The sequence below is a fragment of the Streptomyces sp. NPDC004111 genome, from assembly GCF_042874215.1.
In the GTDB taxonomy this organism is placed as follows: Bacteria; Actinomycetota; Actinomycetes; order Streptomycetales; family Streptomycetaceae; genus Streptomyces.
The window spans coordinates 1-57,671 of record NZ_JBIAMU010000016.1; the positions used below are offsets into that span (position 1 = coordinate 1).

The 57,671-nt window shown below is 72.7% G+C and carries 45 protein-coding genes and 1 riboswitch (1 of these 46 running past the window's edge); of the genes, 15 read left to right on the forward strand and 30 right to left on the reverse strand.

What is annotated here, in order from left to right:
• Positions 1-167: 167 nt before the first annotated feature.
• From ACFYVL_RS28590 to ACFYVL_RS28610, 5 genes are all read right to left on the reverse strand, one after another.
• Positions 168-986: a hypothetical protein gene (locus ACFYVL_RS28590; RefSeq protein WP_389249809.1), complete on the reverse strand. Its 819-nt coding sequence runs from the start codon at positions 984-986 to the stop codon at positions 168-170.
• Positions 987-1,179: 193 nt separating this feature from the next.
• Positions 1,180-2,169: a malate dehydrogenase gene (locus tag ACFYVL_RS28595; RefSeq protein ID WP_389249811.1), complete on the reverse strand. Its 990-nt coding sequence runs from the start codon at positions 2,167-2,169 to the stop codon at positions 1,180-1,182.
• A gap of 320 nt (positions 2,170-2,489) precedes the next feature.
• Positions 2,490-3,836 carry a DUF2690 domain-containing protein gene (locus ACFYVL_RS28600; protein ID WP_389249813.1) on the reverse strand — a complete coding sequence of 449 codons (1,347 nt, stop codon included), beginning with the start codon at positions 3,834-3,836 and terminating at the stop codon, positions 2,490-2,492.
• A gap of 409 nt (positions 3,837-4,245) precedes the next feature.
• Entirely contained in the window at positions 4,246-5,163 is a 918-nt protein-coding gene (locus tag ACFYVL_RS28605; protein WP_389249815.1) for a helix-turn-helix domain-containing protein, read from the reverse strand.
• Positions 5,160-5,975 (reverse strand): helix-turn-helix domain-containing protein, encoded by an 816-nt coding sequence (locus ACFYVL_RS28610; protein ID WP_389249817.1) that lies wholly within the window; start codon positions 5,973-5,975, stop codon positions 5,160-5,162. Before ACFYVL_RS28610 ends, ACFYVL_RS28605 begins: the two co-directional genes overlap by 4 nt.
• A gap of 340 nt (positions 5,976-6,315) precedes the next feature.
• Here ACFYVL_RS28610 and ACFYVL_RS28615 point away from each other — a divergent pair, with 340 nt between their 5' ends.
• On the forward strand, positions 6,316-6,771 hold the full coding sequence (locus ACFYVL_RS28615) for a hypothetical protein (RefSeq protein WP_389249819.1): 456 nt from the start codon (positions 6,316-6,318) through the stop codon (positions 6,769-6,771).
• 116 nt (positions 6,772-6,887) lie between these two features.
• Here ACFYVL_RS28615 and ACFYVL_RS28620 read toward each other — a convergent pair whose 3' ends face one another.
• Together ACFYVL_RS28620 and ACFYVL_RS28625 are read right to left on the reverse strand one after the other, a co-directional pair.
• On the reverse strand, positions 6,888-7,871 hold the full coding sequence (locus tag ACFYVL_RS28620; protein WP_389249821.1) for a DUF3017 domain-containing protein: 984 nt from the start codon (positions 7,869-7,871) through the stop codon (positions 6,888-6,890).
• A 21-nt stretch (positions 7,872-7,892) separates the two neighbouring features.
• Positions 7,893-8,762 (reverse strand): bifunctional methylenetetrahydrofolate dehydrogenase/methenyltetrahydrofolate cyclohydrolase, encoded by an 870-nt coding sequence (locus tag ACFYVL_RS28625; RefSeq protein WP_389249823.1) that lies wholly within the window; start codon positions 8,760-8,762, stop codon positions 7,893-7,895.
• 239 nt (positions 8,763-9,001) lie between these two features.
• Here ACFYVL_RS28625 and ACFYVL_RS28630 point away from each other — a divergent pair, with 239 nt between their 5' ends.
• Positions 9,002-9,754 (forward strand): RDD family protein, encoded by a 753-nt coding sequence (locus ACFYVL_RS28630; protein WP_389249825.1) that lies wholly within the window; start codon positions 9,002-9,004, stop codon positions 9,752-9,754.
• A 201-nt stretch (positions 9,755-9,955) separates the two neighbouring features.
• Here the strand turns inward: ACFYVL_RS28630 and purH are convergent, their stop codons facing one another.
• Positions 9,956-11,512 (reverse strand): bifunctional phosphoribosylaminoimidazolecarboxamide formyltransferase/IMP cyclohydrolase, encoded by a 1,557-nt coding sequence (gene purH / locus ACFYVL_RS28635; protein WP_389249827.1) that lies wholly within the window; start codon positions 11,510-11,512, stop codon positions 9,956-9,958.
• Positions 11,496-12,176: a phosphoribosylglycinamide formyltransferase gene (purN, locus tag ACFYVL_RS28640; RefSeq protein WP_389249829.1), complete on the reverse strand. Its 681-nt coding sequence runs from the start codon at positions 12,174-12,176 to the stop codon at positions 11,496-11,498. The genes purH and purN overlap by 17 nt, the downstream gene beginning before the upstream one ends.
• Positions 12,177-12,478: 302 nt before the next feature.
• On the opposite strand from purN, the gene ACFYVL_RS28645 reads away from it, so the two are divergent.
• Complete coding sequence (locus ACFYVL_RS28645; RefSeq protein ID WP_389249831.1) at positions 12,479-13,450, forward strand: hypothetical protein; 972 nt, start codon at positions 12,479-12,481, stop codon at positions 13,448-13,450.
• A 182-nt stretch (positions 13,451-13,632) separates the two neighbouring features.
• Here the strand turns inward: ACFYVL_RS28645 and ACFYVL_RS28650 are convergent, their stop codons facing one another.
• A complete protein-coding gene (locus tag ACFYVL_RS28650; RefSeq protein WP_389249833.1) occupies positions 13,633-15,615 on the reverse strand; it encodes a DUF6350 family protein in 1,983 nt (660 codons plus the stop codon).
• Between the two features lie 152 nt (positions 15,616-15,767).
• On the opposite strand from ACFYVL_RS28650, the gene ACFYVL_RS28655 reads away from it, so the two are divergent.
• Entirely contained in the window at positions 15,768-17,399 is a 1,632-nt protein-coding gene (locus ACFYVL_RS28655) for a sigma factor-like helix-turn-helix DNA-binding protein (protein WP_389249836.1), read from the forward strand.
• Positions 17,400-17,497: 98 nt separating this feature from the next.
• On the opposite strand, the gene sucD is transcribed toward ACFYVL_RS28655, so the two are convergent.
• From sucD to ACFYVL_RS28685, 6 genes are all read right to left on the reverse strand, one after another.
• Complete coding sequence (gene sucD, locus ACFYVL_RS28660) at positions 17,498-18,382, reverse strand: succinate--CoA ligase subunit alpha (protein ID WP_389249838.1); 885 nt, start codon at positions 18,380-18,382, stop codon at positions 17,498-17,500.
• A 21-nt stretch (positions 18,383-18,403) separates the two neighbouring features.
• Complete coding sequence (gene sucC / locus ACFYVL_RS28665) at positions 18,404-19,585, reverse strand: ADP-forming succinate--CoA ligase subunit beta (protein WP_389249840.1); 1,182 nt, start codon at positions 19,583-19,585, stop codon at positions 18,404-18,406.
• A gap of 224 nt (positions 19,586-19,809) precedes the next feature.
• Positions 19,810-21,069: a VWA domain-containing protein gene (locus ACFYVL_RS28670; RefSeq protein ID WP_389249842.1), complete on the reverse strand. Its 1,260-nt coding sequence runs from the start codon at positions 21,067-21,069 to the stop codon at positions 19,810-19,812.
• Positions 21,066-23,837, reverse strand: a complete 2,772-nt coding sequence (locus tag ACFYVL_RS28675; protein ID WP_389249844.1) for a DUF5682 family protein — start codon at positions 23,835-23,837, stop codon at positions 21,066-21,068. Before ACFYVL_RS28675 ends, ACFYVL_RS28670 begins: the two co-directional genes overlap by 4 nt.
• Complete coding sequence (locus tag ACFYVL_RS28680; protein WP_389249846.1) at positions 23,834-24,985, reverse strand: AAA family ATPase; 1,152 nt, start codon at positions 24,983-24,985, stop codon at positions 23,834-23,836. The genes ACFYVL_RS28675 and ACFYVL_RS28680 overlap by 4 nt, the downstream gene beginning before the upstream one ends.
• 145 nt (positions 24,986-25,130) lie before the next feature.
• Positions 25,131-25,604, reverse strand: coding sequence for a hypothetical protein (locus tag ACFYVL_RS28685; RefSeq protein WP_389249848.1), 474 nt, complete (start codon positions 25,602-25,604; stop codon positions 25,131-25,133).
• A gap of 159 nt (positions 25,605-25,763) precedes the next feature.
• On the opposite strand from ACFYVL_RS28685, the gene ACFYVL_RS28690 reads away from it, so the two are divergent.
• Both ACFYVL_RS28690 and ACFYVL_RS28695 read left to right on the forward strand, forming a co-directional pair.
• Positions 25,764-27,140 (forward strand): SWIM zinc finger family protein, encoded by a 1,377-nt coding sequence (locus ACFYVL_RS28690; protein ID WP_389249850.1) that lies wholly within the window; start codon positions 25,764-25,766, stop codon positions 27,138-27,140.
• A gap of 50 nt (positions 27,141-27,190) precedes the next feature.
• Complete coding sequence (locus ACFYVL_RS28695; protein WP_389249852.1) at positions 27,191-28,798, forward strand: DUF5691 domain-containing protein; 1,608 nt, start codon at positions 27,191-27,193, stop codon at positions 28,796-28,798.
• A gap of 233 nt (positions 28,799-29,031) precedes the next feature.
• On the opposite strand, the gene ACFYVL_RS28700 is transcribed toward ACFYVL_RS28695, so the two are convergent.
• Complete coding sequence (locus tag ACFYVL_RS28700; protein WP_389249854.1) at positions 29,032-29,445, reverse strand: cobalamin B12-binding domain-containing protein; 414 nt, start codon at positions 29,443-29,445, stop codon at positions 29,032-29,034.
• A 383-nt stretch (positions 29,446-29,828) separates the two neighbouring features.
• Between ACFYVL_RS28700 and ACFYVL_RS28705 the strand changes: the two genes are divergently transcribed.
• Both ACFYVL_RS28705 and ACFYVL_RS28710 read left to right on the forward strand, forming a co-directional pair.
• Positions 29,829-30,629: an esterase/lipase family protein gene (locus tag ACFYVL_RS28705; RefSeq protein ID WP_389249856.1), complete on the forward strand. Its 801-nt coding sequence runs from the start codon at positions 29,829-29,831 to the stop codon at positions 30,627-30,629.
• A 272-nt stretch (positions 30,630-30,901) separates the two neighbouring features.
• Complete coding sequence (locus tag ACFYVL_RS28710) at positions 30,902-32,605, forward strand: M23 family metallopeptidase (RefSeq protein ID WP_389249858.1); 1,704 nt, start codon at positions 30,902-30,904, stop codon at positions 32,603-32,605.
• A gap of 71 nt (positions 32,606-32,676) precedes the next feature.
• Here the strand turns inward: ACFYVL_RS28710 and pcrA are convergent, their stop codons facing one another.
• A complete protein-coding gene (gene pcrA, locus ACFYVL_RS28715) occupies positions 32,677-35,184 on the reverse strand; it encodes a DNA helicase PcrA (RefSeq protein ID WP_389249860.1) in 2,508 nt (835 codons plus the stop codon).
• Between the two features lie 221 nt (positions 35,185-35,405).
• Positions 35,406-35,576, forward strand: a riboswitch (cyclic di-AMP (ydaO/yuaA leader).
• On the opposite strand from pcrA, the gene ACFYVL_RS28720 reads away from it, so the two are divergent.
• Positions 35,574-36,791, forward strand: a complete 1,218-nt coding sequence (locus ACFYVL_RS28720) for an NlpC/P60 family protein (RefSeq protein ID WP_389249862.1) — start codon at positions 35,574-35,576, stop codon at positions 36,789-36,791. Its footprint overlaps the riboswitch before it by 3 nt.
• 108 nt (positions 36,792-36,899) lie before the next feature.
• Here ACFYVL_RS28720 and ACFYVL_RS28725 read toward each other — a convergent pair whose 3' ends face one another.
• On the reverse strand, positions 36,900-37,253 hold the full coding sequence (locus ACFYVL_RS28725; protein ID WP_389249864.1) for a hypothetical protein: 354 nt from the start codon (positions 37,251-37,253) through the stop codon (positions 36,900-36,902).
• 365 nt (positions 37,254-37,618) lie between these two features.
• On the opposite strand from ACFYVL_RS28725, the gene ACFYVL_RS28730 reads away from it, so the two are divergent.
• Positions 37,619-38,701 (forward strand): NlpC/P60 family protein, encoded by a 1,083-nt coding sequence (locus ACFYVL_RS28730; RefSeq protein WP_389250213.1) that lies wholly within the window; start codon positions 37,619-37,621, stop codon positions 38,699-38,701.
• A gap of 85 nt (positions 38,702-38,786) precedes the next feature.
• On the forward strand, positions 38,787-38,945 hold the full coding sequence (locus tag ACFYVL_RS28735; RefSeq protein ID WP_389249866.1) for a hypothetical protein: 159 nt from the start codon (positions 38,787-38,789) through the stop codon (positions 38,943-38,945).
• A 15-nt stretch (positions 38,946-38,960) separates the two neighbouring features.
• Here the strand turns inward: ACFYVL_RS28735 and ACFYVL_RS28740 are convergent, their stop codons facing one another.
• The 3 genes from ACFYVL_RS28740 to ACFYVL_RS28750 all read right to left on the reverse strand — a co-directional run bounded on the left by ACFYVL_RS28740 (position 38,961) and on the right by ACFYVL_RS28750 (position 42,217).
• On the reverse strand, positions 38,961-40,079 hold the full coding sequence (locus ACFYVL_RS28740; RefSeq protein WP_389249868.1) for an alpha/beta hydrolase: 1,119 nt from the start codon (positions 40,077-40,079) through the stop codon (positions 38,961-38,963).
• 129 nt (positions 40,080-40,208) lie between these two features.
• A complete protein-coding gene (locus ACFYVL_RS28745; RefSeq protein ID WP_389249870.1) occupies positions 40,209-40,916 on the reverse strand; it encodes a LuxR C-terminal-related transcriptional regulator in 708 nt (235 codons plus the stop codon).
• Positions 40,913-42,217, reverse strand: a complete 1,305-nt coding sequence (locus ACFYVL_RS28750) for a PspC domain-containing protein (RefSeq protein WP_389249872.1) — start codon at positions 42,215-42,217, stop codon at positions 40,913-40,915. Before ACFYVL_RS28750 ends, ACFYVL_RS28745 begins: the two co-directional genes overlap by 4 nt.
• 153 nt (positions 42,218-42,370) lie before the next feature.
• Here ACFYVL_RS28750 and ACFYVL_RS28755 point away from each other — a divergent pair, with 153 nt between their 5' ends.
• On the forward strand, positions 42,371-43,702 hold the full coding sequence (locus ACFYVL_RS28755; protein ID WP_389249873.1) for a PspC domain-containing protein: 1,332 nt from the start codon (positions 42,371-42,373) through the stop codon (positions 43,700-43,702).
• Positions 43,689-43,952 (forward strand): hypothetical protein, encoded by a 264-nt coding sequence (locus ACFYVL_RS28760; RefSeq protein ID WP_389249875.1) that lies wholly within the window; start codon positions 43,689-43,691, stop codon positions 43,950-43,952. Before ACFYVL_RS28755 ends, ACFYVL_RS28760 begins: the two co-directional genes overlap by 14 nt.
• Here ACFYVL_RS28760 and ACFYVL_RS28765 read toward each other — a convergent pair.
• From ACFYVL_RS28765 to guaA, 4 genes are all read right to left on the reverse strand, one after another.
• On the reverse strand, positions 43,859-44,380 hold the full coding sequence (locus ACFYVL_RS28765; RefSeq protein ID WP_389249877.1) for a DoxX family protein: 522 nt from the start codon (positions 44,378-44,380) through the stop codon (positions 43,859-43,861). The genes ACFYVL_RS28760 and ACFYVL_RS28765 overlap by 94 nt on opposite strands.
• 145 nt (positions 44,381-44,525) lie before the next feature.
• Positions 44,526-45,791: a hypothetical protein gene (locus ACFYVL_RS28770; RefSeq protein ID WP_389249879.1), complete on the reverse strand. Its 1,266-nt coding sequence runs from the start codon at positions 45,789-45,791 to the stop codon at positions 44,526-44,528.
• Positions 45,792-45,898: 107 nt separating this feature from the next.
• On the reverse strand, positions 45,899-46,696 hold the full coding sequence (locus tag ACFYVL_RS28775; protein WP_389249881.1) for a class II aldolase/adducin family protein: 798 nt from the start codon (positions 46,694-46,696) through the stop codon (positions 45,899-45,901).
• A 110-nt stretch (positions 46,697-46,806) separates the two neighbouring features.
• Positions 46,807-48,384 (reverse strand): glutamine-hydrolyzing GMP synthase, encoded by a 1,578-nt coding sequence (gene guaA, locus ACFYVL_RS28780; RefSeq protein WP_389249883.1) that lies wholly within the window; start codon positions 48,382-48,384, stop codon positions 46,807-46,809.
• Positions 48,385-48,744: 360 nt separating this feature from the next.
• On the opposite strand from guaA, the gene ACFYVL_RS28785 reads away from it, so the two are divergent.
• A complete protein-coding gene (locus ACFYVL_RS28785; protein WP_389249885.1) occupies positions 48,745-49,068 on the forward strand; it encodes a chorismate mutase in 324 nt (107 codons plus the stop codon).
• A gap of 490 nt (positions 49,069-49,558) precedes the next feature.
• Complete coding sequence (locus ACFYVL_RS28790) at positions 49,559-50,557, forward strand: LAETG motif-containing sortase-dependent surface protein (RefSeq protein WP_389249887.1); 999 nt, start codon at positions 49,559-49,561, stop codon at positions 50,555-50,557.
• 129 nt (positions 50,558-50,686) lie between these two features.
• On the opposite strand, the gene ACFYVL_RS28795 is transcribed toward ACFYVL_RS28790, so the two are convergent.
• From ACFYVL_RS28795 to ACFYVL_RS28810, 4 genes are all read right to left on the reverse strand, one after another.
• Complete coding sequence (locus ACFYVL_RS28795; RefSeq protein WP_389249889.1) at positions 50,687-52,534, reverse strand: GMC oxidoreductase; 1,848 nt, start codon at positions 52,532-52,534, stop codon at positions 50,687-50,689.
• A 66-nt stretch (positions 52,535-52,600) separates the two neighbouring features.
• The gene (locus tag ACFYVL_RS28800) at positions 52,601-54,217 is read right to left on the reverse strand and encodes a succinic semialdehyde dehydrogenase (RefSeq protein ID WP_389249891.1); all 1,617 of its coding nucleotides are present in this window, start codon (positions 54,215-54,217) and stop codon (positions 52,601-52,603) included.
• Positions 54,218-54,358: 141 nt separating this feature from the next.
• Positions 54,359-55,990, reverse strand: coding sequence for a serine/threonine-protein kinase (locus ACFYVL_RS28805; RefSeq protein ID WP_389249893.1), 1,632 nt, complete (start codon positions 55,988-55,990; stop codon positions 54,359-54,361).
• Between the two features lie 144 nt (positions 55,991-56,134).
• Positions 56,135-57,671, reverse strand: partial view of a serine/threonine-protein kinase gene (locus tag ACFYVL_RS28810; protein ID WP_389249895.1) — the 3' portion only. The gene runs 248 nt beyond the window's last position; only the last 1,537 of its 1,785 coding nucleotides appear in the window; its start codon lies beyond the right edge, outside the window; it ends in the stop codon at positions 56,135-56,137.

Sequence of the window (57,671 nt, forward strand, 5' to 3'; positions counted from 1 at the left end):
GCCGGGGGCCGCCCCCTTGCCCGCCCGTCCCGCCCCCCGGGGGGCGGCCCCGCCGCCCAAGGAGGCGGGGCGGGGGGGGTGCGGCACCGCCGCCCAAGGAGGCGGGGCGTGGGGGTGCGGCAGCGCCGCGCAAGGGGGCGGGGTCCGGAGTGAGGGGCGCGGTTCCGTTAGGGCGGTGTGAAGGGGGCCAGCGCGGCGATGAGCGTCGCCCTGTGCCAGCGCCGCTCCTCCGCCGGCCCCACCACCGCAAAGGCGTACCGCCGCCCGTCCCCCGCGGTGAACACCCGCTGGAGCAGCGCGAGCCGCCGCCCCGTGCGGGGGCTGTCGTACGAGTAGCGGAGTTCGGCGGCGCCCCTGCCGGTGGGATGCAGCGCTTCGAGTTCGAAGCCGGGCAGCCCGCGGTGGGTGGCGACCGTGATGCGCAGCGCCCGGGTGGCGCTGATGTCCCGTTCGGCGAGCGGCCAGAACTGCAGGAACCTGCTGTACGGGGCGTCCGGCGCCCGGTAGTACACGGACGCCGCCTCGCTGCGCCGCCACCCGCCGGGAACGGCCAGGGTCACCCCGGACGGATCCCGCACCACGGCGAAGTCCGCGGGCACGGTGGGGGTGGGAGAGGAAGAGGGAGAGGGAGACGACGAGGGCGGAGAGGTGACGGGGGCCGGCCGGGGCGACCCCGGCGTTCCCACCGCCCCCGCCGCCCCCGCCGTCCCCGGCGCTCCCGCCCCCACCGCATGCGACGCATCGATCCGTACCGCCGACGGCCCGGCCCCCGCCCCGTCCCCGCGTCCGTTGACCAGCCACCCGGTGCCCACCCCGAGCACCAGCCCGCCCGCGACGAGCAGCGCGCCGAACGGGGTCACCCGTACCCCGCGCCGCGCCCGCCCGACGCTGAACGGCGAGCGGGGGTACGGGGCCTGCCCGGCGTCCGCCCCGTGGCCGTCCCGGCCCGCGCCGTCGCCCGGACCCCAGTCCTCTTCGTCACGCACCGGCACCGGGCCCCCTCCGTAGGAACTCCCGTACGAGCGGGGCAACATCGTAGATCGGCCGACCCCGGAGAGTAAGGTCCCCGGCCCGCCGGGACACCCGGAACACCCGGAAACACTTGGCTCGGGCACGGCGAAGGCCCCCACCCCCGGAACACGGGAGTGGGGGCCTTCGCCCGAAGCGAATCGGATCAGATCAGATCAGGCCGAGCTCGCGCACCGCGTCGCGCTCTTCCTTCAGCTCCTGGACCGACGCGTCGATGCGCGCGCGGGAGAACTCGTTGATCTCCAGGCCCTGGACGATCTCGTACTTGCCGTCCTTGCAGGTGACGGGGAAGGAGGAGATCAGGCCCTCCGGGACGCCGTACGAGCCGTCCGACGGGATGCCCATCGAGGTCCAGTCGCCGGCGGCGGTGCCGTTGACCCAGGTGTGGACGTGGTCGATGGCGGCGTTGGCGGCCGAGGCGGCGGAGGACGCGCCACGGGCCTCGATGATCGCGGCGCCGCGCTTGGCGACGGTCGGGATGAAGGTGTCGGCGAGCCACTGCTCGTCGTTCACGACCTCGGCGGCGTTCTTGCCCGCGACCTCGGCGTGGAAGATGTCCGGGTACTGGGTGGCCGAGTGGTTGCCCCAGATCGTGAGCTTCTTCAGCTCGGAGACCGGGGTGCCGGTCTTCTTCGAGAGCTGCGAGAGCGCGCGGTTGTGGTCGAGGCGGGTCATCGCGGTGAAGCGCTCGGCCGGTACGTCCGGGGCGGCGGCCTGCGCGATGAGCGCGTTGGTGTTGGCCGGGTTGCCGACGACGAGGACGCGGATGTCGTCCGCGGCGTTGTCGTTGATGGCCTTGCCCTGCGGCTTGAAGATGCCGCCGTTGGCGGACAGCAGGTCGCCGCGCTCCATGCCCTTGGTGCGGGGGCGGGCGCCGACGAGGAGGGCGACGTTGGCACCGTCGAAGCCGACGTTCGCGTCGTCGGTGATCTCGATGCCCTGGAGCAGCGGGAAGGCGCAGTCGTCGAGCTCCATGGCGGTGCCCTCAGCGGCCTTCAGGCCCTGCGGGATCTCCAGGAGACGCAGCTTGACCGGCACGTCCTGGCCGAGCAGGTGACCGGAGGCGATGCGGAAGAGCAGCGCGTAGCCGATCTGGCCGGCCGCGCCGGTGACGGTGACATTCACGGGAGTGCGGGTCATGGCGATCTCCGTAAGACAAGCGAAGTGGCGGGGGTCCCTGCCCCTTGTGTGCGGGATATCTCGATGTGGAGAGATGTCCGTGCGTCAGGCTATCGGACCCCGGACGGGACCGTCCCCCGGGTCCCTGTGGGACGCCGCACACCGGGGGCGCGGGGCGCGTCGCCGGGGCACGGACGAACGGCCCCCGCACACGAAGACGGCCGCCCGCGCAAAGGGGGGAGTTGCGCGGGCGGCCGTCCCGGGGTGAAGAACACCCGTGGGGGGATGTCATGCACCTGCCCCGAAGGGCGCGGGGCATTCCCCCGAATCTGCGAGTTTTTTCATTCGGCTACCGTGCAGCCCTTCTTGCCCGACTTCAGCGTGGCGCACGCCTTCGCCTCGTCGGCGGTGGCCGCTGCCACCATCGGCGTGTAGGCGTCGGTGGCGGCGTTGACGGTGCCCTTCTGACCGGCGGCGGAGGTGTCCGAGGAGACGGTCACCTTGTCGCCGGAGCCGGCGCCGGTGATCCGGGCCCAGGCCGCACCGCAGGTCTTGCTGTAGCGGACCTCGATGCTCGCGGTGCCGACCTTGCCGCGCGCGGACGTGACGGCGTACTCGCCGCCGCAGCCCATCGCCTCGGGGTCCTTGCCCTCGCAGGCGTCGCCGTTGCACTTGACCCCGGCGGGCAGCTTGGGCGTGGTGGGCTTCTGGGTGGCCACCGGCGTCTTGCCCGCCTGCGGGTCCTTGTCCTTGTCGTCGCCGCCCGTCAGGAGCACGGCGGCGACGATCACCAGCAGCGCGCCGACGACACCCGCGAGGAACATCGTCAGCTTGCGGCGCTGCCGCTGGCGGTCCGGCGCCGAGTTGGGCGGCGGCTGGTGCGAGGGACGCGGCGACTCGGGCGCCGAGGGGCGGTTGTAGCCGCCGCCGGCCCCGCCCGCACCGCCCCGGCCCTGTGCGGACCCGGACGCGGAGGGGCTGTTGTAGCTCTGGCCCTGGCTGAAGCCGCGCTCGAAGTCGCTGGCGTAGTCCCGCTCGTGCTCGGGACGGCCGGTGCTCCGGGCACCCGCACCCGCACCGGCGCCCGCGCCGGGACCGGACGACTGGCCCTGGCCGGTGCGCTGCTTGGGCAGCCCGGTGGACAGGTTGGTGGTCATGTCCAGGGCGTCGTTGTTCGCCGGACGGGCCGGACGGGCCGCGCGCGGCGCCTCGGACGTGCGCGGGCCGCCGGCGGGACCGGACGCGCCCGGACGGGCCGCGCGGTCGGAGACCGCACCGGACGCACCGCGCGAGGGCGGAGCGGCACTGCTCTGCTTGCGGGCGCGCCCGTTCTTCGTACCCGGCTGTCCGAACTCGCCCAGCGCGGCGCGCGCCTGGGAGATCCGGATGGCCTCCATCGTCATGTCGTGGCGCATCTCGGAACGGCTCCAGGCGCGCTCCGCGAGCTCCCACATGGTGGTGAGGTGAACGGGGTTCGTCCCGGTCACCTCGGACAGCGCGACGACCGCACCCTTGGGCGCGAGCAGCCGTCCGTTGAGATAGCGATCCCAGGACGTCTTGCTGTACCCGGTGCGGTCCGCCACGGCGGCGACGCTCAGTCCGCTGCGGTCGACGAGCCTGCGCAGCTGGTTCGCGAACTCCCTGACCTGCGGGTCGAGTCCCTCCGGCAGCGCTTTCCAACGAGGCATTGCTTCCCCCTTGTCCCCCCGTACGTTCCTGATGTGCCCCGCGCTCTTCCCCTGCCCCCTGCCCGTGTCCCTTCGAACCTGGGGAACCTGGCTACCCAGAGGGATGCGCGGAGCCAGGATGTCAGTTCCTGGGATGGGAGCGCACGGGAGCAATTCGGAACACCGGCGCACCCCATTGCACGCCTCCCGTCCCGATCGCCCGTACCAGTGTCCCATCGTTGCTGTGTGCGGATTGCCGGAGCCCTGGGCTTCCCCTCCGGACACCCGCTATGTCCCCACAAGTCCAACCTTCCGGCGTCTTCACCCGGTACAAGATCTTTAAGATGATCCACATCAGAACGCCGGAGTTCAAGACGCTGTTCAATCCCAGAATGGTTCCGTCGAGTTGCGCTTGTCGATCACGTTTGGATCACTTGCCGAAGCACTCCGGAATTCCCCCCGTCGCCGGCTCCAAACAGACCCGCGCACCCGACGGATCGCGCGGTGCGGTCATCGCCGTGACCACCCACCCTGTGGCATCCCCCACATCAAGAGCCGCCGCCCGCATCACCTTTCCACCGTTTTCGCCCCTTTCGCCCGCCTTGACGGGGCCGCCGCCCGCGTCCCTGAGCGCCGGGTAGAGCGCCACCTTGTCGCCCACCTTCAGATGCGAGGCGCGCACCCACATCGACCGGCACAGCTCGCTGTACCTGATCTCCAGGCGCTGGCCCTCCTTCGCGAACCGGTCCACCAGCGACGTCGCCGCACCCTGCTGCCCGCACCCCATGCCCGTCGGGGCCCGCCCCTCGCACTGCACCCCGAGGCAGCCCGCCTCGACGCCCGCCGCACCGGTCGGCCGCCGCACCGGGTCGCCACCGGTCACGGCCCGCGGACCACCGGCCCCGAAGGCGGCGACCCCGGCGAACACGGCCGCCGCACCGACCGCGGCACCGGCCGCCAGCAGGGCGTACGGCCGCCACCCCGTCCGGCGCGCGGGCGCGGGACCGGAGGGCGGGGCGGGGGCGGACACCTGCGGCGGGACCGTCTCCGGCGCCCCTGCACCCGACCGGCCGCTCCACGCCGCGTCCGCCAGCTCCCACAGCGCGAACAGCCGCCCGCACGGCTCCCGGGCCACCGCGCACAGCGCCTCGACGGCCTGCCTGGGCACCGGCTTCTTGCCGTTGAGATAGCGCTCCCACGACGACTTGCTGTACGGGGTGCGCTCGGCCAGCGCGGCCAGACTGAGGCCGGTACGTGCCTTCAACTCGCGCAATTCCTCCGCCAGATGGGCACAGTCACCGACGCTCCCGGGCACATTCCGCGGCCCGCCGTCCGTCACCCCGCTCACCGGCGCAGCTCCTGCCAGGTGTGTTCGCCGACCACTCCGTCCACGACCAGCCGGTGCTCCCGCTGGAAGATCTCGACCGCGCCCCTGGCCCGCGCCCCGTACAGGCCGTCGACCGCCCCCGGGTCGAGGTGGTGGTATCGCAGCAGGCACTGCGCCTCGACCACGTCCCAGCCCTTGGAGTTCGTCATCAGCAGGGCGTCGCGGCTGACGCTGTGCCCCGCGTAGAGCCCGCCGTCCTTGCGCCCGACCTCGCACGGGAACGTCCGCCCCTCCTCGTACGCGTAGCCCCGCGCGGCACCGTCCGCGGGCGCCCCCTCGTCGCCCAGCACCCGGGCGAGGGCGTAGCCGGCGGCGAGGGCGACCAGCAGGGCGAACACCGCGACCCCGACCAGCGGCGGGCCCAAGTGGAGGGTGCGGGCGGTCGGCGGCCCCGGCCCGTCGGCCCCGGCCGGGGCGCCGGTCCCGTCGGCCGGCGCCGCCGCGGCCGGCTCCTCGCGGCCGTCGGCCGCCGCCGCGGCCGTCCCCGGCAGGTCCCGCTCCCGCTGCCCGTCGCGTTCGCGGGCGGCGACGTCGTACAGGACGAGCAGCCTGGTGGGGTCGGCGCCGCAGACCCGGGCCAGGTCCGCGACCGCCTCCCTGGGCGGCGGGGTGCGGCCGTTGAGGTAGCGCTCCCAGGAGGAGCGGCTGCTCGCGGTCTTGGTCTCCAGCGCGACCAGGCTGAGACCGCTGTGGTCCTTCATCCTTCTGAGCTGAACGACCAGTTGACGGTCCCGCTCCCCCAGCTCCGCCGGCAGTGCCTTCCAACGCGCCATGACCACCCCGTACGCGCTCGTACTTGTCCGGGCACACCGTGCCCGGAACCCCCGAACCGGGTGATTACTACCCCCGGCAGTCCCCACTGATGATGCGGGGCGCCGCCGCGGGGGTTCCCGGTTTCCGGCGGTCCGGACGCGTTCCGGACATTTTCCGCCCGCAGCGCGCGTCCCCGCCGTCCCACCGCGACGTCCTGGGACACCGCGTCCCCGCAGGTGGCGGGCTGGGACGTCCCGCCGTGTCCCGGCCGGGGCCGCCGCTCTGGTGGCGACCGGAAGTGGCCCCGCACTGTTGTGCCGTACACCGCTCGTACAGCTCAGCAACGGGGAGGAAACACCTATGCGATCCCAGAAGCGTGCCGTCGCACTCGCGACGGCGGCACTGTCGGTCGGCGGACTGTTCGCCGTCGGGACGGCCCCCGGCGCCGCCGCGGCACCGGCCCAGTCCCAGGCACGCGCCGTCCCGTCGGCACCGGCGACGCTCGGCGCGTCCGGCGTCGCGGCGGCGGCCGTCAACGCCCGGGTGCGCTGCGCCTGGCCGCGCGTCTGCTTCTACCGCAACAGCACGCTCAAGGCCGCGTACAAGGACCGGGGCTACCAGCGGCTCGGCTCCGGAGGCCGCTCGTCCAACGTCGTCGTCAACTCCCGCCGCGACGACGGCGCCCGCATCTACCTCCAGCGCCGCAACGGCAGCGGCAAGCACTGGGAGTGCGCGCGGCCCGGCCGCAGCTACCGGATCAGCTCCGGCTGGATGCCGTACGCGATCAACATCCGCAACAGCCCCAGCTGCCGCTGACCGGCATCGGGCAACCGGTGCGCCGGGGGCCATGAGCGCGGTGGCCCGGCCCCTCCCCCGAGGAGGGACCGGGCCACCGCCCTGTCCGGGACGGCCGGTCGGTACGGACCGGCCGGTCAGCGCACCGTGAAGCGGACCACGTCCTCCAGGAGCGGGATCGTCAGCCAGGGCCTGGGCTGCGTCATCAGGGCGAGCAGCGTGATGGCGAGCCCGAGCACCCCGTACGTCAGGATGTCGGTGAACCGGGAGCGGACGGCGAGCATCCCGACCGAGGGCAGCGACCAGCGCAGTACGGCACCGGTGAGCAGGGCCAGCCCGATCAGGACCGTGCCCAGCCGGAAACCGATCTCGAACGCGTCGACCGCGACGACCAGCAGCCCGAGCCCGGTCGTGCCCAGGACCGTGATCAGCGGCCACTGTCTGGCGGGCGCCGGGGCGTCCCCGGGAGCGGCCCGGCCGCCACCCTCGGGACGGGCGGTGTCCCTGGTGAACAGGGGAAAGCGCCGGGTGCTCCGGACGGGCCCCTCGGGACCCGGCGCACTGACGGCACCGGGGGCAACGGGCTCGGACTCGGTCTCCGTCTCGGGCTCGGGCTCGGGCTCGGGCTCGGTCTCGGAGCCAGTGGCGGCCTCGGAGGCGGAGTCGGCGCCGGCTGCGGACCCGGCGGGCTCGGGGGCGGCGGCGGCGCGGGCTGCCGACTCGGACTCGGCGGCCGGACCGGTCCCGGGGCCGGACTTGGGTTCCGGTGCAGACTCCGGCTCGGGCTTCGGCTTCGACTTCGGCTTCGGCTTCGGCTCGTACTCCGACTGGGACTCCGGCTCCCGGGCGGACGCCGGATCCGGATCCGGATCCGAACTCGCCCCCGGCGCCGGCCGGGACCCGTCCTGCCGCCCCGACCCGGACTCCGGGTCCGGCTCGGACTCCGCCCCCGGCTCGGACTCCGGGTCCGGCCCCGGCGGGGACGCCGGAAGGGCCGCTGCCTCCGCCACGGTCCCCGGCTTCGGCTCCGTCCCCGGTTCCGCCGTGGCTCCCGCGGAGCCCTTGGCGCCGCTCACCTCACCGCGGCGGGGGCCGCCGCGGTCGTCCGCCTTGCCGCTCATGGCCGTCGGTACCTTTCCCCGTCAGCCCGCGTCGGTGATACCGGCGGCACGCTCCGCGGCCTCGACGACGTTGACCAGCAGCTGTGCGCGGGTCATCGGGCCGACGCCGCCCGGGTTGGGGGCGACCCAGCCGGCGACCTCGGCGACGCCCGGGTGGACATCGCCGACGATCTTGCCGTTCTCGTCGCGGCTGACGCCGACGTCCAGCACGGCCGCGCCCGGCTTGACGTCCTCGGGCTTGATCAGGTGCGGAACACCGGCCGCGGCCACGATGATGTCGGCCTGGCGCAGGTGCGAGGAGAGGTCCCGGGTGCCGGTGTGGCACTGGGTGACCGTCGCGTTCTCGGACTTGCGGGTGAGGACGAGGGGCATCGGGCGGCCGATGGTGATGCCGCGGCCGACGACGACCACGTGGGCGCCCGCGATCTCGACGTTGTGGTGGCGGAGCAGCTGGACGATGCCGTACGGGGTGCAGGGCAGCGGGCCGGTCTCACCGATGACGAGCCGGCCGAGGCTCATCGGGTGCAGGCCGTCGGCGTCCTTGGCCGGGTCCATCAGCTCCAGGACGCGGTTGGTGTCGATGCCCTTGGGGAGCGGGAGTTGGACGATGTAGCCGGTGCAGGCCGGGTCCTCGTTGAGCTCCCGTACGACGGCCTCGATCTCCTCCTGGGTGGCGGTGTCGGGCAGTTCGCGCTGGATGGAGGCGATGCCGACCTGGGCGCAGTCGCGGTGCTTGCCCGCGACGTACCACTTGCTGCCCGGGTCGTCGCCGACCAGCAGGGTGCCGAGCCCGGGAGTGACTCCCCGGCTGTTCAGGGCCGCCACGCGGCCGGAAAGTTCGGACTTGATCGCGGCTGCGGTGGCCTTGCCGTCGAGAATCTGGGCAGTCATGGACCCATCTTCGCGGAAGAGTGCCCCGGGGTTCCAATTCGGCCTTCCCCCTTTGTCACCAGCCGGAACCAAACGTTGCGCTTACACAACACATAGAGCTACCGGCTGGACAAAATGCTGACCGTAATACAACGATGTGGCGCGCAGTTCCGCGGCAGCGCAGGGGGGCACACCGCTCGTTTTACGTAACTTCCTCCGCTCGGCCCGCACCGTCCCCAGCACCAACGGAGGAATCGCACGTGAGCTTCGGCGACCCCAACAACCCTTACGGCCAGCAGCCGCAGCAGCCCCCGCAGGGCCAGCCCGGCTACGGCTACCCGCAGCAGCCGCCGCAGGGTCAGCCCGGTTACGGCTACCCGCAGCAGGCCCCGCAGGGCGTCCCGCAGCAGGGTTACGGCTACCCGCAGCAGCCGGGCCAGCCGATGCCCGGTCCGGCCGGCACCCTCCAGGCCAACAACGGCTACATCAACGTGGCGGGCCTGGGCACCGTCGAACTCGCCACGATGGGCCGCCGCCTGGGTGCGCGCGCGCTCGACGCCGTGGCCTACGGCATCCTGTACGCGATCTTCTCGGCGATCGGCCTGGCGGGTCTGGTGGGTGCGTCGAACACCCTCAAGGACTGCGACCCGATGGCCGCGGACTACACCCAGTGCGTGAACGACAACGCCAGCGCGGGCGCGGGCATCATCGCCGGCTTCTTCGGCGCCCTCGCCCTCTTCGGACTCATCGCCCTGCTCTACGAATGGCTGATGGTCTCCATCTGGGGCGCCACGCTCGGCAAGATGGTCCTCGGTGTGAAGGTCGTGAAGGAGTCCACCGGTCAGGCCCCCGGCCTGGGTGCGGGCTTCATCCGCTGGATCATCCCGATGGTCGGTTCGCTCTTCTGCGGTCTCGGCACGCTCCTGGTCTACCTCTCCCCGTTCTTCGACAACTCGGGCAAGCTCCAGGGCTGGCACGACCGGGCAGGCAGCACCATCGTCATCAAGAAGTAATTGCGGCGCCCCGGAAGCAAAACTTCCGGAGGGGTCCTGTGAAGGCCGTCAATTCCTCGCCCGTGGTGCGGAATTGACGGCCTTCCGTCTTACCCGGAGCGCTCCGCCGCCCGCCCCGGCCCGAGCACCGCGTGAAGGAGGCCGCGCCCCCGTGTGCCAGGGACGCGGCCTCCTTCGGCTACGTCAGCTACGTGCGCGTGATCAGTGGAAGAAGTGGCGCGTGCCGGTGAAGTACATCGTCACGCCCGCCTTCTTCGCCGCCTCGACCACCAGCTCGTCACGGACCGAACCGCCGGGCTGGACCACGGCCCTGATGCCCGCGTTCAGCAGGATCTCCAGGCCGTCGGGGAACGGGAAGAAGGCGTCCGACGCGGCGTAGGAGCCGCGGGCCCGCTCCTCACCCGCCCGCTCGACGGCCAGCTTCGCGGAGTCGACGCGGTTGACCTGGCCCATGCCGACGCCGACGCTGGCGCCGCCCTTGGCGAGCAGGATCGCGTTGGACTTCACCGCGCGGGAGGCCTTCCAGGCGAAGGACAGCTCCTGGAGTTCCTCGGCGGACAGCGCGTCACCGGTGGCCAGCGTCCAGTTGGCCGGGTCGTCGCCGTCGGCCTGGAGGCGGTCGGTGACCTGGAGCAGGGCGCCGCCGTCGATCGGCTTGACCTCGACGGTGTCCGAGGGGGCGCCGTCGCAGCGCAGTACCCGGATGTTCTTCTTGCGGGCGAGGACCTCGACGGCCCCGTCCTCGTACCCCGGGGCGACGATGACCTCGGTGAAGATCTCCGCGACCTGCTCGGCCATGGCGAGGCTCACCGGGCGGTTGACGGCGATGACGCCGCCGAACGCGGAGAGCGGGTCGCAGGCGTGCGCCTTGCGGTGCGCCTCGGCGACGTCGTCACCGATGGCGATGCCGCACGGGTTGGCGTGCTTGATGATCGCGACGCACGGCTCGGCGTGGTCGTAGGCGGCGCGGCGGGCGGCGTCGGTGTCGGTGAAGTTGTTGTACGACATCTCCTTGCCGTGCAGCTGCTCGGCCTCCGCCAGACCCCCCTTGCCGTTGACGTAGAGGGCGGCGCCCTGGTGGGGGTTCTCGCCGTACCGCAGGACGTTCTTGCGGGCGTACGTCTGACCGATGAAGTCGGGGAAACCACTGTCGTCGGCGGCGGCGTAGTCATCGGCGAACCAGGCGGCCACGGCGACGTCGTACGCCGCCGTGTGCTGGAAGGCCTCGCCGGCCAGCCGCTTGCGGGCGGTGAGGTCGAAGCCGCCCTCGGCGACGGCCGCCAGGACGTCGGTGTACCGCTCGGGGCTGGTGACGACGGCGACCGACGGGTGGTTCTTGGCGGCGGCGCGGACCATGGACGGGCCGCCGATGTCGATCTGCTCGACGCACTCGTCGGGGGTGGCGCCCGAGGCGACGGTCTGCGTGAAGGGGTAGAGGTTCACGACGACCAGCTCGAAGGGCTTGATCTCCAGCTCGGCGAGCTGCCGCTGGTGGTCCTCCAGGCGCAGGTCGGCGAGGATGCCGGCGTGCACGCGCGGGTGCAGGGTCTTGACCCGGCCGTCCAGGCACTCGGGGAACCCGGTGAGCTCCTCGACCTTGGTGACGGGCACCCCGGCGGCGGCGATCTTCGCTGCGGTGGAGCCGGTCGACACCAGCTCGACGCCCGCCGCGTGGAGGCCCTGGGCGAGCTCCTCAAGACCGGTCTTGTCGTAGACGCTGATCAGCGCGCGACGGATGGGCTTAAGCACCGTGCTCACGAATTCGTACCTTTCGTCCCTCTATGCGGTAGCCGTGCCGGGCCAGACGCCCCACGACCTCGACGAGCAGCGTGCGCTCGACTTCCTTGATGCGCTCATGGAGAGCGGCTTCGTCGTCCTCACTCCGCACCTCGACCACGCCCTGGGCGATGATCGGGCCGGTGTCGACGCCGTCGTCGACGAAGTGGACCGTGCACCCGGTGACCTTCGCGCCGTACGCGAGTGCGTCACGGACACCGTGGGCGCCGGGAAAACTGGGGAGCAGGGCGGGGTGCGTATTGACCGTCCGCCCGCCGAAGAGGGCGAGGAACTCCTTGCCCACGATCTTCATGAAGCCCGCCGAGACGACGAGATCGGGCTCGTACGCGGCGATGGCGGCGGCCAGCGCGGCGTCCCACTCCTCGCGGGTGGGGTGGTCCTTCACCTTGACGACGAAGGTGGGCAGGCCGGCCCGCTCGGCCCGCTCCAGACCGGCGATGCGGTCGCGGTCCGCGCCGACCGCGACGACCTCGGCGCCGTATCCGGCCGGGTCCGCGGCGATGGCGTCCAGCAGTGCTTGGAGGTTCGTACCGGAACCGGAGACCAGGACCACCAGTCGGGCGGGGGTTCTCGGTCGCTGTCCGGAGCCTGAGGCGGCGGTGGAGGAGGGGGGCGGGGAGGCCACGGCGGGTCTCTTTCTCGCGGGTGGTGCGGTTTGTATGGTCGTACGAACGCGTCGCACCCCGCTGTACGGGGAACCCTACGAACGCGTCGACCGCTCGCAACGATACCGGCACACCGGGCCGCCCCCACGGGACGGGTGCACGCACGGGAGGTAGCGTCAGGGCAGGACTCCCTCCCCTCACCGCCCTGCCCGTACGCCGGGGGCGGCAGCGGGAGGGGCACCAGCCGACATACGACCTTCCGCACTGCGGAGCACAACGCTCCGGGAGCCGCCGGAGGGCTTGAGGGGAAGACGTTCACCAGATGACGGACCGACGCCGCCGCACCGCGGCTCTCCGCCGCCCGCTTCCGCTGCTGCCGGAACCGCTGCTTCCGAGGGTGGTGGGCGGGCTTCCCGCCGACGGCAGGGGGGCGGGGCAGGCGCTCAGGGAAGGGCAGTCGCCCTCGTCGTCGCCTTCTTCTTCGTCTTCGTCGTCCTCGCAGGAGGGGTCCGGCTCGGGCTCGGGCTCTGATTCGGGCTCCGGCTCGGCCTCGGGCTCCGATTCGGGCTCGGACTCCGGTTCCGGTTCCGGTTCGCGCGGCAGGGCGGGCAAGCCGGTCCAGGAGGACAATCCGTTCGCGCCGCCGCCCGAGGGCAGGCCGGACCAGCCGTGGCAGCCCCGCAGGCCGGCCCGCGGGAACGACCGCGGAAACGACTCGTCGTCCGATTCCGCTTCCGGCCGCTCCCCGGGCGGTGTGTGGAGCAACCGTCAACCCGGCCGGGGCGAGGGTCCCTTCGGCGGGACGGGCGGCAACGACCGCGGCCCCGGCGGCCCCGAGGGTCCCGGCGGCGGTCCGGGAGCCGGGCTGCGCTGGGACCCGATGGACCCCGCGCAGCGCCGCGCGCGCTACGCGCTGCTGGCGGGCATGTGGGCCTTCTTCTTCGCCGTCTTCTCCCAGCAGGAGATCTCGCTGCTGCTGGGCGCGCTGGCGTTGTACTGGGGCATCAGCTCGCTCCGCAACAAGGCGAAGCCGAACGAATCGGCGGCCACCGCCGTCTCGCCCGCCCCCGCTCCCACTCCGCCCGTCTCCACCAGGCCGCAGACGACGGCCGCGGTGAGCGGGCTGGTGACGGCGGCACTGGCGCTGATGATCGTGGCGGCCACGTTCACCGTGCAGATGGTGTACCGGGACTACTACACGTGCGTGGCGGACTCGCTGACGAAGTCGGCCCAGCTGTCATGCAACGACGAGCTGCCGAAGTCCCTGGTGCCGGTCTTCGGCGTCAAGGAGTAGCGGGGCGGCAACGCCCCTCCGGGGGGCGCCGGAAGGGGTGCGGACAAGCGCTGGGACAACGCCTCGCCGGGGGGGGCGCCGGAGAAGCTGCGGACAGGCGCTGGGACAACGCCTCTCCGGGGCGCCGGAATGAGTTGCGGACAGGCGCCCGCGCGGGGCGCCCCCGCCGCCCGGCTCCCCCGCTACCGCCCGGTGCGTCCGTCCCCGGCACCGTCCTCCGGCAGCTCCGCCATCAGCCCGCCCGACGCCTCCCGCAACGCCGCCCACCTGGCCTCGCGCGCACCGTTGCCGTGCCACGCGGAGGCCGGGTCGGGCACCTGAGCGCTCCGGCCGTCTCCGGTGTCGGTGCCGTCCGCACCGGCCGCACTCGCCGTACTGGCCGCGTCGTTCGTACCGGCTGCCGTACCGGCCGCGTCGCTGGTGCCGTTCGTACCGCTCGTACCCGCGGCGCCGTTCGCGGCACCCGTGCTGTCACCGCCGTCGGTGCGTCCCGTTCCGGCGGCGCTGTTCGGGACGGCGGCCGTCGGGGGCCGCTCCGGGTCATCGGCAGGGGCCCGGCCCTGCTCCGCGTCCGGCTCCGGCTCCGGGGCCGGGGGCGGCGTCGCCGGAGGGGCCGGGACCGGGATCGGGGCCTGTACCGGAGCCGGGACCGGGATCGGCGCCCCGGCCGTGGGCGGCTCCGGGGCGAACGCCGGCAGCGGGTACGGCGTCACGAACTCCCCGCCAGCCGCCCCCGCCTTCCGGAAGCTCCAGTTCCGCCAGCCGTCCCGCAGGAACGCCCACGGCGACCTCTCCCGCACCCGCCACGCCCGCAGCACCAGCGCTCCCGGCACTCCCACCGCCGCCGTCCACACCGCGGCCCCCAGGCCCGCCTGCCACCACACCGGCCCGAACTCCGCGAGCCGCTCCGTGCCCAGTGCCCCGCCGGACGCCGCCGCGAGCAGCGCCATGGCCAGCCCGCAGACCACCGCGCCCAGGGCCGCGGTGCCCGCCGTCTCCCGCCGCCCCCACGCCTCCTCCCGTACGGCGAAGGCGGGCGCGGCCGTCCGTACCGTGAACCAGGCGACCGTCAGCCCCGCGACCAACGGGACCGCCGCCACCGCCCAGTTGAGCGGGGTGCCGCGCCCCTCTCCGGGGAGGGCGGCCAGCAGCGGGAAGTGCGGGAGCGCCGCGGCACCCGTGTTCCCCAGTGGCGTCACGACGGCACCCGTACCCAGCCCGAACCCGGTGCCGATCCCGTACGAGGCGGCCCAGACGGCGGCGTTCGGCACGAACAGCAGGGCCAGCAGCAGCACAGCGAAACGCCCCGACCACTCCCCCGCCAGATCCAGGAACGACTCCTGCGCCAGGTCCATGTGCAGCGCCAGCGACGCCCCGACGGCCAGCGCCCCGCCGCCCACCAGGACCGTCGTCCCGGCCACCGCGGCCCGGACCGCCACCGGGAGCCACGGGCGCACCAGGGCCCGCCGCAGGTCCCGGGGCACCCAGCCGGGCAGCGGACCGTGCGGCCTGCCGCAGGCGCTCCACACCCCGGCCGCCGCGGCGCAGGACACCACGAGCGGCAGCCACAGCGCGACGGTCCCGGGCACGGCGGGCAGCGGTCCGCCGGCCGCGTACAGCGCGGCGGCGAACCCGACGGCCAGATATCCGGCCGTCACACCGCCGAAGGCGGCCCAGCCGGACGGCAGGTTCCGCACGGTGCCCGGCTCCGCGCCGTCCTCGTCCGCCTCCTCCTCCAGCGCGTCCCTGGCCGCCCGGTGCGCGAGCCACACGGGCAGCACGGTGCAGAGCAACGGCGTCAGCGCGACGGGCGCGGCGGCGCCGTTCAGGGTTTCCGGCCGCACGAGATCGGCGCCGTGCGCGAGCAGCCACAGCCCGGCGGCGATGTGCAGCGCGGCCCCGGCTCCGGCGTCCGGGTACGGCGAACTGATCCACAGCACCATGACCACCACGGCGAACGCCCCGAGCCCCAGCCCGGCGGCCAGCACCCCGCGCAACAGGCAGACGACCCAGGCGGATCGGGGATTGTGCACGGCGTACGACGGTGCGGACGCCGTGCCGCCCTCCGGCTGTTCGTACGCGTGCTCGCGCGGGCCCTGGTGCCGGTGCTCGTGCTCGTGCTCGTGCTGCGGGCCCTGCTGCTCGACCGCTGGGTTCGGGTTCACGCGGCCATGCTGCCTACGACACGCGCCATCTTCGCGTAACGAGCGAATGGCCGACGTGTCGCCCAATATACGTTTATGTACTTTTTCGCCCGGCGCAGTACGACGGGGATCGCAGGGGTCACGGGAATCGCGGGGATCACGGAGGTACTGCCATGACCCGTACCTCCCGGCCCACCTCCACCACCGCCACCTCCTCCGCACCTTCCGCCCCCGCTGCCGCGGAGGAACTGCCGCCGCCGAGGGAGCGGCGCAGGCTGCGCGAGGCGAAGGCGCTGTCGCAGGCACAGGTGGCGGCGATCGTGGGCGTCACCCGCGAGACCGTCCGCTCCTGGGAGACCGGCCGCACCAGCCCGCGGGGCCGCAAGCGCGAGGTCTACACCCGGCTGCTGGCCGGTATCGCGCGAGAGCTCCGCACCCAGGGCGAGGCCGTCCCGGTGCGCACCGCCGGCCCGGCGGCCGTCGGCAGGAAGCCGGCCTCCCCGGCCACGCCGAAGTCCCCGGGCACCCCGAAACCGTCGGCAGCCCGGAAGCCCCCGACGACGGCACGGCCCACGGCTGCGGCGGCTTCTTCGGCCCCCTCGACCGCACCGGACACCCAGGCCGCACCGGACACCCAGACCGCTCTGACCTCCCCGGACGCTCCGACCTCACCAGACACTCCGACTTCTCCGGACGCTCTGACCTCTCCGGACGCTCCGAGCGTGGTGCCCACACCAGCCACGTCGGACGCGTCAGCCGTCACGGACATCCCGGCGGCACCTCCCGCACCGGCGCCCCAAGCCGCCGAAGCGCCCCAAGCCTCGGAAGCAGCCGAAGCGGCCCATCCGGGCGACGAGTCCGAGGCATCTGACGCATCTGACGTATCCGACGAAGCCCCCTCCGGCCCGGCGGACGCAGCGGAGCCGGAGGCCGAGCGGCCCACTCCCACCCAGGCCTTCGACCACCTCTACAGCCGCACCGCCCCCTCGCTCCTGCGCCAGACCTATCTGCTCACCGGACGGCACCGGCTCTCGCGCGAGTCCGTGGAGCGGGCCTTCGACCTGGCCTGGCAGCGCTGGCCCGAGGTGGCGACGGACCGCGACCCGGCCGGCTGGGTGCGTGCGGCGGCATACGAGTACGCGATGTCCCCGTGGCACCGGCTGCGCCCGCGCCACCGCCACGTCGACCCGCCGGTGGCGGCGGACTCCGGCGCCGCCGAACCCGGCTCCGTACCCGCTCGGGCACCCGGCCCCGGGGAGCGGGCCCTGCTGCACGCGCTGCTCGAACTGCCGCCCCCGTACCGCCGCACCCTCGTCCTGTACGACGGTCTCGGGCTGGACCTCCCGGAGACCGCGGCCGAGACCGAGGCCTCCACCCCGGCCACCGCGAACCGCATCGTGCACGCCCGTTCCGCGCTCGCCCACGAGCTGCCGGAGCTGGCCGAGGCCCGTACCCCGGCCGACCGCTCCCGCGTCGTGCAGGAACGTCTCAGCACTCTCGCCCTCGCCCGCTCCCTGGACGACCTCCCGCCCGGCGCGGCGGTCCGGACGAAGAGCGAGCGCAGGACGCGCTTCTGGACCAGGGCGGCCATCGCGTTCACCACGCTGATCATCGGCGCGACGGCGTTCACGCTGTCCACAGCGCCGACGCAGTACGAGGCGCCGCGCCCGCCCGGCGAACCCGTCGGCGGGGTGCCCGCGCGCAGCGGCCCGCAGCACCTCTCCCGGTACGACATGCAGCTGCGCGACCAGCTCCGCGCCGAGCCCGACAACGGCCCGGAGCGCCTGGTTCCGCAGTCCCGCTAGCCCCACGTCCGCCGGACAGCGCGGAAGGCCCGCACCCCCTCGCCGGGGGTGCGGGCCTTCCGGGTACCGCGTCGGGTACGGCGCCTGCGGGGCGGTGATCAGCCCGCGAGGATCGCGCGCGCCAGCTTCGCCGTCTCGGTCGGCGTCTTGCCGACCTTGACGCCGGCGGCCTCAAGGGCCTCCTTCTTCGCCTGGGCGGTGCCCGACGAACCGGAGACGATCGCGCCGGCGTGACCCATCGTCTTGCCCTCGGGGGCGGTGAAGCCCGCGACGTAGCCGACGACCGGCTTGGTCACGTTCTTCGCGATGTAGTCGGCCGCACGCTCCTCGGCGTCGCCTCCGATCTCGCCGATCATGACGATCAGGTCGGTCTCGGGGTCGGCCTCGAACGCGGCGAGCGCGTCGATGTGCGTGGTGCCGATGACCGGGTCGCCACCGATGCCGACGGCCGAGGTGAAGCCGATGTCACGGAGCTCGTACATCATCTGGTACGTCAGCGTGCCGGACTTCGAGACCAGGCCGATGCGGCCCGGCTTCGTGATGTCGCCCGGGATGATGCCGGCGTTGGACTGGCCCGGGGTGATGAGACCGGGGCAGTTCGGGCCGATGATGCGGGTCTTGTTGCCCTTGGCCGAGGCGTACGCCCAGAAGGCGGCGGAGTCGTGCACCGCGATGCCCTCGGTGATGACGACGGCGAGCGGGATCTCGGCGTCGATCGCCTCGACGACGGCGGCCTTGGCGAACGCCGGCGGAACGAAGAGGACGGACACGTCGGCGCCCGTCTTCTCCATGGCTTCCTTGACGGAGCCGAAGACCGGGACCTCGGTGCCGTCGAAGTCGACGGACGTGCCGGCCTTGCGCGGGTTCACGCCGCCGACGATGTTAGTGCCGTCGGCCAGCATGAGCTTGGTGTGCTTCATGCCCGTGGCACCGGTCATGCCCTGGACGATGACCTTGCTGTCCTTGGTGAGGAAGATAGCCATGGTGTTTGGAGTCCCTCTTCCTTACTTCGCAGCTGCGGCGAGCTCGGCGGCCTTGTCGGCCGCACCGTCCATGGTGTCCACGCGCTGGACCAGCGGGTGGTTGGCGTCGGAGAGGATCTTGCGACCCAGCTCCGCGTTGTTGCCGTCGAGACGGACAACGAGGGGCTTGGTGACTTCCTCGCCCTTGCTCTTCAGCAGCTCCAGGGCCTGGACGATGCCGTTGGCGACCTCGTCACAGGCGGTGATGCCACCGAAGACGTTGACGAACACGGACTTGACGTCCGGGTCGCCGAGGATGATCTCCAGGCCGTTCGCCATGACCTCGGCGGAGGCGCCGCCACCGATGTCGAGGAAGTTGGCGGGCTTCACGTTGCCGTGGTTCTCACCGGCGTACGCGACGACGTCCAGGGTCGACATGACCAGGCCGGCGCCGTTGCCGATGATGCCGACCTCGCCGTCCAGCTTGACGTAGTTGAGGTTCTTGGCCTTGGCAGCGGCTTCGAGCGGGTTGGCCGCTGCCTTGTCCTCAAGGGCCTCGTGGTCGGGCTGACGGAAGTCGGCGTTCTCGTCGAGAGACACCTTTCCGTCGAGCGCCAGGATCCGGCCGTCCTTGGTCTTGACCAGCGGGTTGACCTCGACGAGGAGGGCGTCCTCGGCGACGAAGGTGTCCCACAGGGTCACCAGGACCTCGGCGACGCCCTCGGCGACCTCGGCCGGGAACTTCGCCTGGGCGACGATCTCGCGGGCCTTCTCGATGGTGACGCCGTCGTTGGCGTTGACCGGGACCTTCGCGAGGGCCTCGGGGGTCTTCTCCGCGACCTCCTCGATGTCCATGCCGCCCTGCACCGAGGCCATGGCCAGGAAGGTGCGGTTGGTGCGGTCGAGGAGGTACGAGACGTAGTACTCGGCCTCGATCTCCGGGGACAGCTCGGCAATCATCACCTTGTGGACCGTGTGGCCCTTGATGTCCATGCCGAGGATGTCCGTCGCACGGGCGACGGCCTCGTCGGGGGTGGCGGCGAGCTTCACGCCACCGGCCTTTCCACGGCCGCCGACCTTCACCTGAGCCTTGACGACGGACTTGCCGCCCATCCCCTCAGTGGCCTTGCGCGCCGCCTCAGGCGTGTCAATGACTTCACCGGCCAGCACCGGTACACCGTGCTTGGCGAAGAGGTCCCTCGCCTGGTACTCGAACAGGTCCACGCGCGTCCGTCCCTTTTCTGGTGATCGCGGTTCGTTGCGTTGAATGCGATGGGCGTGCCGCGAAGGCAACGTGACGGCGCTGTCACAGAGGGAGGCGTACACGGTGTCGGTACGCGGCATGTCCGTCTCGCAGGTTATCCCCGAGGGACCTAGGTCCCTAAATCGCAGGTCGCGCCTGAGCGGTGATACCTGTCACAGAGTGCCACTCACAGCCATGATCGGTGTCACGCAGTGTCCGGCACCGGTATCGGGCGCTTCTCTATCGCCGCGGCCATGACCTCGGGAAACAGGTCCGGGGTGCAGGCGAAGGCGGGGGCGCCCAGGGCGGCGAGCGCCGCCGCGTGTTCCCGGTCGTAGGCCGGGGCGCCCTCGTCGGAGAGGGCGAGCAGTGCGACGAACTGCACACCGGACGCCTTCATCGCGGCGACCCGCTTGAGCATCTCGTCCCGGATGCCGCCCTCGTACAGGTCGCTGATGAGCACGACGACGGTGTCGGCCGGCCGGGTGATCCTCGTCTGGCAGTACGCGAGGGCCCGGTTGATGTCGGTGCCGCCGCCGAGCTGGGTACCGAAGAGCACGTCGACCGGGTCGTCGAGCTGGTCGGTGAGGTCGACGACAGCGGTGTCGAAGACCACCAGCCGGGTGTCGATCGCCCGCATGGAGGCGAGCACCGCGCCGAACACCGAGGCGTAGACGACGGAAGCGGCCATCGACCCGGACTGGTCGATACAGAGCACGACGTCCTTCTTCACCGACTGCGAGGCCCGTCCGTACCCGATGAGCCGTTCGGGTACGACCGTGCCGGCGCCGTCCCTGCCCGGCAGCTCCAGGTAGTGCTGGAGATTGGCGCGAATCGTGCGGTCCCAGTCGATGTCGCGGTGCCGGGGGCGGTTGATCCGGGCGCTGCGGTCCAGGGCGCCGGTGAGGGTGGCCCTGGTACGGGTGGCGAGCTGCTTCTCCAGCTCCTCGACGACCTTGCGCACCACCGCGCGGGCGGTCTCCTTGGTCGTCTCGGGCATCACCTTGTTGAGCGAGATCAGGGTGCCGACGAGGTGGACGTCGGCCTCGACCGCGTCCAGCATCTCGGGCTCCAGGAGCAGTGCGGACAGTCCGAGCCGGTCGATGGCGTCGCGCTGCATGACCTGGACGACGGAGCTGGGGAAGTAGGTCCGGATGTCGCCGAGCCAGCGTGCGACGGAGGGCGCGGAGGCGCCGAGCCCGGCGGACCGGCCGCCGCTCCCGGTGCCGTTGCGCCCGCCCGGCCGGCCGCCGGCTCCCTCGCCGCCGTAGAGCGCGGTGAGGGCGCCGTCCATCGCGGCGTCCGTACCGTCGAGTGCCCGGCCGGTGCCGTCGGCGGAGTCCCCGCCGAGCACCATCCGCCACCGCCGCAGCCGCTCGTCGGCGGCCTGCCCCGGCCCGGCCTGGTCCGCCGCCGTCGCTGCCGCGGTGCCGTCCGGTGTGTGCGTCGTCGTGTTCGCGGTCATCGCGCTGCCACCTCCTGGTGGTCGTCGGGCCTGTCGGGGGTGTCCGGTTCGCTGGGGGTGTCCGGTTCGCTGGGGGTGTCCGGTGTGCTGGAGGTGTCCTGTGTGCCGGGTGTGCTGAGGGCGTCCGGTGTGCTCGGTGTGCCGGGGGCGTCTGGTGTGCCCGGTGTACTGAGGCCGTCCGGTGTGCCGGGTGTGCCCGGTGTGCCCGGTCTACTGAGGCCGTCCGGTGCGCTGGGGGCGTCCGGTGTGCCGGGCGGCAGGTGGGCGCCGGGCAACGCGGTGGCTTCGGGCCGCGGCCCGATGCCCAGCAGCAGGTGCAGCACCGGGAGTACGGCGTCGGCGCGCCCGGGGTCGAGTGCGGGGCCGAATCCGGGCGCCGCGGCCTCCGCCCCGGCGGCCGGACGGCCGCCCGGCGCCGCGGGTCCGCGCCGGACCAGTTCGCCGAGCGTGCGCCGGACGCCCGGTTCGTACGCCGAGAACGTCCTGCGCAGCAGCGGCAGTACGTCCGTGAAGGCGTCCGGCGGGACCCCGGTGAGCCAGGTGTCGACCAGCCCGAGCAGTCGTTCGTCGTGGATCAGGAGCATCCCCGAGCCGGCGGCGCCGCCCACGAACCCCTCGATCCAGGCCGCCGCGTCGGCGGGCACGGTGCCCGCCGAGAGGGCGAGTCCCATGAGCCGGGCGGCCTCGTCCTCGCCGAGCCGTCCGTCGTCGAGCAGCAACCGCGCGGCCCGGCCACGGACGACCCCGGCGACGGCCTCCCGCTCGGCGAGCCTCCACAGCACACCGGCCCAGCGCCCGCGCAGACCGGTGGTCCCGGCGCCGGCCCCCGACGCGTCCGGGCCGTCCGCCGGTGCTTCCGGGCCGTCCCCGGGTGCGTCCGGCCAGTCCGCCGCGGTGGTGTCCGTGTCCTGTGCCGCTCCGTCGAGGAGTCCCACCGCGGTGTGCACGGCGTCGACATGGCCGCGCATCTCCGCCGCGCCGTCCCCGTCCAGCCCGGTACAGGCCGGGGGCAGTCCCACGCAGATCCGCTCGGCGAGGCCGGTCGCGACCTCGGTGAGCGCCGCGGTGTCGGTGCCCCGCACGTCCCCGTACCGCAGGGTGCGGGCCAGGGCGGGCAGCGCCTGGGCCAGGTGCCCGACGTCGCTGTCCAGCGCCGCCCGGTCGGCCAGCGCCCGCATCACCACCGGCAGCGCGTCCGGCAGTCCGGCCAGCAGGCACCGTTCGGCGAGGGCGGTGATGTCGGCGAGCGCGGTGGCCGAGGCGGCCTGCGCCTGTGCCTTGGCGGTGGCGGCGGCCTCCACGGTGGTCCCCCAGATCCCCGCCTCCGCGACCCGCACGGACAGCTCCGGCTCCCACCGCAGCCGCCACCCCTCCCGGAACGTCCCCGTACTGCCCCGGGTCTCCGCCCGCTCGCCCCAGTCGACGCCGAGGAGCCGCAGCCGGTGCAGCAGACGGCTGCGGGCGGCGTCGGTGTCCTTGCGCAGGTCGAGGTCAAGTTCGCGGTCCTGGGCCTCCGGCTTGAGCCGCAGGGTGCGCTGCTGCCGGGTGAGGTCGCGTTGCAGCGGTACGACGGGGGCGCCGTCGGGGACCTCGCCGAGCACGTCGCCGACGACCAGCCGGTCGTGGACGAGCGAGAGCGGCACGTCGGAGCCGTCGCACAGCACGGCCCGGACCGCGTCCGTCGTCTCGGTGAGTCCGGCGAGCGGCCGGCCGCGCAGCACGGCGAGGGACTCGGCGAGCCGCACCGCCTCGATGACGTGCGCGGAGGAGACCGGGCGGTCCTCCTCGCGCAGCAGCCCCGCGACCTTGGTCATCCAGCGCACCACGGGCCGGTCGGCGGCGCCGAACAGGTGGCCGTACCAGCCGGGTGAGTCGATCCCCGCCCCGTATCCGCTGCGGCGGGCGAGCCTGCGGTGGGTCCAGGGCACCCAGGTCAGCTCGGCCCTGACCTTGGGCAGGCCCTTGAGGAGGGCGCGGTCGGCGGTGAGGGCCGGTGGTTTCCCGGCGAGCGCGGGCACGTGCCAGGCGCCGCAGACGACGGCCACCTCGTCCCCGAACTCCTTCTTCGCGGCCCGGAGCTGGATGCGCATGTACGCCTCGCGGACCGGGTCGCGGCGGTGTCCCCCGTCCCCGTACTCCTGGCGCAGCGCCCCCATCGCGTCGGCCACCGCGTCGAACGGTGCGAACGGGTCGCCTCCCCCGCCGTCCCGGTGCTCGACCATGTCCTCCCACCAGCGCTCCGGGTCGTCGTACCCGGCGGCCCCGGCGAGCACCGCGAGCGGGTCGACGGCCAGCGCGTCGAGGTCCGCCGCCCCCGGCCGCTCCCCCGTCCCGTCCCCCGCTTCCTCTTCCGTCCCTGCGGTTTCCTCGGTCCCCTCCTCGTCGCGGAGTGCCAGTGAGTGCGCGGCGGGCAGGTCGATGAAGCGCACCGGTACCTCGTGGGCCAGCGCCCAGCGGATCGCGACCCACTCGGGCGAGAACTCGGCGAGCGGCCAGAACGCCGCCCGCCCCGGGTCGTCCCGCACATGGGCGAGCAGGGCGACCGGCGGTCGCATCTGCGGGTCGGCGGCCAGCGGGAGCAGCGCGTCGCCCTCCGGTGGCCCTTCGACCAGTACGGCCCGGGGCCGTGCGGCGTCGAGCGCGTCCCGCACCGCCCGTGCGGAACCAGGCCCGTGGTGGCGCACGCCCAGCAGCCAGGGGCCCTGCGGTACCCGGGCGTCCGGCGCGGGCGGTTCGGTGCCGGACGGGGCCGTGGCGGTCGTGGTCATACGGCCACCTCGCGGCAGGCGCGGTAGAAGTCCTTCCAGCCGGCGCGCTCGCGGACGACGGTCTCCAGGTACTCCTGCCAGACGACCCGGTCGGCCGCCGGGTCGCGGACCACCGCGCCGAGGATTCCGGCGGCGACGTCCCCGGGGCGCAGCACCCCGTCGCCGAAGTGGGCGGCCAGCGCGAGGCCGCCGGTGACCACGGAGATCGCCTCGGCGGTGGACAGCGTGCCGGAGGGCGACTTGAGCTTGGTGCGGCCGTCCTCGGTGACTCCGGAGCGCAGTTCGCGGAAGACGGTGACGACGCGGCGGATCTCGGCGACGACGTCCGCGCCGCCCGGCAGGTCGAGCGAGCGGCCCAGTTGGTCGACCCGCCGGGACACGATGTCGACCTCTGCCTCGGGTGTCGCGGGCAGCGGCAGGACGACCGTGTTGAACCGGCGGCGCAGGGCGCTGGAGAGCTCGTTGACGCCGCGGTCGCGGTCGTTGGCGGTGGCGATGAGGTTGAAGCCGCCGACGGCCTGGCACTCCTGGCCCAGTTCGGGGATGGGCAGGGTCTTCTCGGACAGGATCGTGATCAGGGTGTCCTGGACGTCGGCCGGGATGCGGGTGAGTTCCTCGACGCGGGCGGTCATGCCCCGGGACATCGCGTGCATGACGGGGCTGGGCACCAGCGCGTCGCGGCTCGGTCCGTGGGCGAGGAGCTGGGCGTAGTTCCACCCGTATCTGATGGCCTCCTCCGGGGTGCCCGCGGTGCCCTGGACGAGCAGGGTGGAGTCGCCGCTGACGGCCGCTGCCAGGTGCTCGGAGACCCAGGTCTTGGCGGTGCCGGGGACGCCGAGCAGCAGCAGGGCGCGGTCCGTGGCGAGCGTGGTGACGGCGACTTCGACGATGCGGCGCGGGCCCACGTACTTCGGTGTGATCACGGTGCCGTCGGTGAGCGTGCCGCCGAGCAGGTAGGTGGCCACGGCCCACGGCGAGAGCCGCCAACGGGCGGGCCGCGGCCGGTCGTCGGCCGCGGCGAGCGCCTTCAGCTCCCCCGCGAAGGCATCCTCGGCGTGCGGTCGCAGCGCCTCGGCCCCGTCCGTCGCCGCGGCCTGTGAAATGCCGGTCGGCGACGTGGTGTTCGGGTCGGTTGCAGGCGTGGTCATGGAATCCCCCTCCAGATTTCCCGGATGTGGTTCCCACGGTGCACCATGCCACTGACAATCAAGCTTCGCCGCAGGTCAGGGTCCCAATTGGGCGGTGTGCCGGGCTACTTCCCGAGGGGGGCTTCGGAGGGGGTTCCAGCGCGGGCTACTTCCCGAGGGGTGCGGCGGCGATGCAGCCGCCGGCCATCGCCTTCTCGCCGCTGGCCTCCTTGAGCACCTTGCCCTCGTGGACGACCTTGCAGGTGATGTCGGGGGTCGCGACGACCTTGCTGGTGGTCGGGATGACGGCCGGCGGCATGACGCCCTTCAGCGTGACCGTCTTCTTCCACGGCAGCGCGGGCTTGTCGACCGTCTCGTTCTTGGGCGCGGTCGCGGTGCCTCCGCCGGCGGCGAACTCGATGGACTCGACGTCCTTGCCGGTGACCTCGTAGGTCACCTGGAAGGTCCTGTTGAGCGCCTTGTCGACCTCGTCGATCTTGTCGAGTTCCTTGCCGGAGGCTTCCGCCGCCTCGGAGGCCCCGGCCTTGACGGCCTTCTCGGCCTCGGCGCAGGCGCCCAGGCCGAACAGCAGCCCGGTGACGGCGGCGGCGCAAAGGGCGGTGCGGGCGGTGCGGTTCATGGGCGGAGGTCCCCCGGATTCGAGAAGTGTGGGCGCTCGCCGCTTTCGCGAGGCGTGAGCGCTCGCAGCCAAACGCAAAGAAAAGGTAAAGTCAAGTGGATCTCCGGGGCGCGTCGCAGGTCAGAGCGATTGTCAGTGGCGGCATCTACCGTCGGTGACATGAATCAGCTGGGGGTGCGCTGGACGGCGGATCAGGTGCTGGCACTGGCTCCTGACGCCGCCTCACGCAAAGCGGGAAGCAGGCTCGGCACCGCGGGGCCGTGGTCGGACGCGGGGTGCGACGGGGAGGGTGCGCTGTGGGGGCAGTGCAAGGGAAGCGGCAGCAGACCGTACCGGACGACGGTCGATCTGGCGGGGCCCTCGACGGCCTCCCGGTGCAGTTGCCCGAGCCGCAAGTTCCCCTGCAAGCACGCGCTGGGACTGCTGCTGCTCTGGGCGGCGGAGGACGCCGTGGTGGCGGGGGGCGCCGAGCCGCCGGAGTGGGCGGCGGAGTGGATCGGGGACCGCCGGGAGCGGACCGCGAAGGCGGCCGGCGGCCCGCCGGCCGAGGGTAGTGGCGAGGTCCCCGCGCAGGCCACGGGCACTGCCGACCCGGAGGCGGCGCGACGGCGGGCCGAGCGGCGCGAGGCCCGCATCACCTCCGGCGCGACGGAGTTGGAGCAGCGCCTCGCCGACCTGCTGCGCGGCGGGCTGGCCGCCGCCGAGCAGACGGGGTACGGGATGTGGGAGGAGACCGCCGCCCGCATGGTCGACGCCCAGGCTCCCGGACTGGCCTCCCGGGTGCGGGAGTTGGGCTCGCTGCCGTCCTCGGGGGCGGACTGGCCGGTGCGGCTCCTGGAGGAGTGCGCGCTGCTGCACCTGCTCGACCAGGCCTGGCTGGGCCGCGACCGGCTGCCCCCCGCGCTGGCGACGACGGTACGGACCAGGGTCGGCCTGCCGTCAGCGCCGCAGGGCCCGCCGGTCCGCGACCGGTGGCTGGTGCTCGCCCAGTACGACCAGGCGGACAGCAAGGTCACCACCCGCCGGATCTGGCTGTACGGGGAGGAGTCGGGGCGCACCGCGCTGGTGCTGTCCTTCGGCGCGGCCGGGCGGGCACCGGAGGTGAGCCTGCCGGTCGGACTGAGCGTGCCCGCCGAACTGCTGCCGCACGGCGGCGCGGGGCAGCTCCGGGCCACGCTGGGGGAACAGTTCGCGGTCCCGGGCCCGGCCGCGGCCCTGCCCCGGGGCGGCAGCGTGACCGAGGCGGTCGAGGCCTACGGGCGTGCGCTGCGGGAGGACCCGTGGCTGGAGGGCAGGCCGGTCACGCTGGCGGCGGTGATACCGGTGCCGGGGCCCGACAGCTGGCAGCTCACCGACGCCGAGGGCAAGTGGGCGCTGCCAGTCTCCTCCGCGGCCCTCTCCGGTGCGGGCCTGTGGAAGCTGGCCGCGCTGTCCGGCGGCGCTCCGGTCACGGTCTTCGGCGAATGCACCCACCGGGGCTTCCACCCGCTGACCACCTGGTCCCTCTCCGCACCCGAGCCGGTGCCCCTGGTCTGACCCGGGCCGACGGTGCCACGTCCGTTCAACCAACTCCCCGGAGGGAACCGATGACCCACGCCACCGACACCGCCGCTCCCGCCTGGGAGGACCTGCTGACGTCCGCCCTGCTCGGCACGGACCGCCGCCCGCTGCCGACCGCCGCCGGGAAGGAGCCACCGCTCGCCCTCCTCGACGCCGCCGCCCTGCACACGGTGCGCCGGCGGGCCGCCCTGACACCGGCCGCCGCGGGCGAACCGGTCGCGGTGGCACCGGCGGACGACCGGCCGCCGCTGCCCGCCGCCGCGCACCGGAGGCTGGCCATCCTGCTGGCGGACCGCTCGGGTCCCGCCCCGTCCGGCGGGCGCCGCGGCAGCGCGCCGGACCTGACGGAACTGCTTCCGCAGTGGCTCGCCGCGGCCAATCAGCGGCGCTTGCGGGCACCGTCCGTACTACTGCCCGCACTGCTCGACGCGGCCAGGGCCCGGACCGATCTGCGGCCCCAGACCCTGGAGTTCGCGGGGGCGCGCGGGCTGTGGCTGGCCCGGCTCAACCCGGAGTGGAAGTACGTCCTGCGGGGCACCTCGGGCGGGGCCGCACTGCCCGACGTACGGGACGCGGAGGCCGTGCGGACGCTGTGGGAGGAGGGCCTGTTCGCCGAGCGGGTCGGGCTGCTCGGCACCGTACGGGCAAGCGACCCGGCCGCCGCGCGCACCCTGCTGGCCGGTACCTGGAGCCAGGAGCGGGCCGAGGACCGGCTGATGTTCCTCGACTCGCTGCGCGAGGGGCTGGGCGCGGCGGACGAGGAGTTCCTGGAGGAGGCGCTGTCCGACCGGAGCCGGAACGTCCGGGGGGTCGCGGCGGAACTGCTCTCCGCGCTGCCCACGTCGAGGTTCGCCGCGCGGATGGCGGACCGGGCCACCTCGTGCGTCGGCATGGACCGTACGGGCGACGGCAGCGGCATAGTGGTGGAGGCCCCGCACGAGTGCGACGCCGCGATGCAGCGGGACGGCATCGTCGCCAAACCGCCGGCCGGACGCGGCGAAAGGTCCTGGTGGTTCGGCCAGTTGGTGGAGTCGGCCCCGCTCGGGGCGTGGCCGGGGCGGCTCGGCGGGCGGTCCGCGCGGGACATCGTCGCCCTGCCCGTCTCCGACGGATGGGGCGAGGAACTGCACGGCGCCTGGTGCCGGGCGGCGATACGCCAGGGCGACGCGGAGTGGGCGCGGGCACTGCTCGGCTCGCCCTCGGTACCACCGGACTCGGGCCCCGGCACGGCCTCGCTCGCGGAGCGGGCCAAGCTGCTGGCGATCCTGCCGGACGCCGAACGTGCCGAGTGGGTGGCCGAGTTCGTCTCGGCGCACGGGCTCTCCGAGGCGTTCCAGCTGCTGGGCGTGTGCGTGGTGCCGTGGTCGGGGGTGCTGGGCAGGGCCGTCGTCGACGCGCTCGACATAGCCAGGGACGCGGGAAGCTACCCGTGGAGCTTCAGCGGGGTGATGGGGCTGGCCGAGCGGTGCCTGGACCCGGGCGAGGCGAACCGGCTGGAGGTGCTGACCACCACCCCGGAGGAGGCGGAGGGCGCGACGCCGGGGGCGGCGGGCTACTGGTCGGAGGCGTTCCAGCGACTGGTGGGCACACTGCGGCTGCGCGCGGCGATGCTGGCGGAACTGGGCGGGGAATAGCCACGGACGGGGCCGCGGACCGGCACGAGGCGGCACCCACCGCTGCGGGCGGGGGCGGGGGGATCCGCAAAAGCCCCCCTGCGGCGAGGTGGCGTGCCGGCTTCGTCCGGGGCCCCGTACGCGGCATCGCACCCCGCGCACGGGGTCGCCCGCTCCTGCGACCGTTGTCGTGGTCGCCCGCCGCGCGGCTGTGTCGTGGGCGCCCGCCCGGCGGTGGCTTTCCGGTCGCGCGCTCAGGCGTCCGAGGGCTGGCGGACGTTGGCGCGTACCCAGTCGACGATCTCCGTGGTGGTGGCGCCCGGGGTGAAGAGTTCGGCGACACCCTTCTCCTTCAGGGGCGCGATGTCGTCCTCCGGGATGATGCCGCCGCCGAAGACCTTGATGTCCGCCGCGTCGCGCTCCTTGAGGAGGTCCATGACCTTCACGAAGAGGGTGTTGTGGGCTCCGGAGAGGATCGACATGCCGATCGCGTCCGCGTCCTCCTGGATCGCGGTGTCGACGATCTGCTCCGGTGTCTGGTGCAGGCCGGTGTAGATGACCTCCATACCGGCGTCCCGCAGGGCCCGCGCGATCACCTTCGCACCGCGGTCGTGGCCGTCGAGGCCCGGCTTCGCGACCACCACACGGATCGGTCCAGTTACACCCATCGCTGCTGCCTCCCAGTACGCGCACGCCGCCTTTGGCGCGCAACGTCCCCCGCCCGGGAAGGGCAGGGAAGTGAACGAACGTTATCCACAGCATCCCGCACGCCGCCGTTTCACGGTGAGCGGAGAGGGGGAAATCACACGTTGGGAAACGTTCGCTGTGCGTCGTACCCGCACCAGCCGGCACCGCGGTCACCGCACCGCGGCAGCCGCGTCCGGGCCCGCCGCACGGGGAGCCGCAACGAGGTCGCCGTACCACCGCGCCGCCAGCCGCACGGCACGGTGGTACGGCTCTTCCCTCAGGTCCACCGGCCTCCGCCGCGGCACCCCACGAGGGCACACGGGGGACAGGGCCGTCACCTCGCGTGCTGTCCGGGAGGTCGGCCATGAAGTTCTTCCCCTTTCCGCTCTCCGCCCTCTCCCCGCTGCTGCGCGCCACCGCCCTCGAACTGGCCATCCTCTTCGGCCACTTGATCCTCTATCCCACCGGCATCCGCCCGGAGCGCTCCGCCGGGCCCGCGCAGTCGGCCGACCTGCCGAGCACCGGGCGGTCCCGGCCGCCGGTGGTGCTGCTGCACGGGTTCGTCGACAACCGCTCCGTGTTCGTGCTGCTGCGCCGTTCACTGGCCCGGCACGGCTGGTGCCATGTCACCTCGCTCAACTACTCGCTGCTGACCTGCGACATCCGCACCGCCGCCGAACTGCTCGGGCGCCATGTGGAGGAGATCTGCGCCCGGACCGGCCACCGCGAGGTCGACATCGTCGGGCACAGCCTGGGCGGCCTGATCGCCCGTTATTACACGCAGCGACTCGGCGGCGACACGCGGGTACGCATTCTTGTGACTCTCGGAACTCCGCACGATGGAACACGTGTAGCCCCGCCCATGAGTGCGCACCCCCTGGTGCGTCAGATGCGCCCCGGATCTCCCGTGATCGAGGAACTGGCCCGGCCCGCTCCGGGCTGCCGGACCCGCTTCGTGAGTTTCTGGAGCGACCTTGATCAATTAATGCTTCCGGTGGAAACGGCGCGCATCCACCACCCCGATCTGATCGCCCAGAACGTGCAGGTCAGCGGAATCGGGCATCTCGCACTTCCCGTTCATCCCACTGTCGCGGCCGAAATCCGGCAGGTTCTGCAGGCCCAGGAGGCGGCCGGTTCGGCGGCCGGAAGCATCTCCGTGGCCTGACCCGGCGACGTAAACCGAAGCGGTCGTGCACGCACGGTGAAAGTGCCGTGATCAAGGTCGGCGCATTCCTCGAACATTCGCCGAACGGCGCGCCAAAGCGATGCCCGCCGTCCACCAAAAGGCGGCCGATTGCCCGTTTCCTGAATGCTTAAAACCTGACGGAGATTGTCCCCGCCGCATACCGCCGGGTACAGTCGCGCCACTGCTTTCACTCCGGGTACCCCCCGTACCCCCGGGAAACAGGCCCTGCTGCCGAGGCGAGAGAGACGTTGGTGAACGACCAGCAACCCCACGCCGGGTACGACACGTACCCCACCGGCAGTTTCGAGACCGATCCGCTCTTCGGCGGACTGCCCCACGCCGGGACCGGCGGGCACAGCGGCCAGTACGACACCACACAGTGGGACACCGGCTCGCAGCAGCACCTCGGGTACGACGCCTACGGCGCACACACCCAGCACCTCCAGGACCAGGGCCACGACGGCACCGGCAGCTGGAGCCGGCTCGGCGGACATCCGACGGGCGCCGACATTCCGGCCCAGACCGCGTACACCGCCGACTCGATGGCCACCGGCCAGTGGGACGCGACCGCCTGGAACCAGGCCGACCAGATCCACCAGGCCCACCAGTCGCCCTTCGAGACCGGCCAGTTCGACGCCGGACAGTTCGGGTACCCGGCCGACGCCTCCTCCGGTCACCAGTGGCAGCCGTACGGCGCGAGCCCCGAGACCGGCAGCTTCGACACCGGCGCCTTCACCTCCGGCTCCTCCTCCTTCGACACCGGGTCCTTCGAGACGACCGGGTCGTACGGAACCGGCAGCTTCGAGACCGGATCCTTCGAGACCGGCAGCTTCGAAGCCGGCGCCTTCGAGACCGCGGCCTTCGACACCTCGTCCTTCGAGCCCTCCGCCTTCGACAGCGGAAACGTTGGGACCGGCGACTTCGACGCCACCGCCTGGAACACCGAGGCCACCGCGACGGAGCCCGAACCCGCCGGCGCGCACGACGAGTTCCCCCACCAGGCCGAGGATTCCGCCGGGAACCCCTTCGACGGCCACCACGACGACGAGGCCGTGCACAGCACCGCCGAGTTCCCCGCTGTCACCCTGGATCCGGACCACGCGCACTCCCCCGGGCACCCCCGCTCCCACGGCGGCGACGGCTCCGGCCCTGGCCCCGAACCGGAACTCGCGGCGGTCGGCCCCCGCGCCGCCCGCCGAGCCCCCGCCAACCGCGGCCGCCGCCGCACCCCCGCCAAGCGCTCGGCCCTCCTCACCGTCGCCGTACCCTCCGCCTGTGTCATGGGCGTCGCAGGAATCGCCGCCGCTTCCGTCGGCGGAGTCGCCGGGGCGGACGAGGCCAAGACGAAGCCGATGCCGATGGCCGCCGCCGACCCGACGACCGTGAAGCCCGTCGCCGTCAACAACAAGCTCGACACCCAGCTCGCCGGCCTGAGCGCCGACGCCCGCGACTTCGGCGACCGCGCCAGCCGTACGCAGGAGCGCATCGACCTCAAGGAACGCCAGGACGCCGAGAAGAAGCGGAAGGCGGAGGAGGCAGCCCGCAAGGAGGCCGCCCGCCCCAAGTACGCGCTCCCGGTCGCGCAGCACGGACTCAGCGCCTACTACGGCCAGGCCGGCGTCAACTGGGCGGCCGTGCACACCGGCATCGACTTCCCCGTCGACTACGGCACGCCCGTGATGGCGGCGACCGACGGCGAGGTCAGCGCCGAGTACAACGTCGCGTACGGAAACATGATGAAGGTCGTCTCGCCGAAGGGCGTCGAGACCTGGTACTGCCACCTCGGCTCCACCAAGGTCCGCTCCGGCTCGGTGAAGGCGGGCGACGTCATCGGCTACTCGGGCAGCTCCGGCAACTCCACCGGACCGCACCTGCACTTCGAGGTCCGGCCCGGCGGCGAGTCCGCCGTCGACCCGCTGGCCTGGTTCCGCAGCCACGGCCTGGACCCGACGTAGGCCGTTCACGAACCGTCGTGACGAGGGGCCCCGCACCTGTTGGTGCGGGGCCCCTCGTCACGAGCGGACCGCTACAGCTTCTCGACCGGCGCGTACCGCAGCAGCAGCTTCTTCGGGCGCTCGTCGCCGAAGTCGATCGTCGCCTGGGCGTCGGACCCCGAGCCGGTCACCGACATCACCGTCCCCAGGCCGAACTGGTCGTGGGTGACCCGGTCGCCGACGGCGAGGCCGATCACCGGCTTGTCGGTGGCGCGCCCGGTCGCGAACCCGGACGGGCCACGACGGTTCTTCTGCGCGTTGAGCGAAGAGGACAGCGAGGACGCCACGCCCGAGCCGCCGCGGCCCGAGCCGGACACCGGACCGGCCGGGATCTGCGCGCCCGTCCGCTTCCAGGTCAGATGCGTCTCGGGGATCTCCTCCAGGAAGCGCGAGGCCGGGTTGTACGACGGCTGGCCCCAGGCGCTGCGCAGGGTGGAGCGGGTGAGGTACAGCCGCTCGCGGGCGCGGGTGATGCCGACGTACGCGAGCCTGCGCTCCTCCTCCAGCTCCTTGACCTGGCCGAGCGCCCGCATGTGCGGGAAGACGCCGTCCTCCATGCCGGTCAGGAAGACCACCGGGAATTCGAGGCCCTTGGCGGTGTGCAGGGTCATCAGGGTGATGACGCCCGAGCCGTCCTCGTCCTCGTCGGGGATCTGGTCGGAGTCGGCGACCAGCGCGACCTTCTCCAGGAACTCGGCGAGGGTGCCACGCGGGGCGGCAGCCCCTGCTGCCTCCGCGTCGCCCTCCTGCTCCTGCTCCTGCTCGAACTCCAGCGCCACGGCGGCGAGTTCCTGGAGGTTCTCGACGCGGGTCTCGTCCTGCGGGTCGGTGGACGCCTGGAGTTCGGCGAGGTACCCGGTGCGCTCCAGCACGGCCTCCAGGACGACGGCCGGTCCGGCGCCGGACTCGACGATCGTCCGCAGATCCTCCATCAGCGTGTTGAAGCGCTTGACGGCGTTGGCCGAGCGGGCGGCCATTCCGTACGCCTCGTCGACGCGGCGCAGGGCCTGCGGGAAGCTGATCCGCTCGCGCAGCGACAGTGCGTCGATCATCGCCTCGGCGCGCTCGCCGATGCCGCGCTTGGGCACGTTGAGGATGCGGCGCAGCGGGACGGTGTCCTCGGGGTTGGACAGCACGCGCAGGTACGCGAGGACGTCGCGGACCTCCTTGCGCTCGTAGAAGCGGACGCCGCCGACGACCTTGTAGGGCAGGCCGACCCGGATGAAGATCTCTTCGAAGACGCGGGACTGGGCGTTGGTGCGGTAGAAGACGGCGACGTCGCCCGCCTTGGCGTCGCCCGCGTCGGTGAGCCGGTCGATCTCCTCGGCGACGAACTGGGCCTCGTCGTGCTCGGTGTCGGCGACGTACCCGGTGATCAGGGAGCCGGCGCCGGCGTCGGTCCACAGGTTCTTCGCGCGGCGGTTCTCGTTGCGCTCGATGACGGCGTTGGCGGCGGTGAGGATCGTCTGGGTGGAGCGGTAGTTCTGCTCCAGCAGGATCGTCGTGGCGTCGGGGTAGTCCTCCTCGAACTGGAGGATGTTGCGGATGGTGGCGCCGCGGAAGGCGTAGATCGACTGGTCGGCGTCACCGACGACGCACAGCTCGCCGGGGGCGCGGCCCTCGCCGGACGGCCCGACCAGCTCCCGGACCAGGGTGTACTGGGCGTGGTTGGTGTCCTGGTACTCGTCGACCATGACGTGCCGGAAACGCATCCGGTAGTGCTCGGCGACGTCCGGGAACGCCTGGAGCAGGTGCACCGTGGTCATGATGATGTCGTCGAAGTCCAGCGCGTTCGCCTCGCGGAGGCGGGACTGGTACATCGCGTACGCCTGGGCGAGGGTCTTCTCGAAGCCGTCGGCGGCCTGGCCGGCGAAGGTCTCCTCGTCCACCAGCTCGTTCTTCAGGTTGGAGATCTTGGCGCTGAAGGACTTGGGCGGGAAGCGCTTGGGGTCCAGGTCCAGGTCGCGGCAGACCAGGGCCATCAGGCGCTTGGAGTCGGCGGCGTCGTAGATCGAGAAGGAGCTGGTGAAGCCCAGCTTCTTGGACTCGCGGCGCAGGATGCGCACGCACGCGCTGTGGAAGGTGGACACCCACATGGCGTTCGCGCGCGGGCCGACCAGGGCCTCGACGCGCTCCTTCATCTCGGCGGCGGCCTTGTTGGTGAAGGTGATGGCGAGGATCTGCCCCGGGTGCACGCCGCGGGCGGCGAGCAGGTGCGCGATGCGGTGGGTCAGCACCCGGGTCTTGCCGGATCCGGCACCGGCCACGATGAGCAGCGGCGACCCGGCGTGCACGACGGCGGCGCGCTGGTTGTCGTTCAGCCCGTCCAGGAGGGCGGCGGCGTCGACCACCGGGCGCGGGGCGCCGTCGCGGTAGTAGGCGTCGCGGGCCACCGGAGGCGCGTCGAAGGCGCCCTCGAAGAGGTCGTGCGGAACCTCCTCCTCGGGGGCACCTTCCTCGGTGTCCTCGGGGGGCGGCGGGGCCGGGTCGTCCTTGGGCTGGAGATCGGCCAGGAAACTGTCGTCAAAGAGGCTGCTCATCGCCTACCGAGTCTAGGCGGCCCCACTGACAGCCGGTCCCGGATTGCGCCACAACCTTCGGTGACCGGGCGGACACAGTCACGGCACCGCATGACGCTGCCACGACAAGGTCACGAAAATGTATCGGGCATATCGAACATCAGGCTTCCCACCCGTCACAGGGATTGGCTACGGTGCTGCGCGAGCGGCCCGTACCCCCCTCGGCGAACCGCGCCGGAAGCGGGCATCTCGCGCCGAATTCGCGCCGCCCGCACGGCGGTTCGGAACCGGGGACCCACGCGCAACACCGGGGTGAATCGGCCCGTACCCCCACGACCTGGGCCGTAGGGCGCCTTCCGTTTCCACTGCCCGAACCCGACAGCTAACCCGGTAGGCGGTCCACGGAAGGAATGCCTGTCTTGGCATCGCATCGCAAGCCGCGCCCCCGCGCCTCGTCGCTGATCCGGTCCTCCGCCCCCGGCATCGGCGTCACGACCGCCGCCCTGGTCACGGTCGGCCTGGTCACCCAGTCCGCGCAGGCCGCTCCGGCCGCGCCGAAGCCGACGGTCGAGGACGTCCAGAAGAAGGTCGACGACCTGTACCGGCAGGCCGGTGCGGAGACGCAGAAGTACAACCAGGCCAAGGAGGCCACCGCGCGCCAGCGCGAGAAGGTCTCCGGGCTGCTCGACGACGTCGCCCGGCGCACCGACAGGCTGAACGAGGCCCGGCGCACGCTCGGCACCTTCGCCGCCTCGCAGTACCGCAGCGGGTCGGTCGGTCCCACCGCCGCGATGCTGCTGGCCAAGGACCCGCAGTCGTACTTCGACTCGCGCCGGCTGATGTCCCGGGCGACCGAGCGGCAGAAGAAGCTGATCGCCGACTACGGCGCGCAGCAGCAGTCGGCGGCGAGGAAGCGGGCCGAGGCGACCGGCGGCCTGGAGAAGCTGACCGCGTCGCAGGCCACCCTGCGCCGGTCCAAGCAGGAGGTGCAGAACAAGCTCGCGCAGGCCCGCGGGCTGCTGTCGCGGCTGACCGCCGAGGAGAAGGCCAGGCTCGCGGAGCTGGAGCGGCAGCGCGAGGCGCAGGCCAAGCGCCGGGCGGACGAGATGGCGCGGCAGCAGGCCGCGGAGGAGGCCCGGCGGGAGAAGGACGAGGCCGCGCGGAAGGCGCGGGAGAAGGAGAAGGAGAAGCAGGACCCGGGCAGCGGTACGGGAACCGGGACCGGCACCGGTTCCGGGACGGGCTCCGGCACCGGTTCCGGGAGCGACAGCGGCTACGCGGCCAAGGCCGCGAAGGTGCTGGCCTTCGCCCGCGCCCAGATCGGCAAGCCGTACGTCTGGGGGGCGACCGGCCCCGCCTCGTACGACTGCTCGGGGCTGACGCAGGCCGCCTGGCGGGAGGCCGGGGTGAAGCTGCCGCGGACCACCTGGGACCAGGTGAAGGTCGGCACTTCGGTCGCCACCAAGGACCTGAAACCCGGTGACCTGGTCTTCTTCTACGACGACATCAGCCACGTCGGCATCTACAAGGGCGACGGCATGATGATCCACGCGCCCAAGCCGGGGGCGAACGTGCGCGAGGAGTCGATCTACTACATGCCGATCTACGGCAGCGTACGGCCGGCCTGAGCCTCCCGGGCCCGGACGGCTCGGGCCCCCGGACCGCCGAGGTCCGCGGGGCGGCTCAGGCCCCCGGGCGGCCCAGGTCAAACGGACGGCCCGCGGCGACCGGGCGGCTCAGGTCCACAGGACGGCGATGAAGATGTTGGCGACCGTCAGTCCGCCGACCGCGCCGAACAGGCCCTTCTCCACCTTCTCCTCGTCGCGCTTGACGTAGACGAGCCCGAGGATCACCACCAGGACCGCCAGCTTGACGCCGATCTTGATGTTGTTGACGGAGTGGTCCTGGGCCTGGTGGATGCCGACCAGGATCATGCCGGTGACCAGCATCGTCAGCGCGCCGTGCAGCATCGCGGGGGTGAAGCGGGCGGTACCGGCGCCCATCGCCTTCATCTGGGTCAGGAAGCCGCCGAGCAGCGCGGCGATGCCGATGATGTGCAGGCCTACGAAGACATGCGTGAGTACGTCCATGTGGCGGAGCCTAGCCAGGCCTTATCAGGCTTCTTCCGGCAGGGCGGGCACTTGTGCCCCCTCGGTCACGGAGAGAGCGGAAGTGTAGATTCCGCCCGCATTCGCCCGATCGCACGCGGACAGCCGTACGCCACTTTCGATCACTAGTGGTCATTCGAAGGCTGCGCCGTGACGCCCAGGTTTAGCGTCCCTCCCCAGGTGGCCGACTCCCCACACCGTCCCGACCCCGGGCCGGTCGTCGGCCGCACCGCCGAGAGAATCCGGCGGCGGCCCCGTATCCCCCCTGGTCGGGGCCGCCGCCGGACGCGTACGGAAGGCTCGTGCGCGACGGACGGACGCACCCGTGGAAGGACGTGAAGGCCCTCGTGGCATCGCACCGGAAGCCCAAGCCGCGCTCACTCACCGGCGGCACCGCTCGTACCGCCCGTACCACCGCGGTCACCCTCGCACTGGCGGGGGCGGCGGGCACCACCGCCCTGGAGGGCACCGCACACGCGGAACCGAACCTCACCCCGGCGCAGATCAAGTCGAAGGTCGACAAGCTCTACCACGACGCCGAGACCGCCACCGAGGCGTACAACGGGGTCAAGGAGAAGTCGGACCGCACGAAGAAGTCCCTGGACTCGCTCCGGGACCAGGCGGCACGCAAGACCGAGCGGCTCAACGCGGCCCGCCGGTCGCTCGGCTCGCTGGCCACCGCGCAGTACCGCACCGGGGGCGTCGAGCCCGCCCTCCAGGTCGCGCTGTCCTCGGACCCCGACCGCTATCTGGAGCGGGCCGCGCTCGCCGGACGCGCCGGGGAGCGGCAGGCGGCCAAGGTGCGGGACGCGCACCGGCAGGTCGTCGAGATCGGCCGGCTGCGGGCCGCCGCGGACCGGCGCTTCACCGAACTCACCGCGGAACAGAGCGAGCTGAAGAAGCAGAAGGCGACGATCCAGCAGAAGATCGCCGGGGCCGAACAGCTGCTGGCACGGCTCGGCGCCGAGGACCGGGCCCGGTACGCCGCCCAGGACGGGCACGGCGAGGCGGGCGGTGAGCGCGCGGACCGCGGGTCCTCGGGGCGTGCCGAGATGCCGCGCGGCGGCACCCGGGCCCCCAACGCCCGCGCCGCGCAGGCCGTCGCGTTCGCCTACGGCGCGCTCGGCAAGCCCTATGTCTGGGGCGCCACCGGCCCCTCCTCCTTCGACTGCTCCGGGCTGACGCAGGCCGCCTGGCGCTCGGCGGGGGTCTCGCTGCCGCGGACCACGTACACCCAGATCAACGCGGGACAGCGGGTCGCGCGTTCCCAGCTCGCGCCGGGAGACCTGCTGTTCTTCTACTCCGGCATCACCCACGTCGGCCTGTACATCGGCGACGGCCGGATGATCCACGCCCCGCGGCCCGGCGCCCCGGTGCGGATCGCGCCGATCGACCAGATGCCGCTGACGGGGGCGACCCGGCCGGCCTGATCCACAGCATCAGCGGGCCGGGCCCGGGTACAAGCCCGGCAGGGCCGTGACCTCCACGGCGCACTGGACGACCGGAGGGACAGCCATGCCGGGCATCTTCGACAAGCTCAAGAGGTACGCGCGCAGTCCGCAGGGGCGCCGCACCATCGCCAGGGGCCGCCGCGAGGCGGCCGACCCGCGCAGGCGCGCCCAGGCCAAGCAGCTCTTCGGCAGGCTGCGCGGCGGACGAGGCCGCCGCGCCTGACCGCCGCGCCACCCGCTACTTGCCGACCTGCTCCGACAGCCAGTGGAAGACCTCCGGCACCTGCTGCTTCCACACGCTGGTGCCATGGGGTCCGCTCAGCTTCACCACGCGCACCGTCGTCGGCTTCTTCGCGACGCCCTTGAGCGCGGTGCCGCTCTCGTAGCCGTCGCCCGCCGCACCCGAGACGAACAGTGCGGTGCGCGGCGGCCGGTGCGCCGCGTTCGCCGCCTTGAGCAGGTGGTACGGGTTGTTGGCGCGGCGCAGTTCGGGGGTGGCCGCGGTGAGCGCGGCGGGTTCGCCGTTGGGATCGTTGAAGCCGGAGAGGCTGAACGCGGCCCGGTAGCGGTCGGGGTGCGCGACGGCCAGCTTGGCCGCGCAGTGCGCGCCCGCCGAGTAGCCGCCGACGGCCCAGTCCACGGCCCTGTCCGAGGCTCGGAAGGTGTCGGAGACCATCTTCCGCACGTCCACGCTCAGCCAGGTCTCGGCGTTGACCTTGCCGGGGGTGTTGGCGCAGCCGGTGTCGGTCTGGTCGCCGAGCAGGGTGGTGCGCGGCGAGACCAGGATGAACGGCTTGACCTTGCCCTGCTCCATGAGCGGCTTGAGCTGCTTGTTGACCTGGAGGGTGCCGAACCAGGCCTTGGCCGAGCCGGGGTAGCCGGGCAGCAGCTCGACCACCGGGAACTTCGTGTCCTTGTGGGCGGGGTCGTCGTACTGCGGGGGCAGCCACACGTACACCTCGCCCTCGACGCCGGAGATCCGGCCCCGGAGCTGGGTGACCTGGACGCCCTCGCCCATCCTGGCGTCACCGGCCGGTTTGAACTCGGCCACCTGCTTCGGCTGGTCGGCGGGCTTCTGGCCGCCGGTGCCGTCGGGGCCCAGGTCGGCCGCGGTGCCGACGTGGTCGCCGGTGCCGAGCAGGTCCTCCCAGGTGTCGTACAGGCCGTTGGCGTTGTTGACCGCGACGAAGACCACGGTGATGGCGGTGATCTGGGCGAACAGCAGCATCAGCAGCCGCAAGAGGCCGCGCACCACGGCCGGCCCGCGCACCCGGCTCCACACCGCGAGCGGCAGGACGACCGCGAGCGCGAGCAGCACGATCGCGGTCACGAAGAAGGGGGTCCCCGTCAGACTCATCACATGAGTACTAGAGGGCCGGGATTCGGCCCGGGTTGCCGGACTTCACGGCACTGTCACGCGCCTCACACCCGTGCCGCACCCCCGTCCGCACAGAACCGCAGGTGAGAACCTCTGTGCGGCTTTCCGTCAGACCAGCCGCCGGGCCGTCGCCCAGCGGGTCAGCTCGTGCCGGTTGGAGAGCTGGAGCTTGCGGAGCACCGCGGAGACGTGCGACTCGACCGTCTTCACCGAGATGAACAGCTGCTTGGCGATCTCCTTGTACGCGTAGCCGCGGGCGATCAGCCGCAGCACCTCGCGCTCGCGCTGGGTGAGGCGGTCCATGTCCTCGTCGACCGGCGGCGCGTCCGTGGAGGCGAAGGCGTCCAGGACGAAGCCGGCCAGCCGCGGCGAGAAGACCGCGTCGCCGTCCTGCACCCGGAACACCGAGTTGATCAGGTCGGCGCCGGTGATCGTCTTGGTGACGTAGCCGCGGGCGCCGCCCCGGATGACGCCGATGACGTCCTCCGCCGCGTCCGACACCGACAGCGCCAGGAACCGTACGGGCCGCTCGGCGTCCGACATCAGGGGCGCGCACCGGCGCAGTACCTCCACGCCGCCGCCGCCCGGCAGGTGCACGTCGAGGAGGACCACCTCGGGCCGGGTCGCGGTGATGACGGTGACCGCCTGGTCGACGTCGGCCGCCTCGCCCACCACCTCGACGCCGGTGGTGTCGGTCTGCCCGATCTCCGCCTGCACTCCGGTGCGGAACATCCGGTGGTCGTCGACCAGCACCACCCTGACGTGCCGGTCCGCTCCCCCGGTGCCGCCCTGCTCGCTCGTGCCCTGCTCGGTCATGCGTCCGCCGCCCTCTCCATGTCCAGCTCCACCACCGTGCCCCCGTCGGGCGCGGAGCGAAGTTGCGCGCTGCCGCCGTTGCGCTCCATCCGGCCGATGATCGATTCTCGTACGCCCATCCGGTCGCCGGGAATCGAGTCCAGATCGAAGCCGGGGCCGCGGTCGCGCACGGAGACGAACACCGAGCGGCCCTCGACCTCCGCGAAGACCTGCACCGCCCCGCCCTCGCCACCGTACTTGGCGGCGTTCACCATTGCCTCGCGCGCGGCCTGCATCTGTGCGGTGAGCTTCTCGTCGAGCGGGCAGTCGCCGACGACCACGACCTCCAGCGGCACCCCGTGCTTGTCCTCCACCTCGGCCGCCGCCCGCTTCACGGCCTCGGCGAGGGTGCTGGGCTCCTCCTCGGCGTCCTTGCCGGTGCCCTCGGGCTTGTAGAGCCAGTTGCGCAGCTCGCGCTCCTGGGCGCGGGCCAGGCGCCGTACCTCCGAGCCGTCGTCGGCGTTGCGCTGGATCAGGGTGAGGGTGTGCAGCACCGAGTCGTGGACGTGGGCGGCGACCTCGGCCCGTTCCTGGGCCCGGATGCGCATCAGTCGTTCCTCGGAGAGGTCCTGTGTCATCCGCACGAGATAGGGGCCCGCCAGCAGGCCTATCCCGGCGATCACGGCGAGCGCGGCCGTCAGTGCGTTGCCCAGCTGGGCGGCGGAGCCGCGGACGACCAGGAAGACCGTCACGCCCACCCCGACCAGGGCCACGCCGGCGAGGCCGCGCATCACCTGGAGCATCCGGCGGCGGCGGGAGTCGCCCTCGGTCCAGTGCGCCCGGCGGGCGTTGTCGGCCTGGCGCCAGACCAGTACGACGCCCAGTCCGGTGAGCAGCAGCGGCCAGATGTACCGGCCGGAGCCGGTGGTGTCGACGTTGTCCATGAAGATCGCGGCGCCGACGCACAGCGCGACGAGGGCGGCGACCTGCCCCTTGTCGGGCATCCGCAGCCGGCGGCGGCCGTCGGGGCCGGTCTCGAAGGCGCTGCGCGGCTCGGTCTCCACTCCGCCGACGCCCAGCGGCACGAAGAACCAGAACACCGCGTAGACCAGTGCGCCGAGCCCCTGGGTGAGGAACAGCGCGAAGAACGCGATCCGCACCCAGACGACCGGCAGCCCCAGGTGTCCGGCGAGCCCGCGCGCGACTCCGCCGAGCATCCGCCCGTCCGCGCTGCGGTAGAGCTTGCGCGGGGGCGGGGCCGCCGAGTCCTTCTCGGAGGCTGGTGTGCGAGCCGCTCGGCGACCGGGGGCAATGGACGACATGCCTTGATGGTCACACGGCCGTCAGGTCCCGCACATGGGGGAAAACCCCATAATCCCCTGAGGGAAACCGCAGGGTGCGCCGCACGGAAATCAGGGATCAGCCAGGGTCGTCCCAGGTGCCGCCCGCTTGCGATGACGGTCACCATGGGGCGTATGACAGAAGTCCACGACGACGGGGCGCGGGCCGGCCACGGCCCGGCGGGCCCCTCGGCCCCGGCCGGTGCGACCCTCGCCGATCCTCCCGTCGAGCCCGCCCGCCCGCTGCGCCGCAGCCGCCGCCACAAGACGGTCGGCGGCGTCTGCGGCGGGCTCGGCGAGTACTTCGACGTCGATCCGGTGATCTTCCGCATCGTGCTCGGTGTGACCGCCGTGACCGGCGGCATCGGCCTGATCGCGTACGGCTTCGCCTGGCTGCTGATTCCGCTGGAGGGCGACGAGGAGAACGAGGGGAAGCGGCTGCTGACCGGCCGGGTCGACGGCCCCGCGCTGATCGCCGTGCTCCTCGCGCTGGTCGGCTGCGGCATGTTCCTGACGATGCTGCACAACGGCGGCGCCTTCGGCTTCTCCGTGATGCTGCTGCTGCTCGTGGGGGCCAGCACCGTGTGGTCCCGGCAGCGCAGGGCCGCGGCCTCCGACGAGCCGGGCGCCGCCCAGGGCGGCGATGTCGCGGCGCCGCCGGAGACCAAGGCCCCGCCGGTCCCCGGCGCGCCCTCCTGGTGGCGCGACCCGATCGTCAAGGACGGCACCACGGGCCCCGTCCCGCACAGCTACCTCTGGGGCCCCGCCGACGAGCGGCCCGAGGACGGCCGGCCCGCCGCCCGGTGGGAGCGGGCGCCGCGGCACCACGACCCGCGCCCCCGTTCGGTCGGCGGGCTCACCTTCCTCGCCGCCTTCGTCGCCGGTGCCGCCGGGACGTCCGCGACCTGGCAGGGCCACCCGCTGGGCACGAGCCTGGCGACCGGTCTGGCGTGCGCGCTCGCGGTGTTCGGCATCGGCCTGGTCGTCGGGTCCTTCCTCGGCCGGATCGGCGCCGGAACGATCTTCATGGCGCTGGTCACCGCCGGGCTGCTGACCGCGGCCACCCTGATCCCCAAGGACATCACCACCGACATGGGCGTCACCAACTGGCGCCCCGCGACCGCCGCGGCGCTCCAGCCGAAGTACGAACTGGGTGCGGGCGAGGGCAATCTCGACCTGACCGGCGTCGCCGTGCCGAAGGGGAGCACCGTGAGCACCGGCGCCGAGGTGGGTGCGGGCGTGCTGCGCGTCGTGGTCCCCGCGAACGCGACCGTACGGCTCGACATGGAGGTCGGCATGGGGAACATCCGGTTGCCCGACGAGGGCCCCACGGACTCCGTGGTGCGCACCGGTGCGGAGGAGCAGGTGACGCTGGACCCGCCGGCCGGTGCGAAGCCGGCGGGCACCCTCGCGCTCCACCTCGAAGTGGGCGTCGGCCAGGTGGAGGTGCGCCGTGCTGCGTCATGAGTTCCAGCCGGGCCGGGCGGTCCTGGGGCTGACCTTCCTGGGTGCGACCGCGCTGTACGCGGCGGACGTCACCGGTGCCTGGGACACCCCGTGGTGGGTGCTGATCCCGGTGGTGTGCGTGGGTCTCGCGGTGGCCTCGTTCCTGGGGCTGGTCGCCTACAGCGTGCGGCGGCGCCGCAGGGCGCGCATCGCGTCCAGCGAGAACACGGTGGCTCCGGCCAGCACCAGCGGCAGCCAGGCCATGAGGTAGGCGAGGTCGTTGCCGTAGTAGTAGGGCGTGGTCTGCCAGCTGACGGTGAGCCACAGGCTGAGCGAGATCAGTGCCCCGCCGACCGCGGCCACCCGGGCGAAGAGGCCGAGCAGGGTGCCGATGCCGACGAGGAGTTCACCGAGGGCGATGGCGTAGCCGAAGCCCTCGGGGGCCTTCAGTGCCAGGTCGACGAGCCACGGCAGGGCGGAGCTGTCGCGCACCGCGCGCATCAGTTCGCCGATCGAGCCGGTGCCGCTCGCGGAGAGGAAGGCGCTGTCGGTGAGCTTGTCGAGGCCCGCGTAGACGAAGGTGATGCCGAGGAAGGCCCGCAGCGGGAGGAGGGCGAACCTGCTCGCGCTGTGCCTCCAGCCGCGCGGCCCGTTCGTCCCGTACGCGCGCGTGCCCGCTGTCCCGAATCCGTATGCCATGGCCCCGGCCCTGCCTTCCCGTGAAGCTCGCCCCGTCCCGTCACTGTGACCATACGTTCGACGGGTGGCCGTGGCTCATCGCGGGGCGGCCGGGGCGCCCGTCCCCGCGTGCGGAAGGGGGCGGTGTCCGGGGTGCGGGCCGGGCTCAGTCGGTGACGTCGATCCGGCAGCGGTTCGTCTCGACGCCCGCGGCCGTCACCACCTGGACGTCCACCTCGCCGGGCTCGACCTCGACGGGGACCGGCACGGTGAGCGTGCTGTCGGTCGGGTTGGCGAAGCCGCCGGGCACCGGCACCAGCGGCACGTGCACGTGCACCGTCCCGATCCGCACCACCATCCGTGCCAGCCGGTCCGGTGTGCGCGCCCCGGGCGGTACGAATCCGGCGCCCCGGATCTCGATGTCGTCGCCGGTGCGGATCGGCCCGTCGAGGTCGCCCGCCTCCCTGGCCCGTACGACGGACAGCACGACGGGACGGCCGCCCTCCGCGTACTTCCCGGCGAAGTACGTGGCCGCCGACACCACCACGAGGAGCGCCAGCCCCCAGGGCAGGTCGGGCAGTTGCTCGGGGCGCCTGGCGAGGCGGACGGCGGCGAAGACCACGGCGACGGTCGACACGAGAACGTACTGGATGTCCCCGAAGTTCCCCCGCCCGGAGTCGTCGGTGAGCAGGTCGGCGGCGCGCGGCCGGTCGGCCCGGACCTTCTGGAGGGTCTGTCCCAGCACCCGTGCCCCCACCACCCGGCGCACGATCACGGCGATGGCGCAGGTCAGCGCCAGTACGGTCAGGACGCCCGCGCTCCTGGCGAGTTCGAGTCCGGCGATCAGCGCGTCCCGCCGCGCGGGGTCGGAGGCCCCGGCCAGCTGCACGGCCAGCACGAGCACCGAGAAGACGGCGAGCAGCACCCAGGAGGCCGCGACGGCGCGCGAGGTGGAGAGCCGGTGGTCCTCGCCGATCAGCGGCGCGAGCAGCCCGCCGCGCACCCGGTGCACCCGGGCCGCGCCGGTCAGCAGGCCCGCGGTGACCAGGGCCGCGACCAGTCCGGCGGTACGGGCCACGGTCCAGCCGGCCCCGATCGCGGTGAACGCCTGGACCAGCGCGAGCAGCACCACCGCCCCCCACACCGCCAGCAGCGTCCTGCGCCACAGCAGCCGCAGCGCGACCTCGCCTGCCTCGCGGGAGCGTTCGGCGACGTCCCGGGCGGACTGGGTCAGTTCGTCCGACACCCACTGCCGGGACGCGCCCGCGGAGTGCGCGACGGCGGACGGCAGGCCGTCGCCCGAGGCGAGCGAGTCCCGTTTGGCGCGGAACGCGGCGACCGCGCGCCGGTGTCCCTCGCGGGCGCCGTGCGGGCAGTCACCGCAGGTGCAGCCTCCGCCGTGGGTGTCCTGCCTCGCCTCTTGCACCGCCACGACACGTGCCGCCCTTCCCCGCCCGACGCACTGTTCACCTATGAACGTCCATGTGATGAAAGGGAATTGTGCCGTACCGAGGGGCAGGTCGCACAACGCGCGCCGGATCAGTCCAGGAGTTCGGGTTCCGCCCTGCTGACGCGCCGCCACATCGACTGGTAGTTGATCCAGGCCACGAGGTCGCTGCCGATCTGGTCGCGCGTCTCGACCGCCTCCTTGTGCGCGATCAGCACCGGCTTGCCCGCCGCGCGCGCCGTCAGCTGCACCTGGCAGGACCGCTCCAGCGTGTGGAACCACCAGGCGGCGGCGTCCACCGAGTCGCCGACCGTCAGCAGCCCGTGGTTGCGCAGGACCACCGCCTTGTGGGTGCCGAGCGCCCCGGCGATCCACCGCCCCTCGGTCGGGTCGACGGCGACCCCGGTGTACGCGTCGTACAGCGAGTGCGACTCGTAGAAGGCGCACGCCTCCTGGGTGATGGGGTCGAGCAGTTCCCCGAGCGCGCTGAACGCCCGCCCGTGCAGGGAGTGGGTGTGCGCGACGGCCACCACGTCCGGCCGCGCCTTGTGCACCTGGGCGTGAACGGTGAAGGCGGCCTGGTTGACGTGCCGTCGCCCCTGGACGACCTGCCCCTCCCCGTTGACCAGGATCAGATCGCTCACGGTCACGTCGGCGAAGGCGAGCCCGAAGGGGTTCACCCAGTAGCAGTCGGCGTACTCCGGGTCGCGTGCCGTGATGTGCCCGGACACGCCCTCCTCGTACCCGTACGAGGCGAAGATCCGCAGCGCTCCGGCCAGCCGTTCCTTGCGGTAGCGGCGCTCCTCGGCCGGGTCGTCGTGGACGGGCGGCATCGCGAAGTCGAGCCGGTCGAGGGGCACGGGCGGGGGTGCGGGTATCTCGGCGGTCATGGGCCGGAAGCTACCGCGTGGTACGGACGGAGACCAGAGGGGCGGACACGGCGATGCCGCCGCCACCTCGAAGAGGCGACGGCGGCATCGGCGCTGTCAGGGGGTGGGGACTACTCCCACTCGATGGTCCCCGGCGGCTTGCTCGTCACGTCGAGCACCACGCGGTTGACGTCGGCCACCTCGTTGGTGATCCGCGTCGAGATCTTCGCCAGCACGTCGTACGGCATCCGCGTCCAGTCCGCCGTCATGGCGTCCTCGGACGAGACCGGGCGCAGCACGATCGGGTGGCCGTAGGTGCGGCCGTCGCCCTGCACGCCCACCGAGCGCACGTCGGCGAGCAGCACCACCGGGCACTGCCAGATCTCGCGGTCCAGACCGGCCGCCGTCAGCTCCTCGCGGGCGATGGCGTCGGCCTCGCGGAGCAGGTCGAGCCGCTCCTTGGTGACCTCGCCGACGATCCGGATGCCCAGGCCGGGCCCGGGGAAGGGCTGGCGCTGGACGATCTCGTCGGGCAGGCCGAGCTCCTGGCCGACCATCCGGACCTCGTCCTTGAACAGCTGGCGCAGCGGCTCGACGAGCTCGAACTCGATGTCGTCGGGGAGTCCGCCCACGTTGTGGTGGGACTTGATGTTGGCGGTGCCGGTGCCGCCGCCGGACTCGACGACGTCCGGGTACAGGGTGCCCTGCACGAGGAAGGCGACCTCGGGGCCCTCCTCCTGGAGGATCTCCAGCTGCGCCTGCTCGAAGACCCGGATGAACTCGCGGCCGATGATCTTCCGCTTGGTCTCCGGGTCGGAGACGCCGGCCAGCGCGTCGAGGAATCGCTTCTCCGCGTCGACGACCACCAGGCGGGCGCCGGTCGCGGCGACGAAGTCCTTCTCGACCTGCGCGGTCTCGCCCTTGCGCATCAGCCCGTGGTCGACGTAGACGCAGGTCAGCTGGTTGCCGATGGCCTTCTGGACGAGGGCGGCGGCGACCGCGGAGTCAACGCCTCCGGAGAGGCCGCAGATGACGCGCTTGTCGCCGACCTGCTCGCGGATGAGGGCGACCTGCTCCTCGATGACGTTGCCGGTCGTCCAGGTGGGCTCGATGCCGGCGCCGCGGTAGAGGAAGTGCTCCAGGACCTGCTGGCCGTGCGTGGAGTGCATCACCTCGGGGTGGTACTGCACGCCGTACAGCTTCTTCTCGTCGTTCTCGAAGGCGGCGACCGGTACGACGTCGGTGGACGCGGTGACGGTGAAGCCCTCGGGGGCGGCGGAGCAGGCGTCGCCGTGCGACATCCACACCGACTGCTCGTCGGGGGTGCCCTCGAAGAGGGTGGAGCCGGAGCGCGTCACGGCCAGCGGGGTGCGGCCGTACTCGCGGGCACCGTTGTCGTCGACGGTGCCGCCGAGGGTGGTGGCCATGAGCTGGAAGCCGTAGCACATGCCGAAGACCGGGACCCCTGCCTCGAAGAGCGCGCGGTCGATGGACGGGGCGCCCTCGGCGTACACCGAGGAGGGACCGCCGGAGAGGATGATCGCCTTCGGGTTCTTGGCCAGCATCTCGGCCACCGGCATGGTGCTCGGGACGATCTCGCTGTAGATCCGGGCCTCCCGCACACGGCGGGCGATGAGCTGGGCGTACTGGGCACCGAAGTCGACGACGAGAACGACGTCGGGCGCGGCAGCGGGGGACGCAGATGACACTGGCGGCCTTCCGGCGGTGGGAGCAGGGGGTCGGTTTTGTCGATTCTACCGGGGCCCGGGGTGCCCGCTTCGTCTCGCCTCCGCCCGGTGCGCGCCGCCCGCCGCGCCCCGCCCGTCCCGCCTGTCGGGCCCGGCTTGACGCGGCACGCGCGCGTGGGGCGATACTGGGGCCATGCGCAAGCACCAGACCTTCGTCTTTACCTATGGCAACCGGCCCGTCCGGCTGCCACGGTCGTGCTGCTTGTAGCAACAGACAAGCGACTTCCCAGGCGCCCCGGGCCGACAGGCCCGGGGCGTTCTGTCGTTTCCGGACCCGAGAGCCACCGACGGGGCGCACCCCTTCACTCCAGGAGTACGGACATGAGCAGCACCACTTCGCAGGCCTCCCCCGCCACCACGACAGCCACCGCCACCGAGGTCACCGGCGCCCGCACCGAGGACGCCGCGGCCCTCATCACGGGCGCGCGGGAGCGGATCGACGCCCTCGACGACCGGATCATCGGCCTCGTGCAGGAACGGATGGCCGTCTCGGCGGTCATCCAGGAGGCCCGGATCACCTCGGGCGGACGCCGGGTCAACCTGTCCCGCGAGATGGACGTGCTCGGCCACTACAGGGACGCGCTGGGCAAGCCGGGCACCACGCTGGCGATGACGCTGCTGGAGCTGTGCCGGGGCCGTGTCTGAGTTCCGCGGCGGCGGTGCGGGCGGCGGTGACCTCGGGGGCAGTGCGTGCGTTCCTGCACTCACTCGTACGGCGCGTGACCGGAGCGGACGCGGCTTCGTTGGTCCCGGTGCCACGCGTGGCCCCGGCTGGGGCGTGTGACGTACGGGCCTTGGCAGGTACGTCGTGGGACCTCGCCCCAGCGTGTCGCGGCCGGACGGCAGGGGACAGCCGTCACAGGTCGCCCAGACGGTCGGCTCCGGGGACGCCCGGAGCCGGTCGCAGGGACCGGCACCACCGCCGGCTCCGGCGGGACCTCGGGAGCGGCCGGGAGCGGCAGCGCCCTGTGAGGCAGCTCACGTAAAGGTTTTGTGTGTGCTGTTACAACCTTTGGTCAAAGCCACTGGTCTCCCTTGCGTACTCACAGGAATCTCCGGTGCACATCCGCATCGCAGGCCCCTCACATCTCGCACCGCGTCCCCCATGTCGGTGCGCCAGACTTTCTGAGGTCCCATGAAGCTTCGCCGTTCCCTGGCCCTCGCGGCCGCCACGGCTGTCATCGCTCCGGTTTCGCTGTTCTCGGCCTCGGCCGCGTACGCCACCACGTCCCCCTCGCCGAGCGCGTCCGTCAGCACGACGCCGAGCGGCACGCCGTCGGCCCCCGAGACGCCGAGCACCTCGCCCGAGACCACTCCGTCGACTCCTTCGACCCCCTCGAAGAGCCCGGAGACCACGCCGAGCGGGACCCCCTCGGCCTCGGCCACCCCCACTCCCACCAAGACGCCGTCGGCCACCCCGAGCCGGACGCCCTCAGGCACGCCGAGCCCCACCGACCCGGACGAGGAACTGCCGGGCGAGTGCCAGGACGTCTCGATCGGCCTGACGATCAGCGGCCTGTCCGGCAAGATCGCCGCGGGCAGCGGCTGGCACCCGTTCAACCTGAACGTCCACAACACGTCGGACCGCACGCTCAACGGCGTCGCGGTGTTCGCGGGCGCCGCCGCCGACAAGGACGGCTCCAACCTCTTCACCACGAAGCAGGTCCAGCTGCAGGCGTACGACGAGACCAGCAAGAGCTGGCAGCCCGTCAGCCTGGACGACCTGGCCGCCGGTTACGTCGGCGAGACGGACACGCTGGAGCCCGACTTCGAGATCGACATCAAGCTGCGCCTCAACGTGGCCGCGGGCGCCCCGGTCGGTGCCGGCTTCACGCTCGGCGGCGGTGTCTACGTCGACGTCGACAAGGGCTGCATAGGCACGGGCGAGACCGCGTACAAGTTCCAGATCGTCAAGTCCGGTACGGACACCTCCGGCACCAAGCCGCAGGAGGGCGGCAAGACGCCGCTGCCCGTCGGCAAGCCGGCCCCGGGCAAGGTGCCCGCGGTCACCGGCAACCTCGCCGAGACCGGTGCGTCCTCGCAGATGCCGGTCATCGGCCTCGCGGGCGGCGCGGCCGTCGTGCTCGGTGCCGGTGCGCTGTTCCTGGTGCGCCGTCGCAAGGCGGACGCGTAACAGCACCCCGTACGGAAAGGGCGCGGCGAACCGCGCCCGACCGCACGAGCACGACGAAGAGGGCCGCATTCGGAGGGGAATGCGGCCCTCTTCGCGTACCCGCTCGCACCTTTCGCCAAGGCGGCGCGGCTAAACCTTCTTCCGCGGCGGTACCTCCGGGACCGCGAGCAGCGGCAGCCGCAGCGCGCCGAAGGCCTCCGCCGGGACCGCGGGGTGCTTCGGCTCCACGGCGGCGAGCCGCACGTAGGGGCTGCCCTGCTCCGGGCGGGTGTCCGGCTCGCCCTTGTTGGGCCACAGCGACATCGCCCGCTCGGCCTGCGCGGTGATGGTCAGCGACGGGTTCACCCCGAGGTTGGCGGAGACCGCCGAACCGTCGACGACGGAGATGCCGGGGTGCCCGTACAGCCGGTGGTACGGATCGATGACGCCCTCCTCGGCGCTCGCGCCGATCGGGCAGCCGCCCAGGAAGTGCGCGGTGAGGGGCGTGCCCATCAGCTCACCGACGTTGCTGCCCGCGAACCCGTTGATCTCCTTGGCGAGGAGGGTGGCGGCGCGGGACGCCTCGGGGATCTGCTTGGGGTTGGGCGCGCCGTGCCCCTGGCGGGCGGTGAGCAGGCCCTTCCCGATGCCGCCCGGCTTGCGGTAGGTGGTCAGGGAGTTGTCCAGGGACTGCATGACGAGGCCGATGATGGTCTTCTCCGACCAGCGGTGGTTGGAGAGCGAGCGGGCGGCCAGCGCGGGATGGCGGACCACGTTCGCCACCCAGCCGAGGGCGCGCGGGAACTTCTCCGCGTACGGCACCTGGAGGATCGACATCGCGCCCATCGCGTTGGAGCCGCGCCCGTAGCGCACCGGCTCGATGTGGGTGTTGGCGTCCGGGTGGATGGACGACGTGATGGCGACGCCCCGGGTGAAGTCGACCTTCCTGGAGCCGCGGGAGGCGCCGAGCTGCGCGCCGTGCGCCTTGCGGTAGCGGCGGTCGGTGGTCTGGGAGCCGACCAGCGCCTCGGAGTTGGTGCGGGTCAGCTCGCCGAGCCGGGCGGACAGGCGCGGCAGGTGGCCGCCGTCCTTCATGGCGTGCAGGAGGGTCTGGGTGCCGTACGTCCCGGCCGCGACCACCACGCGGCGGGCGCGCAGCACCCTGGTGGTGCCCCTGCGGCGGGCGTCGGTGGGGGCGGTGGCGACGCGGTAGCCGCCGTCGGGGTGCTCCGAGACGCCGAGGACGGACGTCATGGGGTGGATGACGGCACCGGCCTGCTCGGCGAGGTGGAGGTAGTTCTCGTTGAGGGTGTTCTTGGCGCCGTGCCGGCAGCCGGTCATGCACTCGCCGCACTCGGTGCAGGCCTTGCGAGCAGGGCCTTTGCCGCCGAAGTAGGGGTCGGGAACTTCCCGGCCCGGTCCGGTCGTTGACGAACCGTCGGCGTCCCGCCCGTCGCCGTAGAAGACGCCCACCGGGGCCAGATGGAAGGTGTCGCCCACTCCCATCGCCTCGGCGGTCGCCTTCAGATGGACGTCGGAGGGGGTCATGGTCGGGTTGAGGCGCACGCCCAGCATCCGCTTGGCCTGGTCGTAGTACGGAGCGAGTTCGTCCTGCCAGTCGGTGATGCCCGCCCACTGCTGGTCCTCGAAGAAGGGAGCGGGAGGTACGTAGAGGGTGTTGGCGTAGTTCAGCGAACCGCCGCCGACGCCCGCGCCTGCCAGGACCATGACATTGCCCAGCAGGTGCACGCGCTGGATGCCGAACAGGCCCAGCGCGGGAGCCCACAGGTAGTTCTTCAGGTCCCAGGAGTTCTTGGGCAGGGTCTCGCGGGTGAAGCGCCGGCCGGCCTCCAGGACGCCGACGCGGTATCCCTTCTCCGTGAGCCGCAGCGCGGAGACGGCACCGCCGAAGCCGGAGCCGACGACGACGACGTCGTAGTCGAACTCCTCGTCCGGCCCGCCGTCCTCCTGGTTCTGGACAGAGCTCTCCTGCGGCACTGGCACTCCTCGTTCGTGGAAAAGTGACTCGTTCTTTGACAAGTGGAGAGAGACGGGCGACCGCCGTCAGCGCAGCCGCAGTGCCTTCATGACCTTGAGGCTGGTGGTCATGAACGCGGCGTACTTCTCGTCGTCCATCCCGAAGGACGGGGCGAGCGGGATCAGCCGCTGCTGGGCGACGGTCTGTGCCTCGGTGTACTTGAGGATGCCCTCGGAGCCGTGCCGGCGGCTGAGCCCGGACTGCTTCATGCCGCCCATCGGGGCGCGGACGCTGGCGTACGCCGGGCTGTAGCCCTCGTTGATGTTGACGGTGCCGGTGCGCAGCCGGGAGGCGACGGCGTGGCCGCGCTTGCCGTTCCTGGTCCAGACGCTGGAGTTGAGGCCGTACGGGGTGCCGTTGGCCTCCGCGATCACCTCGTCCTCGTCGCGGAACCGGTAGATCGAGACGACCGGGCCGAAGGTCTCCTCGGAGCAGACCGCCATCGGGGTCTCGACGCCCTCCAGGACGGTGGGCTCGTAGAAGTAGGGGCCGACGTCGGGGCGGGCGGTGCCGCCGGCGAGGACGGTGGCGCCCTTGTTCACGGCCTCCTCGACGTGCCGGGTGACGGTCTCCAGCTGGCGCGGGCCGACCAGCGAGCCGAGGTCGGCGCCGTACGCCAGGGCGGTGCCGAGCCGCATCGCCCGGGTGCGGGCCACGAAGCGCTGCACGAAGTCGTCGGCGATCGACTCGTGGACGTAGAGCCGCTCGATGGAGATGCAGAGCTGTCCCGCCGAGGCGAAGCAGGCCCGGACGGCTCCGGCGGCGGCCTTCTCGACGTCGGCGTCCTCCAGGACGAGCATGGCGTTCTTGCCGCCGAGTTCCAGCGAGACGCCGACCAGGCGCTCGCCGGCGCTGCGGGCGATCTCCCGGCCGGTGCGGGTGGAGCCGGTGAAGGAGACGTAGTCGGCGTGCTTGACGACCTCGGGGCCGACGACCGGGCCCTCGCCCAGGACGACCTGGAAGACCTCGGGCGGCAGTCCCGCCTCGACGAGCAGGTCGCGGCCCCACAGGGCGGACAGCGCGGTCTCCGTGTCGGGCTTCATCACCAGGGCGTTGCCCGCGACCAGGGCGGGCAGGCAGTCGCCGACGGACAGCTCGAAGGGGTAGTTCCACGGCGAGATCTGGCCGACCACACCGCGCGGCTGCCGCTGCTCGGTGACCTTGGTGAGGGTCGGTACGGCGCCGGTGTGCCGCTTGGCCCTCAGGTACGCGGGTGCCTGGCGGCCGTAGTGGCGGGCGGCCATCGCGACGGCCTGGATCTCCTCGTGCGCGTGCAGCCGGGCCTTGCCGGTCTCCAGCTGGACCAGGTCGAGGATCTCGGCCTGCCGCTGGAGCACCAGGTCGTGGAAGCGCAGCAGCACCGCGGCCCGCTGCCGGACCGGGACGGCGGCCCAGGCGCCCTGGGCGGCCCTGGCCCGCTCGAAGGCGGTGGCGACGTCCTCGGGCGTGGACTCGGGCAGGTCGGCGAGCTTCTCACCGGTGAGCGGGCCGTGGTTGGCGGTCCGCCCGGACCCGACCACGCCGCGGGTCAGCTGGGCGACCACTTCCGGAGTGATCACGTCCGCCGCGGTGCGTGCGCCGGCGGGCGCGGTGGCCACGGGGTTGCTGCCGAGGGGTGCCGTGAGGGCCTGCGAGTCCGTCATACGGGCGAGCGTATTGCCCGCCGGGCGTATTTGGTACCCGTCGGTAACGGCTTTTCACCGGGCTCTCACGACCACGCCAGCGATCACTGGCAAATAAGCCCTGATCAGGGGCGCTTCCCTCGGTTGTGCTCCTCCGGCGGACTACAGGTCCAGAATCTTCAGGTGCTTGGTGATGTCCTGGAAGAGCTGCTCCCCCTCGGCCCGGAACTTCCCCTCGGCGGGCATCGTCACCTCGATCCGCCAGTACGCCTTCTTCGCCCCGCCGACCACCACCCGCTCGTGCCGCCGCTTGCGCACCGGGTCGTCGCCGCTGTCCGCGTAGTTGGTGTAGTCGACGACGGCGTCGAACGCGGGCTTGTCCTGCTGGGTGCTGTCGGTGACCGTGGTCTTCGCGTCCTTCATCTCCAGCTTGTCCTTGCCGCCGGCCGTGTAATAGGCCTCGCGCCCGCTCTTGAGCGGCGGCTGGTTGTCCTTGTCGACGGCCACCCGGACCACATAGACCTGGAAGACGTTGCCCGGCTCGTAGAAGCTCTCGGTGTTGTCGGCGGAGTCGTCGTAGGACTTGTAGTCGTCCGGCAGGTAGATGTCGGCGGTGACGCTCTGGAGCGCCCGGTGCAGCTTCCAGTTCTCCGGCGGCGCGTCGCCCGCGAACGGGTTCAGCAGGAGCAGTACGAGCGCGAGCGCGACGACGAGCACCCCGGCGAGGATGCCGTAGCGGGTCTTTTTGCCGGTGCGCTGGACGACCGGCGGCAGCCAGTCCGAGACGGTCCCCTGCGAGGCGGGGCGGGTGTGTGCGACCGGGCGCGGCGGCGTCCGTCCCGTCGCCTTCTCCAGTTCCGCGCGTACCGTCGCCGCGTCGGGGCGGGCCGCCGGGTCCTTGTGGAGCAGCCGCATGACCAGTTCCCCGAAGGGGCCGTTGCCCCGGGCCGGGTTCTGCGGCTCGGCGGACAGCACCGCCTGGAGGGTGGCCGGGGTGTTGGAGCGCCGGTAGGGCGACATGCCCTCGACCGCCGCGTACAGCACCACACCGAGCGACCACAGGTCGGAGGCGGGACCGGGACGCTGGCCCAGCACCCGTTCCGGGGCGATGAACTCGGGCGAGCCGACGAAGCCGCCGGTCTCGGTCAGCCCCTGTTCGCCCTCGACCTGGGCGATGCCGAAGTCGCTGAGCACCACCCGGTCGTTCTCGCCGAGCAGGACGTTGTCCGGCTTCACGTCGCGGTGCAGCACCCCTGCCCGGTGCGCCGCCTCCAGCGCGCCGAGCACGGCGAGGCCGATCCGGGCGGCGTCACGGACGTCGAGGGTGCCCTCCTGGAGGCGGTCGCCGAGCGAGTGGCCCGGCACCAGCTCCATCACGATCCACGGCTTGCCGTCCTCGACGACCACGTCGTGCATGGTGACCACGGAGGGGTGGGTGATCCGGGCGGCGGCCCGCGCCTCCCGCTGCATCCGCAGGTAGACGTTCTGCCGTTCGCGCTCGGGCAGGTGGTCGGGGACGCGGGGCTCCTTCACCGCGACGTCCCGGTCCACCGTCTCGTCGTGCGCGCGCCACACCGTGCCCATGCCGCCGTGGCCCAGCCGGGAGACCAGCCGGTAGCGGCCACCGATGACGCGGCCCGCCGCCGGATCGGCCGGTTGCGTCGCGTGGGGCGGCGGATGCGCCTGGGTGGGCTCTTCGCCCGGCGCCCGGGAAGGGTGCGGATGCTGTGGTGCGTGCGGCGGTTGGAGCCCGTAACTGGTGGGCTCGTACGCCCGTCCCCCGTCGTTCGTCATGCACCCATCCTGACGGTGCTCGGACAACCCGCCGCGCCCGGGGGGACGAGCGATGCAGACCCGTAACAGACTCCGCACACGTCACGACGGGCACCGGCCGAGCGGACCGGCGACCGCGGCGCGCACGCGCGCCGCGGTCGCGCTCTAGTCCTCGTACTGCCAGCCGCGCAGCACGACGTCGAACCGTTCGAGCGTCTTGGCCTTGTCGGCCAGCGGACCGGCCACGTAGATCGCGTACTCGGGCCCGTTCCGGCCTGCGAAGTGCATGTGGTCCACGGCGAACCGCGGGCCCGGGTTATCCGTCTTCTCCCGGTAGGAGAAGTCGAGCCGTCCGCTCTGCCTGTCCCGGTAGGTGCCCTGCTCAAGGCGGTCCCGCTGGAATTCGGGCAAGGTCTTGGAGATCGCCCTCTCCAGGTCGACCAGGTGTGCGTAGGGGCTGTTGAAGTCCGGGCTCGTGTCGACGTTGATCCGGATGCGGTGGCGGCCGTTGTCGCGGGTGTAGTCGTACTGGCCCGGCTTGTTCATGCCGCCCTTCCAGCCGTCGGGAACGGGGAGGCTGAATCCGTTCTCCTTCACCCGGTGCCAGCCTGCCGGCAGGTTGTCCGGGTTCTTCTGGTCCCCGGACTTGCCCGGGTCCGGCTTGGCCGTGCCGCCCTCGCCGCCCGTCGCCCCGCCCTGACCGGCGGAGGTCTGGGGCAGGGAGCCCTTGTGGGGGTCGTCGTTGTCCATGTACTGGATCACGCCGAAGGCGGCCCCGCCGCCGATGACCGCCGCCGCGAGCACGCTCAGCACGGCCCTGCCGCGCCGCCTGCCCCTCGGACCGGCCTGCGTCCCGCCACCCGCCGGGGGCTGCCCACCCGCCGCGACCTGCGCGGTGGCCGGGTCGTGGCCGGGCGTGCGGCCGTCGGCCGTCGGGTGCTGGAGCGCGTGCCCCTGGGTGACCCCGGCGGGCGACCTCGGGTCCATCGGCCTCGTCGGCACCACCGGTGCGGAGGCGCGCAGTTGCGCCTCGGACACCTGCCTCGTGGGCACGTGCGCCTGCGCCTGCGGGGACGGCCGCCCCTCCATCACCTCCCGCAGCATCCGCCGGGTCTGCTCGGCGCCCGGCCGGTCCCCGGCCTCCTTGCGGAGCAGCGCGACGATCACCGGGCCGAGCGCCCCGGCGTGGTACGACGGCTCGGGCTCCTCGGCGATCACGGCCTGGAGCGTGCCGATCGGCGACGTGCGGCGGAACGGCGAGCGCTCCTCGACGGCGGTGTACAGGGTGGCGCCGAGCGCCCACAGGTCGGAGGCCGGCCCCGGGTCCTCGCCGCGGATCCGCTCGGGCGCCAAGTAGTCGATGGAACCGACGAGTTCGCCGGTGCGGGTGATGGTGGAGTCGCCCTCGATGGCGGCGATGCCGAAGTCGGTGAGCAGCACCCGGCCGTCCCTGGCCAGCATCACGTTGCCGGGCTTGACGTCCCGGTGCAGGACGCCGACGGCGTGTGCGGCGTGCAGCGCGCCCAGGACGTGCAGGCCGATCCGGGCCGCCTCGCGGGGGTCGAAGCTGCCGGTCTCCTTGAGCGCGTCCGCCATCGACGGTCCGTCGACGTACTCCATGACGATCCACGGCCGGTCGTCGTGGTGCAGCACGTCGTGGACGGTGACGACGCCGGGGTGGTTGATCCGGGCGGCGGCCCGC

Excerpts from the sequence above, each read along its gene's own strand:
- ACFYVL_RS28645 (WP_389249831.1), top strand. The coding sequence starts at position 12,479 with ATGACGGACCGACGCCGCCGCACCGCGGCTCTCCGCCGCCCGCTTCCG.
- ACFYVL_RS28800 (WP_389249891.1), bottom strand. The coding sequence starts at position 54,217 with ATGACGGACTCGCAGGCCCTCACGGCACCCCTCGGCAGCAACCCCGTG.
- ACFYVL_RS28685 (WP_389249848.1), bottom strand. The coding sequence starts at position 25,604 with ATGAACCGCACCGCCCGCACCGCCCTTTGCGCCGCCGCCGTCACCGGG.
- ACFYVL_RS28705 (WP_389249856.1), top strand. The coding sequence starts at position 29,829 with ATGAAGTTCTTCCCCTTTCCGCTCTCCGCCCTCTCCCCGCTGCTGCGC.
- pcrA (WP_389249860.1), bottom strand. The coding sequence starts at position 35,184 with ATGAGCAGCCTCTTTGACGACAGTTTCCTGGCCGATCTCCAGCCCAAG.
- ACFYVL_RS28765 (WP_389249877.1), bottom strand. The coding sequence starts at position 44,380 with ATGGCATACGGATTCGGGACAGCGGGCACGCGCGCGTACGGGACGAAC.
- ACFYVL_RS28745 (WP_389249870.1), bottom strand. The coding sequence starts at position 40,916 with ATGACCGAGCAGGGCACGAGCGAGCAGGGCGGCACCGGGGGAGCGGAC.
- ACFYVL_RS28790 (WP_389249887.1), top strand. The coding sequence starts at position 49,559 with ATGAAGCTTCGCCGTTCCCTGGCCCTCGCGGCCGCCACGGCTGTCATC.
- ACFYVL_RS28805 (WP_389249893.1), bottom strand. The coding sequence starts at position 55,990 with ATGACGAACGACGGGGGACGGGCGTACGAGCCCACCAGTTACGGGCTC.
- ACFYVL_RS28755 (WP_389249873.1), top strand. The coding sequence starts at position 42,371 with ATGACAGAAGTCCACGACGACGGGGCGCGGGCCGGCCACGGCCCGGCG.
- ACFYVL_RS28750 (WP_389249872.1), bottom strand. The coding sequence starts at position 42,217 with ATGTCGTCCATTGCCCCCGGTCGCCGAGCGGCTCGCACACCAGCCTCC.
- ACFYVL_RS28615 (WP_389249819.1), top strand. The coding sequence starts at position 6,316 with ATGCGATCCCAGAAGCGTGCCGTCGCACTCGCGACGGCGGCACTGTCG.
- ACFYVL_RS28655 (WP_389249836.1), top strand. The coding sequence starts at position 15,768 with ATGACCCGTACCTCCCGGCCCACCTCCACCACCGCCACCTCCTCCGCA.
- ACFYVL_RS28690 (WP_389249850.1), top strand. The coding sequence starts at position 25,764 with ATGAATCAGCTGGGGGTGCGCTGGACGGCGGATCAGGTGCTGGCACTG.
- ACFYVL_RS28785 (WP_389249885.1), top strand. The coding sequence starts at position 48,745 with ATGAGCAGCACCACTTCGCAGGCCTCCCCCGCCACCACGACAGCCACC.
- ACFYVL_RS28720 (WP_389249862.1), top strand. The coding sequence starts at position 35,574 with ATGCCTGTCTTGGCATCGCATCGCAAGCCGCGCCCCCGCGCCTCGTCG.
- ACFYVL_RS28680 (WP_389249846.1), bottom strand. The coding sequence starts at position 24,985 with ATGACCACGCCTGCAACCGACCCGAACACCACGTCGCCGACCGGCATT.
- ACFYVL_RS28675 (WP_389249844.1), bottom strand. The coding sequence starts at position 23,837 with ATGACCACGACCGCCACGGCCCCGTCCGGCACCGAACCGCCCGCGCCG.
- ACFYVL_RS28700 (WP_389249854.1), bottom strand. The coding sequence starts at position 29,445 with ATGGGTGTAACTGGACCGATCCGTGTGGTGGTCGCGAAGCCGGGCCTC.
- ACFYVL_RS28740 (WP_389249868.1), bottom strand. The coding sequence starts at position 40,079 with ATGAGTCTGACGGGGACCCCCTTCTTCGTGACCGCGATCGTGCTGCTC.
- ACFYVL_RS28620 (WP_389249821.1), bottom strand. The coding sequence starts at position 7,871 with ATGAGCGGCAAGGCGGACGACCGCGGCGGCCCCCGCCGCGGTGAGGTG.
- ACFYVL_RS28735 (WP_389249866.1), top strand. The coding sequence starts at position 38,787 with ATGCCGGGCATCTTCGACAAGCTCAAGAGGTACGCGCGCAGTCCGCAG.
- ACFYVL_RS28610 (WP_389249817.1), bottom strand. The coding sequence starts at position 5,975 with ATGGCGCGTTGGAAGGCACTGCCGGCGGAGCTGGGGGAGCGGGACCGT.
- ACFYVL_RS28725 (WP_389249864.1), bottom strand. The coding sequence starts at position 37,253 with ATGGACGTACTCACGCATGTCTTCGTAGGCCTGCACATCATCGGCATC.
- ACFYVL_RS28775 (WP_389249881.1), bottom strand. The coding sequence starts at position 46,696 with ATGACCGCCGAGATACCCGCACCCCCGCCCGTGCCCCTCGACCGGCTC.
- ACFYVL_RS28600 (WP_389249813.1), bottom strand. The coding sequence starts at position 3,836 with ATGCCTCGTTGGAAAGCGCTGCCGGAGGGACTCGACCCGCAGGTCAGG.
- ACFYVL_RS28670 (WP_389249842.1), bottom strand. The coding sequence starts at position 21,069 with ATGACCGCGAACACGACGACGCACACACCGGACGGCACCGCGGCAGCG.
- ACFYVL_RS28695 (WP_389249852.1), top strand. The coding sequence starts at position 27,191 with ATGACCCACGCCACCGACACCGCCGCTCCCGCCTGGGAGGACCTGCTG.
- sucD (WP_389249838.1), bottom strand. The coding sequence starts at position 18,382 with ATGGCTATCTTCCTCACCAAGGACAGCAAGGTCATCGTCCAGGGCATG.
- ACFYVL_RS28625 (WP_389249823.1), bottom strand. The coding sequence starts at position 8,762 with ATGACTGCCCAGATTCTCGACGGCAAGGCCACCGCAGCCGCGATCAAG.
- ACFYVL_RS28595 (WP_389249811.1), bottom strand. The coding sequence starts at position 2,169 with ATGACCCGCACTCCCGTGAATGTCACCGTCACCGGCGCGGCCGGCCAG.